General features: G+C 59.5%; 26 protein-coding genes and 11 pseudogenes. 18 read left to right on the forward strand and 19 right to left on the reverse strand.

All coding sequences use genetic code 11. From position 1 onward, the window contains the following. A partial coding sequence (locus JFT80_RS15810; RefSeq protein WP_201148507.1) for an AraC family transcriptional regulator occupies window positions 1-793 on the reverse strand: 793 nt, incomplete at its 3' end. A 100-nt stretch (window positions 794-893) separates the two neighbouring features. On the opposite strand from JFT80_RS15810, the gene JFT80_RS15815 reads away from it, so the two are divergent. Further along, window positions 894-1,967 (forward strand): fatty acid desaturase, encoded by a 1,074-nt coding sequence (locus JFT80_RS15815; protein WP_201148508.1) that lies wholly within the window; start codon window positions 894-896, stop codon window positions 1,965-1,967. Window positions 1,968-2,087: 120 nt separating this feature from the next. On the opposite strand, the pseudogene JFT80_RS15820 reads toward JFT80_RS15815, so the two are convergent. The 3 genes and pseudogenes from JFT80_RS15820 to JFT80_RS15830 all read right to left on the reverse strand — a co-directional run bounded on the left by JFT80_RS15820 (window position 2,088) and on the right by JFT80_RS15830 (window position 6,118). After that, window positions 2,088-3,697 (reverse strand): annotated as a pseudogene (locus JFT80_RS15820) (arylsulfatase). A 14-nt stretch (window positions 3,698-3,711) separates the two neighbouring features. Then, the gene (locus JFT80_RS15825) at window positions 3,712-4,527 is read right to left on the reverse strand and encodes an ABC transporter ATP-binding protein (protein ID WP_201148509.1); all 816 of its coding nucleotides are present in this window, start codon (window positions 4,525-4,527) and stop codon (window positions 3,712-3,714) included. After that, window positions 4,524-6,118 (reverse strand): annotated as a pseudogene (locus JFT80_RS15830) (ABC transporter permease). Before JFT80_RS15830 ends, JFT80_RS15825 begins: the two are co-directional and overlap by 4 nt. A 411-nt stretch (window positions 6,119-6,529) precedes the next feature. Between JFT80_RS15830 and JFT80_RS15835 the strand changes: the two are divergent. After that, on the forward strand, window positions 6,530-7,543 hold the full coding sequence (locus tag JFT80_RS15835) for an ABC transporter substrate-binding protein (protein ID WP_201148510.1): 1,014 nt from the start codon (window positions 6,530-6,532) through the stop codon (window positions 7,541-7,543). Window positions 7,544-7,658: 115 nt separating this feature from the next. On the opposite strand, the gene JFT80_RS15840 is transcribed toward JFT80_RS15835, so the two are convergent. Continuing rightward, window positions 7,659-8,579, reverse strand: a complete 921-nt coding sequence (locus JFT80_RS15840) for a LysR family transcriptional regulator (protein ID WP_201148511.1) — start codon at window positions 8,577-8,579, stop codon at window positions 7,659-7,661. 181 nt (window positions 8,580-8,760) lie between these two features. Between JFT80_RS15840 and JFT80_RS15845 the strand changes: the two genes are divergently transcribed. Continuing rightward, window positions 8,761-9,681 carry a TauD/TfdA family dioxygenase gene (locus tag JFT80_RS15845; RefSeq protein WP_201148512.1) on the forward strand — a complete coding sequence of 307 codons (921 nt, stop codon included), beginning with the start codon at window positions 8,761-8,763 and terminating at the stop codon, window positions 9,679-9,681. A gap of 112 nt (window positions 9,682-9,793) precedes the next feature. Here JFT80_RS15845 and JFT80_RS15850 read toward each other — a convergent pair whose 3' ends face one another. Further along, window positions 9,794-11,410 carry an alkaline phosphatase family protein gene (locus JFT80_RS15850; protein WP_201148513.1) on the reverse strand — a complete coding sequence of 539 codons (1,617 nt, stop codon included), beginning with the start codon at window positions 11,408-11,410 and terminating at the stop codon, window positions 9,794-9,796. Window positions 11,411-12,052: 642 nt separating this feature from the next. Here JFT80_RS15850 and JFT80_RS15855 point away from each other — a divergent pair. From JFT80_RS15855 to JFT80_RS25575, 4 genes and pseudogenes are all read left to right on the forward strand, one after another. Next, window positions 12,053-12,571 (forward strand): Hcp family type VI secretion system effector, encoded by a 519-nt coding sequence (locus JFT80_RS15855; RefSeq protein WP_201148514.1) that lies wholly within the window; start codon window positions 12,053-12,055, stop codon window positions 12,569-12,571. 162 nt (window positions 12,572-12,733) lie between these two features. After that, window positions 12,734-16,216: pseudogene (gene tssI, locus JFT80_RS25565) on the forward strand (type VI secretion system tip protein TssI/VgrG). 11 nt (window positions 16,217-16,227) lie between these two features. Next, window positions 16,228-16,877 (forward strand): annotated as a pseudogene (locus tag JFT80_RS25570) (DUF2931 family protein). A 138-nt stretch (window positions 16,878-17,015) separates the two neighbouring features. After that, window positions 17,016-17,671, forward strand: a pseudogene (locus JFT80_RS25575) (DUF2931 family protein). Window positions 17,672-18,163: 492 nt separating this feature from the next. Here the strand turns inward: JFT80_RS25575 and JFT80_RS15880 are convergent. Further along, window positions 18,164-19,108 (reverse strand): LysR family transcriptional regulator, encoded by a 945-nt coding sequence (locus JFT80_RS15880; protein ID WP_201148516.1) that lies wholly within the window; start codon window positions 19,106-19,108, stop codon window positions 18,164-18,166. Between the two features lie 165 nt (window positions 19,109-19,273). Here JFT80_RS15880 and JFT80_RS15885 point away from each other — a divergent pair. The 10 genes and pseudogenes from JFT80_RS15885 (at window position 19,274) to JFT80_RS15930 (ending at window position 32,177) form a co-directional block, all read left to right on the forward strand. Then, window positions 19,274-21,634 (forward strand): annotated as a pseudogene (locus JFT80_RS15885) (TonB-dependent receptor). Between the two features lie 304 nt (window positions 21,635-21,938). After that, a pseudogene (locus tag JFT80_RS15890) lies at window positions 21,939-22,748 on the forward strand (energy transducer TonB). A gap of 44 nt (window positions 22,749-22,792) precedes the next feature. After that, window positions 22,793-23,516 (forward strand): annotated as a pseudogene (locus tag JFT80_RS15895) (MotA/TolQ/ExbB proton channel family protein). 1 nt (window position 23,517) lies between these two features. Beyond that, entirely contained in the window at window positions 23,518-23,919 is a 402-nt protein-coding gene (locus JFT80_RS15900; RefSeq protein WP_003220570.1) for a biopolymer transporter ExbD, read from the forward strand. Window positions 23,920-24,161: 242 nt separating this feature from the next. Then, complete coding sequence (locus JFT80_RS15905) at window positions 24,162-24,743, forward strand: alpha/beta hydrolase (protein WP_201148517.1); 582 nt, start codon at window positions 24,162-24,164, stop codon at window positions 24,741-24,743. A gap of 55 nt (window positions 24,744-24,798) precedes the next feature. Continuing rightward, complete coding sequence (locus JFT80_RS15910) at window positions 24,799-25,740, forward strand: sigma 54-interacting transcriptional regulator (protein WP_201148518.1); 942 nt, start codon at window positions 24,799-24,801, stop codon at window positions 25,738-25,740. Window positions 25,741-25,900: 160 nt separating this feature from the next. Next, window positions 25,901-26,683 carry a MetQ/NlpA family ABC transporter substrate-binding protein gene (locus JFT80_RS15915; protein ID WP_201148519.1) on the forward strand — a complete coding sequence of 261 codons (783 nt, stop codon included), beginning with the start codon at window positions 25,901-25,903 and terminating at the stop codon, window positions 26,681-26,683. 279 nt (window positions 26,684-26,962) lie between these two features. Further along, the gene (locus JFT80_RS15920; RefSeq protein WP_201148520.1) at window positions 26,963-28,066 is read left to right on the forward strand and encodes an efflux RND transporter periplasmic adaptor subunit; all 1,104 of its coding nucleotides are present in this window, start codon (window positions 26,963-26,965) and stop codon (window positions 28,064-28,066) included. Further along, a complete protein-coding gene (locus JFT80_RS15925) occupies window positions 28,063-29,127 on the forward strand; it encodes an efflux RND transporter periplasmic adaptor subunit (protein ID WP_201148521.1) in 1,065 nt (354 codons plus the stop codon). Before JFT80_RS15920 ends, JFT80_RS15925 begins: the two co-directional genes overlap by 4 nt. Next, window positions 29,124-32,177 (forward strand): efflux RND transporter permease subunit, encoded by a 3,054-nt coding sequence (locus JFT80_RS15930; RefSeq protein ID WP_201148522.1) that lies wholly within the window; start codon window positions 29,124-29,126, stop codon window positions 32,175-32,177. The genes JFT80_RS15925 and JFT80_RS15930 overlap by 4 nt, the downstream gene beginning before the upstream one ends. A 212-nt stretch (window positions 32,178-32,389) precedes the next feature. On the opposite strand, the gene JFT80_RS15935 is transcribed toward JFT80_RS15930, so the two are convergent. The 12 genes and pseudogenes from JFT80_RS15935 to JFT80_RS15990 form a co-directional block, all read right to left on the reverse strand. Next, window positions 32,390-33,019, reverse strand: coding sequence for a bifunctional 2-polyprenyl-6-hydroxyphenol methylase/3-demethylubiquinol 3-O-methyltransferase UbiG (locus tag JFT80_RS15935; protein WP_201148523.1), 630 nt, complete (start codon window positions 33,017-33,019; stop codon window positions 32,390-32,392). Window positions 33,020-33,284: 265 nt separating this feature from the next. Continuing rightward, window positions 33,285-33,635, reverse strand: coding sequence for a DUF6124 family protein (locus tag JFT80_RS15940; protein WP_201148524.1), 351 nt, complete (start codon window positions 33,633-33,635; stop codon window positions 33,285-33,287). A gap of 659 nt (window positions 33,636-34,294) precedes the next feature. Continuing rightward, a complete protein-coding gene (locus tag JFT80_RS15945; RefSeq protein WP_045061295.1) occupies window positions 34,295-34,939 on the reverse strand; it encodes a methionine ABC transporter permease in 645 nt (214 codons plus the stop codon). After that, a pseudogene (locus JFT80_RS15950) lies at window positions 34,929-36,049 on the reverse strand (methionine ABC transporter ATP-binding protein). The gene JFT80_RS15945 and the pseudogene JFT80_RS15950 overlap by 11 nt, the downstream one beginning before the upstream one ends. A gap of 2 nt (window positions 36,050-36,051) precedes the next feature. Then, the gene (locus tag JFT80_RS15955) at window positions 36,052-36,861 is read right to left on the reverse strand and encodes a MetQ/NlpA family ABC transporter substrate-binding protein (RefSeq protein WP_122840767.1); all 810 of its coding nucleotides are present in this window, start codon (window positions 36,859-36,861) and stop codon (window positions 36,052-36,054) included. A 77-nt stretch (window positions 36,862-36,938) separates the two neighbouring features. Further along, window positions 36,939-38,297, reverse strand: a complete 1,359-nt coding sequence (locus JFT80_RS15960; RefSeq protein WP_201148525.1) for an LLM class flavin-dependent oxidoreductase — start codon at window positions 38,295-38,297, stop codon at window positions 36,939-36,941. Continuing rightward, entirely contained in the window at window positions 38,297-39,490 is a 1,194-nt protein-coding gene (locus JFT80_RS15965; RefSeq protein ID WP_201148526.1) for an SfnB family sulfur acquisition oxidoreductase, read from the reverse strand. The genes JFT80_RS15960 and JFT80_RS15965 overlap by 1 nt, the downstream gene beginning before the upstream one ends. 25 nt (window positions 39,491-39,515) lie before the next feature. Continuing rightward, window positions 39,516-40,757 (reverse strand): SfnB family sulfur acquisition oxidoreductase, encoded by a 1,242-nt coding sequence (locus tag JFT80_RS15970; protein WP_201148527.1) that lies wholly within the window; start codon window positions 40,755-40,757, stop codon window positions 39,516-39,518. Between the two features lie 317 nt (window positions 40,758-41,074). After that, window positions 41,075-41,830, reverse strand: coding sequence for an L-cystine ABC transporter ATP-binding protein TcyN (gene tcyN, locus JFT80_RS15975; protein WP_201148528.1), 756 nt, complete (start codon window positions 41,828-41,830; stop codon window positions 41,075-41,077). Between the two features lie 4 nt (window positions 41,831-41,834). After that, window positions 41,835-42,500 (reverse strand): cystine ABC transporter permease, encoded by a 666-nt coding sequence (tcyL, locus tag JFT80_RS15980; protein ID WP_201148529.1) that lies wholly within the window; start codon window positions 42,498-42,500, stop codon window positions 41,835-41,837. Beyond that, window positions 42,500-43,297: pseudogene (tcyJ, locus tag JFT80_RS15985) on the reverse strand (cystine ABC transporter substrate-binding protein). The gene tcyL and the pseudogene tcyJ overlap by 1 nt, the downstream one beginning before the upstream one ends. A gap of 249 nt (window positions 43,298-43,546) precedes the next feature. Continuing rightward, window positions 43,547-44,539, reverse strand: coding sequence for a D-cysteine desulfhydrase (locus JFT80_RS15990; RefSeq protein ID WP_201148530.1), 993 nt, complete (start codon window positions 44,537-44,539; stop codon window positions 43,547-43,549). Window positions 44,540-44,729: 190 nt separating this feature from the next. Between JFT80_RS15990 and JFT80_RS15995 the strand changes: the two are divergent. After that, a pseudogene (locus tag JFT80_RS15995) lies at window positions 44,730-45,104 on the forward strand (serine acetyltransferase); the annotation flags it as partial.

Here is a 45,104-nt window from a genome sequence, read left to right on the forward strand (position 1 = left end):
GGCTGCGCAAACTCAAGTGCAGGGTGTGGGCGATGTGTTCGGCGCTGGGCTCGCCTTCGGGCAGTTGTTCTTCTATGGCGTCACGGACCTTGCGTTCCCAGGTCAGCGGCTTGAGTTGCGCCAGGGTGCGCTTGAGCACGGTTTCGTTGTGCTCGGCCAGCTCCGGGTTGGCGTCGTCCAGATGGCTTTCAAAGTCCTCCAGGGAAAACTCCAGACGATCCTCGGCACAACCGAAATGCACCGGGGCGCGGAAGACCTTGTGCCATTGGTGCGCATCGGTCGGTTCCGGGCGGCGCAGGTAAACCGCCAGTGGCGCGTAATCGCGGCCGAGGCGATTACGGCAGGTGCGCACGTAGATGGCGGCGAAGGCGTCGATGGCCTCGAAGGCCGGTGCAGGATTGCCTGACGGAATTTTCAGACGGAATTGATAACGGTCGTCGCTGCGGCTCAGTTCCAGTTCCAGCGCATCGCTGACCACCGGGTGATAACGCACGATGCGTTCGAACACTTCACGCAGGCTGCCGCTGGCAACCAGTGCATAACCGAGCGCATGGAACGTGGTCGGGCTGACGAAGCGCGACACGCGCAACCCGATTGCCGGATCGCCACTGACCTGCACGGCGATCTCCCACAGACGCGTGGTTCCGGACAGTGGATAGCGCGCGTTGGGATCGTCCATCAAGTTCGGGTCGAGCCCGGCCTGCTGGCACAAAGCAATGCTGTCCAGCCCCAGCGCATCGAGTTGTTTGCGCAAGGCACGGGTCCAGCTGGCGAGGGAGGTCGGTTCCTTCATGCTGATTGGCGCTTCCGGTCAACAGGTTGGCGTTCTCGGCTACCGCGATTCGAACTCTTGCAGGGCACGATGCGAACATCATAAACCCGAGGATGGAAGCATGGACGGTACTTCTGCAAGTCCCCAGCGACACAATGCGGCCCAGCGATCAGCGCATATTCGCGAAGTGGTGCTGGCCAAAGGCGTCGAATTGCGCGAGCGCTACCCGATTCTCAAGCATCAGGATGCGTTGGGCGCGGGGATTCTGGCGGTTGCCCTGACTGGCATGATTGGCTCAGCGGCGCTGTACATCAGCGGGCACATGGCCTGGTGGGTGTGTTTGTTGCTCAACGCATTTTTCGCCTCGCTGACCCACGAGCTGGAACACGACCTGATTCACAGCATGTATTTTCGCAAGCAGCGTGTGCCGCACAACCTGATGATGGGCCTGGTGTGGCTGGCGCGGCCGAGCACGATCAACCCGTGGATTCGTCGCCATCTGCATCTCAATCACCACAAGGTCTCCGGCACGGAAACCGACATGGAAGAACGCGCGATCACCAACGGTGAACCCTGGGGTTTTGCACGTTTGCTGATGGTCGGCGACAACGTGATGTCGGCGTTCATCCGCATGCTCCGGGCCAAGACCTGGGCGCACAAGTTCAGCATCATCAAGCGCACGTTGAAGGTCTATGCACCGCTGGCGCTGGTGCATTGGGGCGCGTGGTACGTGTTTCTCGGTTTCCATGCAGCGAATGGCATTGCGCATCTGCTGGGCTCGCCGATCGAGTGGTCAGCGACCACGCTGGCGGTGATGCAAGTGATCGACATCGCTGCTGTGGTGATCATCGGCCCGAACGTGTTGCGCACCTTCTGCCTGCATTTCATCAGCTCGAACATGCATTACTACGGCGACATCGAGTCGGGCAATGTGCTGCAGCAGTGCCAGGTGCTGAATCCATGGTGGCTGTGGCCGTTGCAGGCGTTCTGCTTCAACTTTGGCAGCAGCCACGGGATCCATCATTTTGTGGTGAAGGAACCGTTTTACATTCGTCAGCTGACCGTACCGGTGGCGCATAAGGTGATGCGTGAGATGGGGGTGCGGTTTAATGATTTCGGCACGTTTGGACGGGCGAACCGGTTTGTGCGCAAGGAAGAAGTTCAGGGGCAAACCGTGGAGGGTCTACGGGTCTGAGGCCCTCATCGCTGGCAAGCCAGCTCCCACAGTGATTGAGGGTGAATTCAGGTATCTGTGAACAACCTGAATCCCTGTGGGAGCTGGCTTGCCAGCGATAGCGGTGCGTCAGGCAACAAATCACTCCGGCTGGAAAGGCGACTCACTCAATATCACCCCGGTTTCATCGACATACTTCTGCCAATGCTCGATCAGGGCGTTCAGTTTCTCTGGCTGAAGCAACGCCAAATCATGAATTTCCCCGGATCACTGCCCAAATCATACAGCTGCCAGGTCGCCGGCCCGGCCGGCCCCGGAATGTAAACCGCTTTCCACTGCCCCTGCCGAATAGCCCGGCGCCCGAACAACTCCCATCCCGTCACCGTGTGCTCGTCATGCACTTGCGCCGTCTCGCCGGACAAGAAGCCCAACCAAGATTTACCCCGCAACGGCGCCACCGGTTTGCCGTGCCACTGCTTGCCCGGATGGCGTACGCCGGCCAGGTCGAGAATGGTCGGGGTGATGTCCATCACCGTGCCGAAGCCATGGCTGATCTGCCCTTTGATCGCCAACTGCGGATAGTGCAGCAGCGCCGGCACGCGAATCCCGCCTTCGGTGGTAAACGCCTTGAACAAGCGCGATGGCGCAGTCGCCACCTGCGCCCAGTTCGGCCCGTACCAGACATAGGAATTGGCCCGGCCGATGTTGTCCAGGCTGTTGTCGTAATGCTGGCTGAGGTACGCCACCAACTCCGGGCCAAACTTGGGGAACGCTTCAAGCAGCGCTCCCTCGGCACCGTTGTCGGACATGAACAGGATGAACGTATTGTCGAGCTGCCCCTGCTGGCGCAGGTACTCGACGACCCGGCCGATGTTCCAGTCCATGCGCTCGACCATCGCCGCGTAGACCTCCATAGCCCGCGCGGAAATCTGTTTTTGTTCCTCGCTCAACGCATCCCACTGCTGGGTCAGTTGAATCAGCGGATGCGGCTCGACGTCCGGCTCGATCAGGCCCAGGGCTTTGAGTTTTTCCAGGCGTTCCAGGCGCAGCACTTCCGGGCCTGCGTCATAGCGGCCACGGTACTTCTCGACGAGGTCTGCCGGCGCCTGCAATGGCCAGTGCGGCGCGGAGAACGGCAGGTAGGCGAAGAATGGCCGGGTCTGGTCACGCTCCTTGAGGTACTGCAGCAACTTGTCGCCGAAGGCGTCGGAGGAATAGAAATCCTTGGGCAATTCGTCGATGAAAGTGTCGTCTTCGATGTACAGCGCCGGCGTGGATTTCAGCAGGCCCGGGGTCTGCTCATCGTAGGTGGGCTCAAAACCATAGTGGTTGGCTGCGCCGGGCAACAGCGAGAACGAACGCTCGAAACCCCGCGCGTGCGGCGCCAGCTCTGCAGTCAGGCCCAAGTGCCACTTGCCGCTCATCAGCGTCTGGTAACCGGCTTCACGCAGCAACTCGGGCAGCGCGACGACGCGATCGTTGAGGTAACCCTCGTAACCCGGTTTGCCGATCAGCTCCGGTGTCAGGGTTTCGGCCATGGTGCCGATGCCGGCGATGTGGTGGTCGGTGCCGGTCAGCAGCATTGAGCGCGTCGGCGAGCAGGTCGGTGCGGTGTGAAAGTCCGTCAGGCGCAAGCCGTTGTTGGCCAGCGCATCAAGGTGCGGCGTGGCGATTTCGCCGCCGAACGCACCGAGGTCGGAGAAGCCGAGATCGTCGGCCAGAATCACCAGAAAATTGGGACGTTGCGGCATCGCAAAACTCCTGTTCAGCAGGCAATGAACGTCAGCGGCAGATCGCGGATCTGTACCGGCACGCTCGGTTGGTAATGGTCGTCGCTGGTCAGTTCGTGCAATAGCTCTTCACGCAACTGATGGAAGTCGAAACTGCTGCGCTGGCGCGGATGCGGCAGGGCGATGTCGACCACTTGCTTGATTCGCCCCGGACGCGGCTCCATGACCACGACACGGTCGGCGAGAAAAATCGCTTCTTCGACGTCGTGGGTGACCAGGATGGTGGTGATTTTCGCGCGGGCGCGGATCGCCAGCAGCTCGTCCTGCATCTGCTGACGGGTAAGCGCGTCGAGCGCACCAAAGGGTTCGTCGAGCAGCAGAATTCTTGGGCTGGCAACCAGTCCGCGAGCAATCGCCACACGCTGCGCCATCCCGCCGGAGAGCTGGTGCGGATAAGCGCGAGTGAAGTCACGCAAGCCGACCAGATCGATGAAATCGTTGATCCGCTTTTGCTTCTGCGCGGCGCTCAACGGCTCATTGACCAGACCGAGGCCGATGTTGTCGGCGACGGTCAGCCACGGAAATAAACGGTGTTCCTGAAAGACGATGCCGCGCTCGCCGCCAATGCCGCTGACGGCTTTGCCGTCCACGGTAATCTGCCCGCGAAACTGCGTGTCGAGACCGACCAGCAAGCGCAGCAACGTCGATTTGCCGCAGCCGCTGGAACCGACAATGGCGACGAATTCACCTTCGGCAATGTCCAGGTTGAATTCGCGAATCGCCTCCAGTTCGAAACCGTCGACGTCGAAGGATTTGCCTACGTGGTTGAAGCTGACAATGGGTGCGTTCATGCGTGTCTCCAGCGGGTCGCGCGAATTTCCAGGCGTTGGCCAATGAGGTTGAGCAGGGCGCCGGTAAGGCCGACGAAAAGCATGCAGGCCATGATCAAATCCATGCGCAGCAGTTGTTGCGCGCCGATCATCTGGCTGCCGATACCGCCGTTGGACGGCATGAAATATTCGGCGCCAATGGTGCCGAGCCAGGCGTAGATCAGGCTCAAGCGCAGCCCGGCGAAAATCCCTGGCGCCGCGCCCGGCAGCACCAGCCGGCGCAACCGTTGGCCGAGGCTCAGGCGCAGCACTTGTGCGGCTTCGTTGAGTTGTGGCGAGAGGTTGGCGACGCTGCGTTGGGTGGCGATGAACAGCGGAAAGAACGTGGCGAGAGCAACGAATACCCACTTGGCCAGTTCACCGAGGCCGAACCAGGCGGTGAGCAACGGCACCCAGGCGAAGATTGCGATCTGGCGGATTGCCGCAAGGGTTGGGCCGAGCACGCGTTCGCTGTTGCGCGACAGGCCCAGCAGCAAACCGAGCGCAAATCCCAGCCCACCGCCCAGCACCAGGCCGCCAAGTGTTCGACCCAGGCTCAGGGCCATGCCGCTGATCAGCGTACCGTCGAGCAAACCCTTAACGGTTGTGGCCAGAACTGCCAGCGGACTGACCAGGATGTTGGCGTCGACCCACTGTTGTTCCGTGGTCAATTGCCACAAGGCCACTAGCGCAAAAGGCAGCAACCAGGGTTGTAGACGTTGCCAGCCCTGATACCTCGGACCCCTGCGGATCTCCGCCGTGGCCGGGTGCGGCCAGTGGACCAGCTTCTTGTCCAACAGACCGATCCCGCGATCCATGATCACGCCAATCAGGCCAATCACCACGATGCAGACAAACACGATGTCGAGCATGAACAACTGCCGTGCCCACACCATCAGGTAACCAATGCCTTCACTGGAGGCGAGCAATTCAACCGCCAGCAATGACGTCCACCCGGCGGCCAGTGCCAGGCGTACGCCCGCCATGAATGCCGGCAGTGCGGCAGGCAGCACCAGGCGACGGATCAGTAGCCGGGGGGTAATCGCAGTACGGCAGCGGCTTCACGTAATTTGGGTTGGGCATCACGCACACCCACCAGCGTGTGCAGCGTCACCGGCACCACGATGGCCTTGATCAGCACCACCAGTTTCAGTACCTCGCCAATCCCGAAAAACACCATGAACAGCGGGATCCACGCCAGGGTCGGGACTTGTGCCAGACCTGCGAAGGTCGGGAACACCAAGCGCTCAAGACGTTGACTGAACCCCAGCGCGGCACCCAATGCAGCGCCGGCAGTGATGCCGGCGAGCAGGCCCCAGAACAGGCGCTGCAGGCTGATCCACAAATGGCTCCACAGTTCGCCCTGTGCAAGTTCGATGGCACTGCTCCAGACCAGCGAAGGCGCCGGCAGAATCTGCTCGCTCATCCAGTGATTGCGGCTGGCGAGGCACCACAGGGCGAACAGGCTGAAGGGCACTATCCAGGGCAACACACGCTGGCCCAGTGTTGGCCAAAGACGGCCATTGAGTGGCGCAGCGGCAAGCGGCAGGCTCAGCAGGGATACACGGGCCATGGATGACCTCCGTTGTCGGTTTTATCGGGTCGCGGATCTAGATCAAAAGCTCGCAGCCTTCGGCAGCTCCTACAGGGGATCGACGTGCGTCCGTAGGGGCTCGACATGCATCCGTAGGAATCCGCCGAAGGCTGCGATCTTGGCGATGCAGCCCCAACACAAATTGTTATATAAATAATCAAATCAATACTATTAAGAGATAAGCGAGACCATTTAAGGCTTGCAGGCCCCACGCATCCAATGCATTCGAAGAATATTTTTGATGCTCTCTATGCATATCGATCCAGGGCGCCCGTAATTGCTCGCTTAGGTCTAAATGATCTAAAAATGTGAATTTATAGTATTTAAGTGCTGGTCAGGATTCAGCCTACTTTCAGCGCCTCAATGCTGTCGTCATCAGGAGCCGCACCCATGAACCTTCCCTTCAAACGCGTTTTCAGCCTGTTTGCCGCTCCTGCGCTGGCGGGCTTGCTGGCGTTCACCGCTCACGCCGACGAACTCAAGGAAATCAGGATCGCCGTGCCCGACCTGAGCGCCGGCACTCAACACAGTGGCGGCGGCGTGGTCGACGTGCTGCGCGATCAGCAGATCTTCGAAAAAGCCTTCGCTGATCAAGGCATCAAGATCCAGTGGAATTTCTTCAAAGGGGCGGGCCCGGTGATCAACGAGGCATTCGCCAATGGTCAGGTCGATCTGGCGTACCTGGGCGATCTGGCGGCAATCATCGGTAAATCCAACGGGCTCGATACGCGGCTGCTAAGCGCTTCTGCTCGCGGCGTGAAACAGTACCTGGGCGTAGTCCCCGGCTCGGGGATCAAGTCGCTGCAAGATCTCAAGGGCAAGCGCGTGGCGATCTTCCGCGGCACCGCTACCCAGTTGTCTTTCGACGCGGCGCTGGCCAGCCAGGGTTTGAGCGAGAAGGACCTGAAAGTCATCAACCTGGACTTCAACGGCGCCGTGGCAGCGTTGGCGGCCAAACAGATCGATGCCTCCTGGGGCAGTTCCGGATTGACCTCGTTGCAAGCGAAAGGCTTGGCCGAGTTGCCGCTCAATACCAAGGACCTGGGTGGCGCAGGCAGCATTCAGAGTGTCTTGGTTGGCACTGGTAAATTTGTCGACGAGAACCCCGAGGTGGTCGCCAAACTGTTGAAAGCCCAGCAGCAAGCGGTGGAGTGGCTGACTCAGGACAGCAACAAGGATGCGTACATTCAGTTGGTGTCGCGGCTGGCGAGTTACCCCTCGATTATCCTCACGAAGGATTTGCAAGATCAGAAGTTGAGCGAGGTGTTCCCCTCGACGCTGGACCCGGTGTTCCTGGGCAAACTGCAGGACTCAGTGGATCTGGCTTCGCAGCAGAGGTTGATTCGTAAGCCGTTCAAGGTGAGTGACTGGGTGGCGCCGCAAATGGCCGCTGCCCAGCTCTGAATCCACAGTGTTCTTGCTGGCCTCAACGCGGGCAAGCTCGGCTCCCACAGTTGACCGTATTCCTTCTGATGGAACTCGGACAACTGTGGGAGCCGGGCTTGCCCGCGATGAGGCCCTAAACCGCGACACTCATCTCTTGCTTATCCACCGCCACCAACGTCTCGATCATCGCCCGCGCCGCTGGCGACAACCGAAACCCGGTGCGACTGACAATCCCGCAACGCGCGTTCATGCTCTCCAGGTTCTGCGGCAGATTGCGCCAGTGCAACAACACCAGCGAACCCTTGGCGATGTCCTCGACAAACGCCTCTTCCGTACCCACGCCAATCGCATTCGATTGCAGCACCACTTTCACCAGCGCCGGAAAATGCTCGGTCTCGATGGTTGGGGAAAAATCGATGCGCCCGCTGAGGTTTGCCAGCAATTTGCGAATGCCCGGCGGGATCAGCGTGGTCGCCAACGGGTAGTCGAACATGTCGTTGGTCGACAGGCTCTCCTTGGCCAGCAACGGATGCCCCGGTCGGCAGAAAAACACCCCGCGTTTGGGCGTCAGCGCCTGAGTCTGGAAATTCGGATCGGCTTCGAAATGGCGGATGTCGGCGATGAAGAATTCGATCTCTTCACGGCTCAGTGCGCGGCTGAGTTTTTCCCAGTTATCCACCTGAAAACAGGTACGCACTTTCGGGTGAGCGTTGATGAATTGCGCCACCGCATCCGGGACCAATTTCACCGCCGGCGCCGGGCCGCAGCCGAAGTGCACTTCGCCGGCATCGAGCTTGGTCATCTGCGTCACTTCGGCACTGAGCAACGCCGCGCCCTGCACCAGGCTGAGGGCGTGTTGCAGCACCACCTGGCCCTCCGGCGTCGGGCGCAAATCCTTGTTGCCACGATCCACCAGCACGCAGCCGAACTCCTGCTCCAGCCCTTGAATGCTGCGGCTGAACGCCGGTTGAGTGATGCCCATCGCGTCCGCCGCACGGACAAAACTGCGGTGTTCGTTAAGGGCGATGAAGTAACGCAACTGGCGAAGATCCATATGCTTTTCCGGCATCCTAAAAATAGCTCGAAGGCATTTGCGACGAGGGTTGCTAGAGGTTTTAAATGCAAGCTCTTATTCCGTCAACGAAGCATGTGAATATCTATTAGATGTAAATGGAATATAGATAGAGCGTTGTTTCGCTGCCGTCCAACCGCAAGCAGTCGATGAGGGTCTACCCATGAGCAATGCCGCACTCGCTGTAAAACCCGCTGTCCACGCGCTGGATATTCATCCGGTGGCCGGTCGTATCGGCGCCGAAATTCGTGGTGTGCACCTGTCCGGTGAACTGGACGCTGCCACTGTCGAAGCCATTCAGCAGGCGCTGGTTCAGTACAAGGTCGTATTCTTCCGCGAGCAGACCCAGCTCGACGATCAGCGTCAGGAGGCTTTCGCGCATTTGCTCGGTGAGCCAGTGGCGCACCCGACCGTGCCATCGCGCGAAGGCACGCGTTATTTGCTCGAACTGGACGGCGCTGAAGGTCAGCGCGCCAATTCCTGGCACACCGACGTGACCTTCGTCGACGCTTACCCTAAAGCCTCGATCCTGCGTTCGGTGGTGGCCCCGGCGTACGGCGGCGATACCCTGTGGGCCAATACCGCGACGGCTTACAACGGCTTGCCGGCCGAGCTGCGTGAGCTGGCTGACAAACTGGTCGCCGTGCACAGCAACGAATATGACTACGCCAGCGCCAAGCCGGACGTCTCCGCAGAGAAGCTTGAGCGCTATCGCAAGGTCTTCACTTCGACCGTTTACGAAACCGAGCACCCGGTAGTGCGCGTGCACCCGATCAGCGGCGAGAAGAGCTTGCTGCTCGGGCATTTCGTCAAACGCATCAAGGGTTATTCGCAGGCGGATTCGGCGCATCTGTTCGGGCTGTTGCAGAGCCATGTGATCCGCCAGGAAAACACCGTGCGCTGGCGCTGGCAGGCAGGTGATGTGGCGATCTGGGATAACCGTTCGACGCAGCATTACGCGATTGATGATTACGGTACGCAGGATCGCGTGGTGCGTCGGGTGACGTTGAAAGGTGAAGTGCCGGTCGGGGTTTCGGGGCAGCGTAGCCAGACCATTAAAGGCCCTGATATCGGCGGCGTCTGATCTGACCCCATCGCGAGCAGGCTCACGCCCACAGGATCTCGTGAACACTGGAGATTCCTTGTAGAAGTGAGCCTGCTCGCGATAGCGGCTTAACATTCAACGTGGATGCTTTTTACCAAACCCCGATCTGCACCATTTTCTCGGTCTCCGGCTCGCCATAACGAAACCTCTGCCCGCGCAGATCAATCTCCTGGTGACTGATGGTTGTCCTGCGTTTCAACCCTCGCACCCATTCGAACAAATACCCCGCATGCTCCTCGCGAACCGAGGCAAGGGCCGGGTCATCACCCAGATCACGCAGCTCCTGCGGATCATTCAGCAGATCAAACAACTGCGGCCGAAAGCCGTCGTACGCCAAATATTTCCAGCGTTCGCTGCGCACCATGGTCATTCGGCAACGGTCGATCGGCTGACCCAGACGCTCACGTGCCGGCGCCTGGAAGGCGTAGTCGTATTCGCTGATCGCAAAGCGGCGCCATTCAATCTCAATGCCCTGCAACAAGGGAATCAAAGAGCGGCCTTCAAGCCGATGCTCTGCGCTCGGCAAGCCCAGTGCATCGAGAAACGTCGGCAACGCATCAATGGTTTCCACCAGGCGATCATCGACCGAGCCTCGCGTCACATCGGCCGTGGCTCGCGGGTCGCGAACGATCAGTGGGATGCCCACGGCAGGCTCCAGTAAAAACTCTTTTTCGCCCAGGTAATGGTCCCCGAGAAAATCGCCATGGTCACTGGTGAACACAATCAACGTGTCATCCCAGCGCCCGTTGCTTTGTAGAAAATCGAACAATCGGCCGAGCTGGTCATCGACCTGCCTGATCAGCCCCATGTACGTCGGAATGACATTCAGGCGCACCTCGTCACGAGAGAAATTCAGGCTCTCTTCATGCTGGCGAAACGCGTTGTACACCGGATGATCGCTCGCCTCCCCAGTGGCTGCGCGTACGGGCGCGATCACCTCGTCAGCGCCATACAAGGCGTGGTATGGCGCCGGTACGATGTAGGGCCAGTGCGGTTTGATATAGGAAAGGTGTAAACACCAGGATTTCTCGCCTTGCTCGGTGATGAAGTCGATGGCTCGATTTGTAGTGTAGACAGTCTCTGAGTGTTGCTCGGGAATTCGTGCTGGCAAATTCGCATGACGCATTTGCCAGCCGCTGAGGATTTCTCCGTTCTCGCCTTCGGCGGCGTTGGCCCAGTCGTGCCAGGGGTTTTTGCCGTCGAAACCGTGCTCGCGCAGGTAATGGGTGTAAGGCGCGGATTCGCGTTTTTCGTCGAATAACGGGTCATCGGGAAAGATGCCGTCATGACGAAAGTACGGTTCGAAACCGACTTCGTTGAGGATTTCGGCTTGTTCGCTATCGGGGTTGATCGCCAGCCGCTGCAAGGCATCGATATTCGCTGTCGCGTGGGTCTTGCCGACCAGCGCGGTACGAATACCGTGAGGGCGCAGGTAATCGCCAATGGTCAGCTCTTCCAGTGGCAACGGCACGGCGTTCCACGCCACCTGATGGCTGCTGACATAGCGCCCGGTGTAGGCCGACATCCGCGACGGGCCGCAGATCGTGCCTTGGGTATAGGCGCGGCTGAAACGCACGCCGGCGGCGGCCAGACGATCGATATTCGGCGTGTGCAGATGCGGGTGGCCGTAGCAGGACAGGTAATCGCGGCGCAGTTGATCGCACATGATGTACAGCACGTTGCGCACGGGTTTTTCAGGATGGGACATGGGGTTCACCGGTCAGAGAGACAGGTGGGGTTTTTCGCTGCTCGGACGGGGTCGAGGCAAGTGCATTTGGGGAATGGAGTTTATGCAGTGGCTGCAACGATAGAACGCGCAGCCATCCTCGGCATGAGCGTTAACCACATTCTGTAGATAACCTGCGGCTTCATTTCCCCAATGTTCCTTCGCTTTAACTTCAATGTTTGGTGATGCTTGAATCATTTCGTAAATATACATCCTTGATCACCTGCAAATGCTTCTATTCCTTTGAACACAACTCGCAACTGCTTTATCGCCAGGCTGGTGCTGGATGAACAGCCTAGGGGCCAAACTATGCCCCGTGATAGAGAGCGCAATGGGGACCTTTTTACGTAATTCAATTGACGCGGTAGTAGCGAAAATACTTTGTAGTGGGGATGAGGCGTGGTGCGCAACTTCTTGCGCACTACTGCGCAAGAAGTTGCGCACTTTTCCGAAAAAGTTGCGCAAGAAGTTGCGCACTAAAAAATGAGCCTTATAGCAAAAATAAATCTATCTCATTGTAATTTAACGATATTTTAAACTTGGCATAAACCTTGATCTGTTAAGTCAGGCCTTGGCAGGCAATTCGGCCTCTGAGGTCCCCTTTATCCGCAAGGAGAGCACCCCATGGCAACACCAGCGTACATGTCCGTTACCGGCGAAAAACAAGGCCTGATCACTGCAGGCGCATTCACCGCCGACTCCGTTGGCAACACCTACCAAGAAGGCCACGAAGACCAGGTCATGGTTCAGGCTTTCAGCCACGACGTGATCATCCCGCGTGACCCGCAATCCGGTCAGCCAACCGGTCAGCGCGTTCACAAGCCAGTTGTGATCACCAAGGTCTACGACAAGGCTTCGCCTCTGCTGCAAGCCGCTCTGACTTCCGGCGAGCGCATGAGCGAAATCGTTATCCAGTGGTACCGCACTTCGGCTCAAGGCACCCAAGAGCACTACTACACCACCAAACTGGAAGACGCGATCATCGTCGCCATCAACAACAAAATGCACAACTGCCAGGATCCAGCGAACTCGCACTTCACCCACCTGGAAGAAGTGCAGTTCACCTACCGCAAAATCACCTGGACCCACGAAGTATCCGGTACTTCGGGTTCCGATGACTGGCGCACCCCTGTCGCCGGCTAAACCTGAGCGACCCGCCTCGGCCCGGCCTGTTGCGACAGCGTCGGGCGCTGCGCGTGGCTGAGACGTTCAGCCGCGTGTGGTCATGCTCTGTACCTGCGGTCAGCGGGTGCAGGACTTGGCGTTCATTTCAACGGACTCTAACTTTCGACCAAGGACACGCTTATGTTCGCTTCGGCCAATACCGCGCAGTTCGACCTGCTGATCCTCGCGGTGCGCCATGACTTTAAAGTGCTGGCGTTTCACGGCAGTGAGACTCTCAGCAGCTTGTATGCGCTGCAGTTGGAGCTGGTCAGCCAGCGCCCCGATATCGATCTGGAAGGCTTGCTCAGACAACCGGCGTTTCTTCAATTTGGCCTCAATGGCGAAGGTCTGCATGGCTGCATCGAAGATGTGTGGGTGGGCGACGCCGGTCCACGCTTGACTCGTTATCACCTGACACTGGTCCCGGCCCTGCACTACTTGCAGTTCTGCCACCAGCAACGGATTTTTCAGCAACTGACGGTCGCGCAAATCATTGCCCAGGTCCTCAAGGGCCACGGCATTTTGGCCGATGCCTATACCTTTCATGTCAGCAGCAGCCCAGCACGCGAATACTGCACCCAGTACGGAGAAAGTGATTTCCAGTTTGTCCAGCGCCTGTGTAGTGAAGAGGGCATGGCCTGGCACCATCAGCACAGTCCACAGGGGCATCATCTGGTCTTCACTGACGATCAGACTTTCTTTCCTACCCTCGGGACCACGCCGTACCAGCAAGGTAGTGGCCAAGTGGCCGATCATCCGGTGGTGCGGCATTTCAGCCAACGTTTCAGCACCCGGACCAGCAAGGTCACCCGCCACCATTACGACTTCACCCGCCCCAGCCTGTTGCTGGAAGGCCAGTGCAGCGCGCAATTCAACCCGGCGCTGGAGGACTACCGTTCGCCACTGTTGATCGACAGTAAGCGGCGCGGCCGCCAGCTGGCCCGTCAGGCTCTGGAGCGGCACCGCGCTGACTACCAGTTGACCGAAGGTAAAAGTGATCAGCCGAACCTGCGCAGCGGGCATTTTTTCACGCTGAGCGAGCATCCGCGTTCGTCCTGTAACGCCTTGTGGTTACTGCTCGGTGTGCAGCACGAAGGCAAGCAGCCGCAGGTGCTGGAAGAGTCCATCAGCAGCGATGTCAAGCCAGAGGATGGCTTCACCCAAGGCTACCGCAACAGCTTTAGCGCCATTCCCTGGGACGTGTTCTATCGTCCACCGCTGGTCACGCGCCCGTCGGTACTGGTCAGCCAGACGGCGCGGGTCACTGGTCCAGCCGGGGAAGAGATTTATTGTGATGAATACGGTCGGGTGAAAGTCGAGTTCCATTGGGACCGGAGCGAGCGTGGCAGTGAAAAGAGCAGTTGTTGGCTGCGGGTCTCATCGAGCTGGGCTGGAGAAAGCTTTGGCGCGGTAACGATCCCGCGCATCGGTATGGAAGTGGTGGTCACCTACCTGGAGGGTAACCCCGATGATCCGTTGATCACCGGTTGCGTGTCCAATAAGGTCATGCCTGTGCCGTATCCCTTGCCGGCGAATAAGACCCGAACCGTGCTGCGCAGTGACAGCTCGCCGCGCAATGGCGGCTACAACGAACTGTCAATTGAAGACCGCGCCGGACAGGAGCAGATCTACCTGCGTGCCCAGCGCGACCTGAAACAGTTGATCCTCAACGACAGTGAGACCCAGATCGGCCAGGACCGCCGTGAGCAGATCACTCAGGACAGTCGTAGCCTGATTGGGCGTGACCGCTTTGAACAGGTCGATAACCACAGCACCAGCCTTGTCCAGGGCAACGAGCAGCACACCACCCACGGCGAGCGCAACACGCTGATCGGTGGCAATGACCTGATTTCCATCACTGGCAACAGCAGTACCACCGCGAGCGGCACGTTGGTCATTCAGGCTGGATCCCAAGCCCATGTCACCGCGACCAATGTGGTGATCGATGCCGGCATGAGCCTGACGCTTGCGGCGGGTGGTCAACATATCGTGATCAACTCAGGGGCATTTTTAGCAGCGTGGACATTGTTGAGGGTGGGGCACCTGTAGCAGGTGTTCCTTCGCTTCAGGCCGCACAGGTGCCGGTTGGCGCAACCCAGGCGACTATCGCCAATCCGCCGTCCACGCCCGCATCAACCGTTGTTGCGGGCAGCTCCGATCCAGAGGAGGAGGAAGAAGAGGAGGAACTGGAAGCGTCGGAGGAAGCACCACCCGCTGGCATCACCCTGCGTATTGGCGTGTTTTTCGATGGCACGCTCAACAATGCGAACAACGGTGCGCTCGGTCTGCTGTGTGGTGCAAGCCACCCCATCAAACCCGCAGACCTGGATGCGACTTGTAAACCGTACATGAGTGATCGGGACAGCAGCTATGCGAACGACGAGTCAAACATCAAAAAGCTCAGTGATTTGTATTTTGCTCCTGAATGAGATTCAGGACACTGGTGAGCAGCATCAGCTGTTTCGAATGCTCTACATAGAGGGCATCGGTACGTCATCGGGCCAAGCGGATAGTTTGATGGGCGCCGGTATGGGCCGTGGTGCAACAGGCGTGAGCGGCAAGGTAGAGCAGGCTTTTAGTGAAATAGAAAGAATCATCTTCAGTTTCATTCAAGTCAAGCCGGACTCTAAAATCCTCAACCTGACGTTCGACACCTTTGGTTTCAGCCGTGGCGCAGCGGCAGCACGGCACTTTGCCAACGAAGTAGCGCTGGGTCAGCACGGTCCCTTGGGGCAAACCATCAAAACAAATCGCCGAGCGTTTCACGAGACCTTCAGCGGTGACTACCAGCGTGATATTGAGATGGGCTTTATCGGACTGTTCGATACTGTGGCTGCTGTGGGTGGGCTGGATAACCTGGGTTATATCCGTAGCCAAAAGGCGCCGGGGATCAAACTCCACCTGCCCCGAAGCTTGTTCCCCAACGTCGTCCAATTGGCCGCGCGCGATGAAGTTCGTGCCAACTTCCCTTTGACCCGTGTTAAAGCAGATCATCCTGAATACACGCTGCCCGGGGTCCATTCTGACATCGGTGGTGGTTACTTCCCTGAGTCCGATGAACTCTTGCTGGTCAGCCCGATGCAGGCGCTGGATGTTCCCGTCACCACGGACGTTAAATACACCTCGATCTATCGTGACGCGCAACAGGCAAAAGCCCAGTGGGAAGCCAAGGGCTGGCCGGCCGAAATGCTGGAGGTCGTGACGCCGTATGTTCGGGGGTTACGACCTTCTGAGCAGGACCGTATGAACCCTTACAAGCGCGTTTATGCAGCATTGCAACTCAAGCGATCCGTGCGAGGCGAGTTGTCGCGGGTGTATCTGCGGGTGATGTACGAGTTTGCTAAGCGACAGGGAGTGCGTTTCATACCGTTCAGGGAGCATCTTTCGAGCCATGCAATTCCAGCGGAACTTCAAGCACTGTGTGACCGCTTTATCGCGGGGGACTACAGCACCACAGCCGAGGAAGAGCACCTGCTCAAACTAAGGTATATCCATACCTCTGCCAACTGGAATCCTCCCACCATTCTGCGTGGCTCCGTGCCAAGGACCAGTGCCGGACTACTGTATTTCAATGCCCCCACGACGGACGGAATCCGCGTGCAGCATCCCCATATCCCCGACTAGGAGTCACGATTATGCGAACACCATGGATCTTGTTAGGAGCTTTGTTTCTCAGCGGTTGTCAGGCTTCGGGTCTCTCTTGGGGGCGCTTGGACCCGGATGCCGGGCCGTGGGCGCTGGGTTTTGTCACGCCGTACTTGATGGATGGTTGGGTTGAGGACAGCGCCACCGTCGATGTCGATGGGAATCTGTTTCGTAGAATTGGCAGTGGAGGCGCTGCCGGTGGAGGAAAAAACGGCAGTAAAGGAGCTCGTGGCTGGGCAGTAAAGGGGGAGGTACCGAGAGGAATGTCAGAGATGCAAAGCTGCCGGTGCGGATTTACGTGCGCTGGCAATCGGTGGTCGAACCGCAAACCTATCAAGGCTGGATTGAGATACCGGAAAGTGCGCGGCAGGTCATGCGCGCGGCGTTGCGCAAGGATTGCCAACAATTCCCCGAGACGGCCTCGATATTAAAGATTGCTTCTGTAATGCTCGGCCTAGCACCTGGCGGCGTTGTGCAAATCTGGGTACTTGATGAGTGTATGCATCCGGTCAAAGTCGCACGCGGTCAGGCTGAGATCGAGCCCAAGGGTCCTGATCTTGGACGATCTGGATATCCCCCCATGCAGGAAGCCTCCAAACGTTACATCGAACAATATGGCATTCCCTACGGCAGCTGGTAAATCGTCGTAGGTTTAGCTCGCCACTCGGCGGGCTTTCGCTATCCGATGATGGGTTCCATCCCCACAGCTCATTAATGCACCCACCACGGACGGGATCCGCGTGCAGCATCCTCATGTCCCCGACTAGGAGTCACGACTATGCGAACACCATGGATCTTGTTAGGCGCTTTGTTTCTCAGCGGTTGTCAGGCTTCGGGTCTCTCTTGGGGGCGCTCGGACCCGGATGCCGGGCCGTGGGCGCTGGGTTTTGTCACGCCGTACTTGATGGGGGGCTGGGTTGAGGAGAGTGCCACCGTAGATGTCGATGGGAACTTTTACCGTCGAATTGGCAGTGGGTGGGCCGCCGGCGGAGGGAAAAATGGCACTGAGCTGGCCCGTGGCTGGGCAGTAAAGGGGGAGGCACCGAGAGGAATGTCAGAGATGCAAAGCTGCCGGTGCGGATTTACGTGCGCTGGCAGTCGGTGGTCGAACCGCAAACCTATCAAGGCTGGATTGAGATACCGGAAAGTGCGCGGCAGGTCATGCGCGCGGCGTTGCGCAAGGATTGCCAACAATTCCCCGAGACGGCCTCGATATTAAAGATTGCTTCTGTAAGGCTCGGCCTAGCACCTGGCGGCGTTGTGCAAATCTGGGTACTTGATGAGTGTATGCATCCAGTCAAAGTCGCACGCGGTCAGGCTGAGATAGAACCCAAGGGGCCTGCTCTCGGGCTCTCCGGCGGAAGTTACTTCCCGCAATCTGAAGCCTCCAAACGCTATGTCGAACAATACGGAATCCCCTATGGGAGCTGGTAAATCGTCGTAGTTTTAGCTCGCCACTCGGCGGGCTTTCGCTATCCGGTGATGGGTTTCATCCTCGTAGCTCATTAATGCACCCACCACGAGCGGGGTCCGCGTGCAGCATCCCCATGTGCCCGACTAGGAGCCACGATTATGCGAACACCATGGATCTTGTTAGGAGCTTTGTTTCTCAGCGGTTGTCAGGCTTCGGGTCTCTCTTGGGGGCGCTTGGACCCGGATGCCGGGCCGTGGGCGCTGGGTTTTGTCACGCCGTACTTGATGGATGGTTGGGTTGAGGACAGCGCCACCGTCGATGTCGATGGGAATCTGTTTCGTAGAATTGGCAGTGGAGGCGCTGCCGGTGGAGGAAAAACGGCAGTAAAGGAGCTCGTGGCTGGGCAGTGAAAGGGGACGGCACCAAAAGGGATGTCAGAGATGCAAAGCTGCCGGTGCGGATCTACGTGCGCTGGTAATCGCCGGACCGGCCGGACCGCCCTTGTTGGTGTTTCAAACGGCAAGATTTTCCAGCGAATAGACGTCTTCATCCTGCTCATCAACCTCTTTGATCTGCGCGATCATCGCCTCTGCCAGCGGCGATAACCGATACCCCGCGCGGCTGACAATCCCATAGCGCGTGTACATCTCCTCCAGGTCATCAGCCAGCCCCTCGACCTTCAAACACACCAGCTCACCCTTGGCGTGATGCAGCGCATCAGCGTAGGCGCCGACAATACCGATGGCGTCTGAACGCATCACCACACTCAGGAGGCTGTAGCTGTTTTCGCACTCCACATTCGGCGTGAAATCCGGGCGGCCGCTGAGGTCGACGATCACCTTGCGCAGGTTCGGCGGGCGGATAGTCACTGCCATCGGATAACTCATCAACTCGGTTGCACTGACGCTGTCGCGGCCCGCCAGTGGATGTCCGACGCGGCAGCAGAAATGCCATTTACGCGGGCGCAGGCGATGGGTCAGGTAAACCGGGTCGGCCTCGAATTGCCGGGTGTCAGCCACAAAAAATTCGAATTCCTCGCTCAACAGACGCTTGCTCAGGCTTTGCCAGTCATCCACCTGAAACTGCACCCGCGCTTTCGGATAGCGGCCAATGAAGCTGCCGATCGCCCTCGGTATCAGCCCCGCCGCCGGCGCCGGGCCGCAACCGAAACGTAGCTCGCCCGCTTCCAGCCCATTGAACTGGTTGATCTCGTTAGCCATCTGCTGCGCCCCGCTGACCAGGCGTCGTGCGTGCTCAAGCAGCACCTGCCCCTGCTTGGTCGGCGCCAGGTCCTTACGTCCGCGATCTACCAGCTGACACCCGACGCTGTGTTCCAGGGCCTGGATGCTGCGGCTGAACGCCGATTGCGAGAGGTTCACGGCCAGCGCGCCGGCGACAAAGCTGCGCTGATCCGCCAGAGCGATGAAGTGACGTAGTTGACGCAAATCGATATGCATTTTTCACATAAAAAATATCGGGTAAATGCATTGGATATGCATTAGGCCGACTCCTTATAAAGGCTATCTCTTATGCAGTAAAAGTTTGTAAAAACATAAATAAATAACTTTAAAGAATATGCGTCGTTGAAATGTCATTGCGCATTTTTGACCAGGAGCCGCTTCATGAGTCCGTTGAACCTCGCTTCACCCCTTGCCCCCCGACGGCTCAAACGCCTGCCCCTGGCCTTGTTGCTGGCCGGGAGCGCCAGTTGGACCCAGGGTTATGCCGCCGCAACAGCGGACCCTGCACCGGCGCCTGCCAGTAAAGTCACGGCTGACGGTTCACAGCTGGAAACCGTGACCGTCACCACTCGACGCCGCGAAGAGAGTTCGCAGGACGTGCCGACGCCAATGAGTGTGGTCAGCGGCCAGGCGCTGGAGACGCAAAGGGTTTACCGGATCCAGGATTTGCAGCAACTGGTACCCAGCGTCAACGTCGCCTACATGCATGCGCGCCAGTCCAGCGTGTCGATTCGCGGGCTGGGCAACAACCCGGCCAGCGATGGCCTGGAAGGCAGCGTCGGCCTGTACATCGACAACGTTTACCTGGGACGGCCGGGCATGGCGGTCTTCGACCTGATGGACATCGAGCAGCTCGAAGTATTGCGCGGTCCCCAGGGCACGCTGTTCGGCAAGAACACCACGGCCGGCGTCATCAACATCAGCACCCGCGCACCGACGTTCACGCCGGAGCGCAGCATCGAGACGTCGGTGGGCGAGGACGGATACTTCCAGACCAAAGGCACGGTTTCCGGCCCCCTGAATGACCAGCTCGCCGGGCGGTTTTCCGCCTATCGCACCCGCAGCGATGGCGACATCAAAAACGAATTCGATGGACACGACTTGAACGGCGGGTCGCGCGAAGGCTTGCGTGGCCAGCTGCTGTTCAAACCCAATGAATCGTTCAACCTGCGCTGGATCGGTGACTACAACGAAGAAGATTCAAGCGCCGGCACGCGCGTGCTCTACAACACCGGCGCGACCATCAACGGCGTCAACGTCTATCAGGCGCGGGCCAACGCGGCCGGTGCCACACTGGTCAACGGCTCCCACCGCAAGGTCAACCTCGACAACGATCAGCGCGTCACAGTGCATCAGGGCGGCACGTCAGTGGAGGCCAACTGGACCTTGCCGAGTGACTTCACGTTAACGTCCATCAGCTCCTATCGCTGGTGGAATTTCACCCCGCGTAACGACGACGGCCTGAACGTCGCGGCGACTTACAACGCCGGGGTTTCCGTGGAAGACAAACAGTACTCCCAGGAATTTCGCCTGGCCTCGCCCAAAGGCGAATTCTTCGATTACGTGCTCGGTGCGTATTACTTCGGCAACGACCTGGACAACAAAACCTTCGCCAATTACGGCCCCCAGGCCGACATCTGGAACGGCACGCCGCGCGGTGCGCTGGCCAATGTCGACAGCGTCGGTAACGGCCACATCAAGACCGACAGTTTTGCGTTGTTCGCCCAAGGCACCTGGCACCTGACTGAGCGCCTGGATTTCACCGCCGGCGTGCGTGGCACCTATGAAGAGAAAAGCGCCTGGGTGACGCGGAATGCGCCGGTCGGTGGCGCGGCTGTCACCGGCGCAGCGGCGACCGCACGACGCGGCCGCGCCGGGGCCTATGACTCGGGCGACTTGAATCAGTACAGCTCCAGCCCCTCGGGATTGCTGAACCTCAGCTATCGCTTCAACGACGACCTGCTAGGATACGCCACGTTGTCCCACGGCGAGAAATCGGGGGGTGTGAACCTGGCAGTGGGCTCCGCTCCAACGGCGGGTGCCGACTCGTTGCTGATCGGTACCGAGCGCGCCAACAACGCCGAACTCGGTTTCAAAAAGCACGCTGTGGGACCGACGCCTGCAACTCAATGCCAACGTGTTCTGGACCCAGGTCAATGCCTATCAGACCAACGCCTACGACGCCGATAACCGCGTTCAGTACCTGACCAACGCCGGTTCCGTGCGCTCGCGCGGCGTTGAAGTCGAAAGCACGCTGATCCCCTTGCGCGGCCTGACCCTGAACATCAACGGATCGTACAACGATGTCAGTTACCTCTCCTACAAAGATGCGCCGTGCCCGCCTGAAGTCAGCCTGGCACCCGGCGCCCCTGCGTCTTGCGACCTCAGTGGTCATCAAGTGGTCGGTGCCTCGAAATGGATCGGCAACGCCAACGGCGAATACAAATGGAATCTGGATAACGGCTTCGAACCGTACGTTACCGCCAGCTACGCGTTCCGCTCAAAAGCCGTGGGCACGGTCGAGGATTCGGATTACGGCCAGATCCCGAGCTACGCGGTGGTCAACCTCTCTACCGGCCTGCGCGGCGACTTCAACCAGGGCCAGTGGGACATCTCGCTGTGGCTGAAAAACGCCTTCGACAAAACCTACTACACCACCCTGTGGACCGGCGGCAACGGCGGTTATGAAGCCTGCTCGGCACGCCTCGGACTTTGGGTGTGACCGGCCGTTATGACTTCTGATAACCCGGCAGACCAGCGCCAGTCGCTGATCAATGCTGGAAAAAGGCGCCAAAAACCATGCTTGCAGGGAATGTTTTTAATGCCTGAAAAGCATGGCGAGCCTGCCCGTCGACGGGAGTCCTTGCAGAACAAGGCCTACAGGCCATCGAAGATTTCGCATATTCGTTTTCGGTCTATTCCTAACTTTAAAGATTACTTTAAGAGATAAGCGTCTAGCCCAATGATTCACCCATCGATACGTCGTACGGGGGATGTCGGGTCCGGCCTATCGGGTTATTCGCAAAGAGACCGCAGGAGTAAAGCAATGGGTAATGTCCAGACCGCCGCCAGTGCACAAGAGGTGCTGTGGCGCCAGGGTCCAGGTGGCGAGTTGGTCGACCTCGGCCGGGTACATCGCGTGCCTTTGGGGCAGCAGCGTTTGCAGCGCGCCCCAAGGGGCATCCTCAGCCGCCGGGAAACAATTTTGCTGGGGGTGCTGGCACTGCTCGTGCACGGTGCGGTGATCTATTGGGTCAACCAGCAGCCGACCGCCGTGTTGCCGGTGGTGCCGCCGGAGATTCCGCCGATGACCATCGAGTTTTCGCAACCGGCACCGCCCGTGGTCGAGCCGCCACCACCACCGCCACCTGTTCAAGAGGTGGTCGAGCCACCCCGCCGGTTGAAGACGAACTGGCAGTGAAACCGCCACCACCGAAACCGATTCCCAAGCCGAAACCGGTCGCCAAACCGATTCCGAAGCCGGTGCCCAAAGCGGTTCAACAACCACCAGCGCCGCCACAGCCGGCCGCGCCTGTTGCGGCCCCGGCGCCCCCGCTCCCCTGCGCCAGCACCCGTGACGCCGGCATCGGCCAACGCCGGGTACCTGAAAACCCGGCGCCGGAATACCCCTCGCTGGCTCAAGCGGCGCGGTTGGGAAGGCACGGTGTTGTTACGGGTCCATGTGCTCGCCAGCGGCAAGCCGGGTGAGATCCAGATCCAGAAAAGCAGCGGTCGCGAGGCCCTCGATGAGGCGGCCCTGAGCGCCGTGAAACGCTGGAGCTTCGTGCCCGCCAAGCAGGGTGATGTCGCCCAGGATGGCTGGGTCAGCGTGCCCATCGATTTCAAGATTCATTAAACAGAAACCTATTTCACGCGAAACGTTTACACGAGGAATTCATCATGACGTTATTGGCATCTCCACTTGAGTCCATCGAAAGCGCGGTGATCTGGCTGCTGGTGGTTTTTCCGTGGCCACCTGGGGCCTGGCCTTGCTCAAGGGCGTGCAGTTTGGCCGCCTGAAAGCGCAGGATCGCAAGTTCCACAAGCAGTTCTGGGCGGCGTCGAGCCTTGATTCAGCGGCGGAGTTGGCCGAGACCCAGCCAGGCGCTGCGGCGCGGGTGGCTCAGGCCGGCTACGCGGCGATCCAGGTCGGTGAAGCGCCACACGCGGCGGATCTGAGCCAGGCGATCAACCATCAGGATCGCCTCGAGCGGGCCCTGCGTCAGCAGATCGTGCGAGAGCGCCGCTCGCTGGAAACCGGGCTGGCAGTGGTGGCAAGTATTGGCAGCACGTCGCCGTTCATTGGTTTGTTCGGCACGGTGTGGGGGATCATGGAAGCGTTGAAAGGCATCAGCGCGGCAGGCTCGGCCAGCCTCGAAACCGTGGCAGGGCCGATTGGCGCGGCACTGGTTGCGACCGGTGTGGGGATCGCCGTCGCGGTGCCGGCAGTACTGGTTTACAACTACTTTTGCGGCGCCTGAAACTGACGGCGGCGGACCTGGACGACTTCGCCCATGACTTCTACAGCCTGGCGCAAAAGAGTTCGTTCCGTGTGCTGGTCCACCCGACGGCGCACAAGGCTGCTGCGCCGGGCAACGCGCAAAAAGTGAAGGAGGCGTCCTGATATGGCCTTCTCCACGCAAGACAGTGATGAGGTGCTGAGCGAGATCAACGTCACACCGCTGGTAGACGTCATGCTGGTGTTGCTGGTGGTGTTTATCGTCACCGCGCCGCTGCTGACTAACGCCATTCCGATCAACCTGCCCAAGACCGAAGCCGTGGCGCCGGTAGAGCAGAAAGATCCACTGGTGGTGAGCATCGATGGCGCCGGCAAGCTGTTTATCAATAAGGATGAAATCCAGCCTGATTTGCTGGAGTTCAACCTAAAGTCGGCCAAGGCCAAGGACCCCGAGGTGCGCGTGCAATTGCAGGCGGATGACGGGGTGAATTACGGCGAAGTGGCGCGCGCCATGGCTTCGATTGAGCGGGCGGGGATTACCAAGTTGTCGGTGATCACCGCGCGTTAACAGAATTTACGTTTTTCCGGGGCCGTCTCCTTGGCAGGGTGCGGCCCTTTTTTTTGCCTGAAAAAACACCTCGCAGGCTGCGATTTTTTTGTCTTTTACAAACAAGATCAAAAGAGCGCAGCCTGCGGCAGCTCCTACGGTGTTATTCGATAGTGATCTTAATAAATAGCTTCTTATTCCTTAACGAATATAAATCCTCTCCCTATACTTGTTCAGGAACAGACACGCAGGAGAGCTCCCCCATGCGCAACGAATCAATTCGCTACCTGATTGTGCCGGGCTGGCAAGGATCGCTAGAAGATCATTGGCAAAGCCACTGGCAGAACAGCCTGCCGAACAGCGCGCGGGTCGAGCAGGCCGATTGGCTGACGCCGCGCCGTGAGGATTGGGTCGCCGCGCTGGCCGAGGCAATTGCCGCCGACAGCACGCCGGTCATCCTCATCGCGCACAGCTTGGGCTGCATTACCGTTGCCCACTGGGCGGCCACTGCGCCCTTGCAGTACCTGCGTCAGGTACGCGGCGCCTTGCTGGTCGCACCCGCAGATGTCGAGCGTCCGGCGTGCGTGCCCGCCTTGCGCAACTTCGCACCGATTCCGACCGACCTGCTGCCGTTTCCGAGTCAGGTGGTCAGCTCCGACAACGACGCCGCCGTCAGTGCGCCGCGAGCCTTGGAGCTGGCGCGTAACTGGGGCGCCGAGGCGGGGATCCTCGCCGGTGCCGGACACATCAACGTGAAGTCCGGGCATCAGCGTTGGGAGCAGGGTTTTGCCTATCTCTATCGCCTGCAAAACCGTATGGAACACCACGCCCGCCGCCGCGCCTGATTTGTTTTTTCTTTGATCGCCCCCGTCTCCCGGCGGTTTTGGGCGGGAGTCTGCCATGAGTTTTGAAACTTTCGGTCAGCCGTTGCTGACCTTCCCCGATGCGGAAAAAAGCCCTCTGAGCATTCGCGCCAAGGCGCTGGTGTTTGTCGACCCGCGTTCACGGCAGTTGCGCCAAGAGCTCGAGCAATTGGCGCCGCGTGCGATTTGCGTGCTGATTCGTGGCGAGACCGGTAGCGGCAAGGAGCTGCTGGCGCGGCACATCCATCGCGCCAGCGATCGCAGCGGGCTTTTCGTGTCGGTCAATTGCGGTGCAATCAGCCCGACCTATGCGGATGCCGAATTGTTCGGTTACGCCGCCGGCAGCTACACCGGGGCAGCGAGCAGCCGCGCGGGCTGGTTTGGGTCGGCGAACGGCGGCACCTTGTACCTGGATGAGATCGGCGACCTGCCGCTGCCTATTCAGATCAAATTGCTGGCGGCCCTGGAAAATCATGAGGTCACCCGCGTGGGCGCTCATCAGCCAAGCCCGGTGGACGTGCGATTGGTGGCCGCCACCAGCATTGACCTGGCGCAAGCCGTAGCTGCCGGGAAATTCCACGAACGTTTGTATCACTACCTCAGCGAAGGCCAGCTGGAGCTACCGGCGTTACGTGATCGAGTGGGCGATATTCTGTCATTGTCCGAATACTTCCTCGGCATCTATAGCCAGCGCCTGGACTTGCCGGTGCCGTTGATCAGCGAGGCGGCGCAGCAAGTGCTGGAGCAGCACAGTTGGCCGGGCAATACCCGGGAGCTGGAGAACGTTATTCATTTTGCGTTGCTGGTCAGTACGGGCGACGAGATTCTGCCGGAGCATTTGAATTTGCCGACGGTGCCGAGTGCGCTTGAGCAAATTGAACGGCAGCTCAGGCATGTTCTCGCAAAGGGTTCCGATAACGAGAAGGCTGCCTTGAAGCTATTGCTCCAGCAAAGCGGGCTCCTACAGAAAAGTGCGTGATTTCCTGTATGAACAAAATGGAATATCAACGTGAATAAACGTTATTGTCCTGGAATAAAAAATCCCGGTATTGTCCGACCCACGCCAGCGATATCACTTCACTGGCACACGTATTAATGCCGTCGTCGATGACGACCGTGATTTTCGATAAGGACACTGCATGAAAAAGGTTCTGTTGTTTACCGCATTGGCGGCTGCTCTGACTGCTTCCCTGGCCAACGCTGGCGAGAAACTGGTGGTTGCCGCGACCCCGGTTCCGCACGCTGAAATCCTTGAGCTGATCAAACCGACCCTCGCCAAAGAAGGCGTGGATCTGGAAATCAAAGTCTTCACCGACTACGTTCAGCCGAACGTACAAGTCGATCAGAAGCGTCTGGACGCCAACTACTTCCAGACCCTGCCGTACCTGAACAGCTTCAACGAAGGCAAAGGCACTAACCTGGTGACCGTGATCGGCGTGCACGTCGAACCGTTCGGTGGCTACTCCAAGAAGGTCAAAAGCCTGGCTGAACTGAAAGACGGCGCGACCATCGCTATCCCGAACGAAGGCAGCAACAGCGGCCGTGCCCTGATCCTGCTGCAGAAGGCTGGCCTGATCGAGTTGAAAGACCCGAAAAACGCTCTGGCCACCCCGAAGGACATTGCCAAGAACCCGCATAACTTCAAGTTCAAGGAACTCGAATCGGCCATGCTGCCGCGGGTTCTGGATCAGGTCGATCTGGACATGATCAACACCAACTACGCGCTGGAAGCCGGCCTGAACCCGGCTAAAGACGCCCTGGTCATCGAAGGTGCCGACTCGCCTTACGTGAACTTCCTGGTGGCCCGTCCGGACAATAAGGACAGCGTTGCCATTCAGAAGCTGGCCAAGGCGTTGACCAGTCCTGAAGTGAAAGCGTTCATTGCGAAGAAATACAGCGGCGCGGTACTGCCTGCGTTCTGATTTGTCCGCTAACCGCATTACGGTTGCAAACGCCGACGGCTGATAGAGCGTCGGCGTTTTTTTATGCCCCCGAAAAGCATCTCTGACAGGTGTCAGCCATTGGATTTGAGTGCGGGAATGGACATCGGGCCTTCAACCCGGTGCTGATGCGGTTCAACAGCCCGGCGCGGCAGTAGCATAATCGGTTTATTTGACGCCCATCAGAGGCACCCTTGGAACCCTGTTCTAAGCTCACAGTCGTATCGTCACTTGCACGTTCGTACACAGGAAGGAGTCTGCATGGCGAGTCCCGGATTGAAAACAGCGGTCATGCTGAGCCTGTTCACTTTGCTCGCCGCGTGTGGGGAGAAAAAAGCCCCGCAGGAATACCTGCCGCGCGTCTTCGTGCAAGAGGTCAAGCCCGCGGAATACGCGGCTGCCGTGACCCTCACCGGCGATGTGCAGGCGCGCGTGGAGACTGAATTGTCGTTCCGCGTCGGCGGCAAGATCATCCAGCGCATGGTCGATGTCGGTGACCGCGTGACCGCCAAACAAGTGCTGGCCAAACTCGATCCCAAGGATTTGCAGACAAACGTCGACTCGGCTCAGGCCCAAGTGGTCGCTGAACAGGCGCGGGTCAAGCAGACTGCTGCGGCGTTCGTGCGCCAGCAAAAACTGTTGCCCAAGGGGTATACCAGCCAGAGCGAATACGATTCCGCACAAGCGGCGTTGCGCAGTAGCCAAAGCGCATTGACGGCCGCCCAGGCTCAGTTGGCCAATGCGCGTGAACAACTGAGCTACACCTCGTTGATCGCTGACGCACCCGGCGTGATTACTGCGCGCCAGGCTGAAGTCGGCCAGGTGGTGCAGGCCACGGTGCCGATTTTCAGCCTGGCCCGGGATGGCGAGCGCGATGCGGTGTTCAACGTCTATGAATCGCTGCTGACCGAAGCCCCGGAAGACAAGACGGTGGTCGTCAGCCTGCTGGACAACCCGGCAATCAAGACCACCGGCACCGTTCGCGAAGTCACGCCTGCGGTCTCTGCACAAACCGGCACCGTACAGGTCAAGGTCACGCTTCATGATTTGCCTGATGGCATGCAATTGGGTTCTGTGGTGAGTGCCACGGCCAAGACCCCGGGCAAGTCTGCCGTGGTGCTGCCGTGGTCGGCGCTGACCAAAAACATCAGCGAGCCTGCAGTGTGGCGAGTGGACGGGGAGGGCAAGGCGCAACTGCACACGGTCACTGTCGGCCGATACCTGACCGGTAAAGTCATCATCAGCGACGGCTTGAATGCGGGCGACAAAGTCATCATCGCCGGCGGGCAATTGTTGCACCCTGGGGTAAAAGTGGAAATCGCCGAGAACACCTACAAGGATCTGGAAGTGGGGAACCAGCCATGAAGCGCCTGTTGCTGGTAATGGCCGGGGTCATGTTGGCAGCCTGCTCGAAGAAAGAGCCACCGCCGGAGCCGGTGCGCCCGGTGCTGTCGATCAAGGTCCAGGCGCTCAACGAGGAAACCCTCGGTCGCTTCGCCGGCAGTATCCAGGCGCGCTACGAGAGTAACGTCGGGTTTCGTGTGCCCGGGCGCATCGCCAGCCGTAATGTGGATGTCGGCGCCGAAGTCGAGAAAGGCGCTTTGCTCGCCACGCTCGACCCCACGGATCAGCAGAACCAGTTGCGCGCTGCCCAGGGTGATCTGGCGAAGATCCAGGCCCAGCTCATCAACGCCCAGGCCAATGCCCGGCGCCAGCAGGAGCTGTTCAATCGCGGCGTCGGCGCGCAGGCTCAGCTGGACATTGCCCAGACCGACCTGAAAACCACCCAGGCGTCCCTTGATCAAGCCAAGGCCGCCGTCAATCAGGCCAAGGACCAGCTCGGCTACGTCGAGCTGCGGACCGATCACAGGGCCATCGTCACCGCGTGGAATGCCGAAGCAGGCCAGGTCGTCACCGCAGGTCAGCAAGTCGTCACACTGGCCCAACCGGATATCAAGGAGGCAGTGATTGACCTGCCGGACACCCTGGTCGACCAGTTGCCACCGGACGTGGTGTTCCAGGTGGCCTCGCAGCTGGACCCGAGTATCACCAGCACGGCCATCGTTCGCGAAATCGAACCTCAGGCGCAGAGCGCAACCCGCACCCGGCGCGCGCGCCTGACCCTGGCCGATTCACCCCCTGGCTTTCGCCTGGGCACGGCCATCAGCGTGACGCTCAGCTCGGCGATCAAACCGCGTATCGAATTGCCCGCAACGGCGCTGCAAGAGGTCGACGGCAAATCGCGTATCTGGGTGATCGACACGCAAAACAAGACCGTCAGCCCTCGCGACGTCACGGTCATCAGCCGTACCAACAGCAGCGTGGTGCTTGCCGGCGGCGTGAAGAACGGCGAGCGAGTGGTCAGCGCCGGCGTCAACAGTCTAAAACCCGGACAATCCGTGAAACTTGACGAGGACAGTCAATGAAAGGCTCTTTCAACCTCTCCGAATGGGCCCTCAAGCATCAGTCTTTCGTCTGGTATCTGATGTTCGTCGGATTGCTCATGGGGGTGTTCTCATACTTCAATCTGGGGCGTGAAGAAGACCCTTCGTTCACCATCAAGACCATGGTTATCCAGACCAAATGGCCGGGCGCGACGCAAGAAGAAACCCTCAAGCAAGTCACCGACCGCATCGAGAAAAAACTCGAAGAGCTCGACTCCCTCGACTACGTGAAAAGCTATACGCGCCCCGGCGAATCGACGGTGTACGTGTACCTGCGCGACACCACCAGTGCCAAGGACATTCCGGAAATCTGGTACCAGGTGCGCAAGAAGATCGACGACATTCGCGGTGATTTTCCGCAGGGTATTCAAGGGCCGGGATTCAACGACGAGTTCGGTGATGTGTTCGGCTCGGTGTACGCCTTCACCTCTGATGGTTTGTCGCTGCGCCAGCTGCGCGATTACGTCGAGCAGGTCCGCGCGCAGATCCGCGACGTGCCGGGGTTGGGCAAGGTCGAAATGGTGGGCGAGCAGGACGAAGTGATTTACCTGAACTTCTCCACGCGCAAACTCGCGGCCCTGGGCATCGATCAGCGCCAGGTGGTGCAGAGCCTGCAATCACAGAACGCGGTGACGCCTGCCGGTGTGATCGAGGCAGGCCCTGAGCGGATTTCGGTGCGCACGTCCGGCCAGTTCGCTTCGGAAAAAGACCTGGCGGACGTCAATCTCAAGCTCAATGATCGTTTCTATCGCCTGGCTGACATCGCGGACATAAGCCGCGGCTACGTCGACCCGGCGACGCCCGAATTCCGTTTTAATGGCCAGACCGCCATCGGCCTGGCCATCGCCATGAAGAAGGGTGGCAACATCCAGGAGTTTGGCAAGGCCCTGCATCAACGCATGGAAGAACTGACCGCTGACCTGCCGGTCGGCGTGGGCGTTCACAGCGTCTCCGACCAGGCCGAAGTGGTGGAAAAAGCCGTCGGCGGCTTCACCAGCGCATTGTTCGAGGCGGTGGTCATCGTGCTGATCGTCAGCTTCATCAGCCTCGGCGTGCGTGCCGGGCTGGTGGTGGCGTGTTCGATTCCGCTGGTGCTGGCGATGGTCTTCGTCTTCATGGAGTACAGCGGTATCACCATGCAGCGGATCTCCCTGGGCGCCTTGATCATCGCCCTTGGCCTGCTGGTGGACGACGCCATGATCACGGTGGAGATGATGGTCACGCGCCTGGAGATGGGCGAAACCAAGGAGCAGGCGGCGACCTTCGCCTATACCTCCACGGCCTTCCTGATGCTCACCGGTACGCTGGTAACCGTAGCCGGCTTCGTCCCGATCGGCCTCAACGCCAGCTCGGCGGGTGAGTACACCTTCACGCTGTTCGCGGTGATCGCGGTGGCGATGCTGGTGTCATGGGTGGTGGCTGTGCTGTTCGCGCCGGTGATCGGCGTGCACATCCTCAGCACCAATGTGAAACCGCACAAAGCCGAGCCTGGGCGCATTGGGCGGGCCTTCAACCATGGTTTGTTGTGGTCGATGCGCAACCGTTGGTGGGCGATCGGCATCACGATTCTGTGCTTCGTGCTGGCGGTGTTCTGCATGCGCTTTGTGCAGAACCAGTTCTTTCCGTCATCCGATCGGCCGGAAATTCTGGTCGACCTGAATCTGCCGCAAAACGCCTCGATCAACGAAACCCGTAAAGCCGTGGATAAGCTGGAAGAAACCCTCAAAGGCGATCCGGACATCGTGCGCTGGAGCACCTATATCGGCGAAGGTGCGATCCGTTTCTACCTGCCCCTCGACCAGCAATTGCAGAACCCGTACTACGCGCAACTGGTCATCGTCAGCAAGGGCCTGGAGTCGCGCGAGGCCCTGAGCCAGCGCTTGCGTGAACGCCTGCGCAAGGATTTCGTCGGCATTGGCAGCTACGTCCAGGCCCTGGAAATGGGCCCGCCGGTCGGGCGACCGATCCAGTACCGGGTCAGCGGCAAGGACATCGATCAAGTGCGCAAGCATGCGATCGCGCTGGCCACCGAGCTGGACAAGAATTCGCACATTGGCGAGATCATTTACGACTGGAACGAGCCGGGTAAAGTCCTGCGCATCGACATCGCCCAGGACAAGGCACGGCAGCTGGGGCTGTCCTCGGAAGACGTGGCCAACCTGATGAACAGCATCGTAGTGGGCGCCCCCGTGACCCAGGTAGATGACGATATCTATCTGATCAACGTGGTGGGACGCGCAGTGGACGCCGAACGCGGCACGCCGGAGACCCTGCAGAACCTGCAGATCGTGACGTCCAGTGGTACGTCGATTCCGCTGCTGTCGTTCGCCACCGTGCGCTATGAACTTGAGCAGCCGCTGGTGTGGCGTCGCGATCGCAAGCCGACCATCACCATCAAGGCGGCGGTGCGGGACGAGATTCAGCCCACCGACCTGGTCAAGCAACTCAAGCCGGCCATCGAGCAGTTCGCCTCGACATTGCCGGTCGGCTACAAGGTCGCCACCGGTGGTACGGTCGAGGAAAGCGGCAAGGCCCAGGGCCCGATCGCCAAGGTCGTGCCGCTGATGCTGTTCCTGATGGCGACGTTCCTGATGATCCAGTTGCACAGCGTGCAGAAGCTGTTCCTGGTGGCCAGCGTCGCGCCGCTCGGATTGATCGGCGTGGTACTGGCGCTGATCCCCACCGGCACGCCCATGGGTTTCGTGGCGATCCTGGGGATTCTTGCGCTGATCGGTATCATCATCCGTAACTCGGTGATCCTGGTGACGCAGATCGAGGCTTTTGAGAAAGACGGCTACTCGCCGTGGGACTCGGTAGTGCAAGCCACGGAGCATCGGCGCCGGCCGATTCTGCTCACGGCAGCGGCAGCGAGCCTGGGGATGATCCCGATTGCCCGGGAAGTATTCTGGGGGCCCATGGCCTACGCGATGATTGGCGGGATCATCATTGCGACCTTGCTGACGCTGCTGTTTTTGCCGGCACTGTATGTGGCCTGGTACAAGATTCGCGAGCCGAAACCGGAAGCGCAGTAAAGCGAGCGCTCTGCGCTCATCGCGGGCAAGCCCGCTCCCACAGGTATCAGGGAGGATCACACAATTTGTGGTCCTGCCTTAATGCACAGGTACCAGGGAGGATCACAATTTGTGGTCCTGCCTTAATGCACAGGTATCAGGGAGGATCACAATTTGTGGTCCGACCTGAATCACTGTGGGAGCGGGCTTGCCCGCGATGGCGTCCTGCCAGATTACCCGGGCTTACGCCACACACTCGCCAACCACGGCTGCTGCTCCTGCGGCAGCCCTGCCGGGCGATAGTAATGCTCCAACTCCACAAACCCCGCCTCGGCCAGCAATTGCTGCCACGCCTGCCAGTCGTGATAGGCCCCATACCGCGGCCCGTTCCAACCTTCCTCGTTCTGCCCGCGAGGATTTGAGCTGAACAACACACCACCTGGCTTCAACGCCCCGCGCAACTCCTTCAGCACCCTCGGCAGCTCCTGGCGCGGGATGTGAAACAGCACGGCATTGGCAAAAATCCCGTCAAAGCGTTCATCGGGCAAATCCAGCTTCAGAAAGTCCTGCTGCCAGACCTCACAGCCACTGTCTGCACGGGCCATCTGCGCGAACTGCTCCGAGCCGTCCAGGCCCACAGCCGTGTGGCCCATGCGGGAAAACGTCTGCAGATCGCGCCCCGGGCCACAGCCGAAATCGAGAATGTCGAAAGGCGCGCTACCCTGGATATGCCGCAGCAGAGCGTCGATGTTCTGGCTGACATCATGATCGCGAGTGCCTTCGCGAAACCCCTCGGCCACCGAGTTGTAATGGCCCAGGGTGGTGGCGGTGATTTTTTCCAGGTCGTCGGGGGTCTGCTTCATGGTGGGCTGCGCGGCAATGGGGATGCGCCAAATATACGCCATCAGGCTGGTGGCTGCCGCGCAGCCATTCGCGAGCAAGCCGCATTCCCTGTAGGAGCGAGCGTGCTCGCGAAAAATTCAAGAACGACGCGTGCATTCTGTAAGCCCGCGTAATCGTTGACGTCCATCGCGAGCAAGCTCGCTCCTACAGTGATTCTGTGTGCGCCGCACAACCTTGTGGGAGCGAGCTTGCTCGCGAAGGCGGCCTCCAGCAAAACCCGTCAAGTCAGTCCTTCACCTGATTCATCCCCAGACAATCAATCGACCGGTCAACCATCGCCTTGGCGATCTCCAGCAAATGCCAAATCGAATACACCATGGCTCGGTCGGCACCCTTGAGGTGGTCGCCACACTGATAGGCCGTGACCGATGCGCACCGTAACAAATCGGCGATGTAGAGCTGGGTGTCTTCAAAGCTTACATCGTTGCTGACGTTGTAGAACCTGAGCTCATCGGGAGCCGACGGTTGTTCGCCGGCCAGGTAGAAATCGATGGCACGGTAGAGTGCGGAGCGGTCTCTTTGGAGGTCATCGTTCCTGGTTGCATTGGAGGGTGGATCGGGGACAGGCTTTTTCATCCGTGTTGCTCCTATTGACACGTGGGAGCCGACACTTCTCGCCTACTAAAACGAGGGTGGCAGCTGTGCGCAGGTTAGTAGACCGGTCAATAGGAAACCCGGCGCACCCGGAGGTGCCCCACGCACAGCCGCCATATTCAATACCCGGCAAAAAATGCCGGCATGAGCATGGGACGCTATGCACCTATTGTTCGGGCTACTAAACCCGGTCACTGATGAGCAGTGACGGGCCGAGATTAGACACGGAAATCAGTAGGCGCAAGCGGGCGAAATAATCTAGGAAATTTCCTGCAAAGGGAAGGGAACATGCGTGTAGGAACGCTGATTTTTCTGTCAGAAAACTTCCCGGTTTGTAGCGTTTTTCCGATCGCCAAGATCGCAGCCTTCGGCAGCTCCTACCGGGGACGTGGTCATCCACAACATCCTAGGTGAACATCTATCCCTGTAGGAGCTGCCGCAGGCTGCGATCTTTTGATCTTGATTCAGCACTTGTTCAAGCCCCGCGAATTCCCGGTTTGCAGCGTTTTTCCGATCTCCAGGATCGCAGCCTTCGGCAGCTCCTACAGGAGCGTGGTGATCCGCACATCCTCGGTGAACATCTATCCCTGTAGGAGCTGCCGCAGGCTCGGGCCGCGTTCGGACGATCTTTTGATTTTGATTCAGCGCTTGTTCAACCCCCGCGCCAGGCGATCCCCGCCCAGCTGGATAATCGCCACCAAGACCACCAGCAGCACGATCACCGTCAACATGATCTGGCTGTCAAACCGCTGATAGCCGTACCGATACGCGATGTCACCCAGCCCACCGGCACCAATCGCGCCGGCCATCGCCGATGAGTTGATCATGGTGACCAGGGTGATGGTGAACCCGCCGACAATCCCCGGCAGCGCTTCAGGCAACAGCACGTGCCAGACAATGTGCCAGCGCCGGCAGCCCATCGCTTGCGCCGCTTCGATCAGCCCATGATCCACCTCGCGCAGGCTGACCTCGGCAATGCGCGCAAAGAATGGCGTGGCGGCAATCGTCAGGGGCACTACGGCCGCCCAGACACCGTAGGTGGTGCCGACGATCAGCCGGGTGAATGGAATCAGGGCCACCATCAGAATCAGGAACGGGATCGAGCGAAACAGGTTCACGAACGCGCCCAATGCACGGTTGAGCGCCGGCGCTTCGTAGATGCCGCCCTTGGCGCTGGTGACCAGAATGACCGCCAGCGGAATGCCCGCCAGCAGCGCGATCAATGACGAGACACCCACCATCAGGAAGGTGTCGATAAAGCCTTGCAGCAAGCGATCAAACCACATAGCCAAGCACCTCTACCTGTTGCGCCCATTGCCCGGCGCGTTGGCGCAGTTGCTGAGCGCCCAGAGACGAGCCTGACACCGCCAGCAGCAGTTGCCCCAGGGCATGTCCCTGAATCCGTTCCACACCACCTTGCAGCAGGCGCACGCGACCGCCGAGTGCGCTGAACAGCGCAGCCAGGTCGGGCTCGTCGGTGGCGCTGCCGGTGAACTGCAGACGCAGCACCACCGCTGCATCCGGCGATGGTGGTTGCGGCTGCAAACGGCTTTGCAGTTCCTGCGGCAAGGTGTGTTGCAGCGGCGCAAGCAGGGTCTTGCTGACTTCGTGCTGCGGGTTGCCAAACACTTCCCAGACCGGGCCCTGCTCGACGATGTGTCCATGCTCCAACACCACGACGCGGTCGCAGATGTCGCGGATCACCGCCATCTCGTGGGTGATCAGCACGATGGTCAGGCCCAGGCGCTGATTGATCTCGCGCAGCAGGCCGAGGATCGATTGGGTGGTCTCCGGGTCCAGTGCCGAGGTGGCTTCGTCGCACAGCAGAATCTGCGGGTCGTGCACCAGTGCCCGGGCGATGCCGACTCGCTGTTTCTGCCCCCGGACAACTGTGCCGGGTAGGCCTTGTGCTTGCCTTCCAGGCCGACCAGCTCCAGCAGTTCGCGCACTTTGCGCTCGCGTTTTTCCTTCGGTACACCCGCCACTTTCAGCGGCAACTCGACGTTCTGCCACACCGTCTTGGCGGACATCAGGTTGAAATGCTGGAAGATCATGCCGATGCGTCGCCGCAGCGCCACCAGGCGGTCTTCATCGAACTCGCCGATGTCGACCTGATCAATCAGCACCCGCCCGCTACTCGGTTGTTCGAGGCGGTTGATGGTGCGGATCAGCGACGATTTGCCGGCGCCGCTGCGGCCGATGATGCCGAATACTTCGCCGCGCTGGATCGCCAGGTCGATGCCGTGCAGGGCCGCCACCGGACCCTGCTGGCCATTGTAGGTTTTGCCCAGGCCAACGAAGCGCACGTGGGCGCGGTTCAGTTCCGGGTGCAGTTGGGTTTGTTGCGCATTACGTTGCTCTGGAATATCCAGTCGCAGCTGGGTGGCAGCGCTCATTCTCAGCTTTCCCAGCCAGCTTGATAGAGCTTGCCGTGGGCCTGGTCCAGGGCGGCGCGAACGGCTGGCGAATGCTGGTAGATGTCGACGAACTTGATCAGGCGCGGGTCGGTTTTGCTCTTGGGCTGGATCACGAACTGGATCACGTATTCCTTGTGATCAAGGCCGTCGAACAGCAGGGCAGAGCCAGCATCAAAAGTCTTGGACAGGCGGATGTAGGCCGGGTAGCCCTGTACCAGGTCGGCGTCATCGTATGCGCGTACCAGTTGCACCGCTTCGACCTGGAGAATCTTGATCTTCTTCGGGTTGGCGACGATGTCTTCTTCGGTGGCCTTGTAGCCGACACCCTGCTTGAGGGTGATCAGGCCGGCCTTGGCCAACAGCTGCAGGCCGCGGCCGCTGTTGATCGGGTCGTTGGCGATCGCGACGGTGGCGCCTTCTGGCAGCTCATCGAAGCTTTTGTATTTTTTCGAGTAGAGACCGACGTTATTGATGATTCCTGGCGCGAACGGCACCAGGTCAAACCCTGCGGCGGCCTTGGCGTTTTCCAGGAAAGGGATGTGCTGGAAGTAGTTCACGTCGATGTCGCCGGCGGCGAGGCTGACGTTGGGGGCGATCCAGTCGCTGAATTCGACGAGTTCGACTTTCAGGCCCTGCTTGTTGGCCTCTTCGACAGCGGCTTCCAGGGGAATGGCAAAGGCGGCGGTGGTACCGATCTTCAGTGGGGCGTCAGCGGCGAAGGTCACCGAGCTGAAGAGGCCGAGGGCCAGGGCCAGTACTTTGACTGGGTGAGAGATGAGCTTTTTGGTCATGATGGTTTTTCCAGTCAGGGCATGAATTTGGGCGTTTGTGCGAATGTCATCGCGAGCAAGGCTTGCCCGCGATGCTCTTAGCGGCGGAACTCGGCGCCGATGTGTTGCGCTGGCAAATGCGCCGCGCCGTGAAACAACTTCTCGCGCAGGCTGCCGTTGTCGTAAGCAGTCTTGTACGACCCACGCCGCTGCAACTCCGGGATCACCAGTTCAATGAAATCCACATAGCTTTCCGGGGTGACGATGCGGGTCAGGTTGAAACCGTCCAGACCGGTTTCAGCGATCCACGATTCCAGCTCATCCGCCACTTGTTCTGGCGAACCGACCACGGTGATGTAGCGGCCACCGAGGGCGTGCTGGTCGAGCAACTTGCGCCAGGTCCAGTCATTGTTTTGCAGGTTCCTGGTGGCGGACTGGATGGCGTTGCTCTTCACGTACTGGATCGGTTCGTCGATCTCGTACTGGGAAAAGTCGATGCCGGTGGACGCCGAGAAATGCGCCACGCCGGCCTCGGCACTGGCGTAGCTCAGGTACTCGGCGTGTTTGGCCCACGCCGCTTCTTCAGTGGCGCCGACGATGACGTTCCACCCCATGAACACCTTGATGTCCTCGGGCTTGCGCCCGGCCTCGACGGCACTGGCGCGCACCTTGTCCACCTGGGCCCTGGTCGATGGTTTGTTGTGGCCGCTGATGAACACGCACTCGGCGTGACGCCCGGCAAACAGCAGCCCGCGATCCGAGCTGCCAGCCTGGAACAGCACCGGCGTGCGCTGCGGTGACGGCTCGCAAAGGTGATAACCCTCGACCTGATAGAACTCGCCCTTGTGCTCGACCTTGTGCACTTTTTCCGGTTGGGCATAGAGGCGCTGTTCACGGTCATTGAGCACCGCGCCGTTTTCCCAACTGCCTTCCCAGAGTTTGTAGAGCACCTCCAGGTACTCATCGGCCTGGTCATAGCGGCGGTCATGCTCGACCTGTTCGCTGAGGCCCATGGCTTTGGCGGCGCTGTCGAGGTAGCCGGTGACAATGTTCCAGCCCACGCGACCACGGCTCAGATGATCGAGCGTCGACATGCGCCGGGCGAACAGATACGGCGGCTCATAAGTCAGGTTGGCGGTGAGGCCGAAACCGAGGTTTTTGGTGACGGCGGCCATGGCTGAAACCAGCAACAGCGGATCGTTGACCGGCAACTGAATCGACTCTTTCAGCGTGACGTCGACCGAGTTCTGATAGACGTCATACACCCCGACGATGTCGGCAATGAACAAGCCGTCGAACAGTCCGCGTTCCAGCAACTGCGCCAGTTCGGTCCAGTATTCAATGGTTTTATATTCGGTTGAGTTGTCCCGTGGATGGGTCCACAGGCCGTGATTGATGTGCCCGATGCAGTTCATGTTGAATGCATTGAGCAGGATCTTCTTCTTGGCAACGGTCATCAGATGGTCCCCCGTAGTGGCGGGTTTTCATCGTTGAGGTAGTAGTTGCCCACGGCGTGGTATTTCCAGCGGACCGGGTCGTGCAGGGTATGTACCCGGGCGTTGCGCCAGTGGCGATCCAGGCCATGTTCGATCAGGGTCGCCTGGCTGCCTGCCAATTCGAACAGTGTGCTGCCCGCCGCGAGAGAGATTTCGGTGCTGATGGCGCGGGCTTCGGCGACGGCAATCGAGGCTGCCGCGACGGTTGCGGCCTGGGTGTCGGCCTGGGCCTTGTCGAGGTATTCGCCAGCGCGTTCCAGCAGCGCTTCGGCTGCGTGCAGGCGAATGCTCAAGTGGCCGAAGCTTTTGATGGTCAGCGGGTCTTCAGTGGCCTTTTCGTGGGTGGCGTCAATCCATGGCCGGGTCTTGGTGCGCACGAAGTGCAGCGCATCTTCGTAGGCGGCGCGGGCGATACCGGTGTCGATGGCCGCGTGGAGAATCTGCGCCAGGGGGCCGACTGGCGTTGGCCGCTCGAAAGCGCTTTGAAACGGGATCACGTCCTCGGCCGCGACGAACACATCTTCGAATACTACTGAGCCGCTGCCGGTGGTGCGCTGGCCGAACCCGCTCCAGTCGTCGATCACCGTCAGGCCTTTGCTGTTGCGCGGCACGAACGCCAGTTGCTGCACCCCATGCTCATCCACCACCGAGGTGGGGATGCGCTGGGCATAGATTGCGCCGGTGGCGTAGAACTTGCGACCGTTGATGCGATAGCCGTCGCCCTCTCTGGTGAGGCGAGTGACGCGGTCGTGGGCGGTTTTGGTGCCCAGTTCGGCGAGCGCATTGCCGAAGCGCTGGCCGGCCAATACTTCTGCGTACAGGCGTTTTTTCTGCTCTTCACTGCCGTTTACACGCAGCACTTCGAGGGCGTAGAAATGGTTTTGCGGAATTTGCCCCAGGGAGCCATCTGCCTGGGCGATCAGAGCGATGACCTTGGCCAATGTGACGTTGGACACGCCGGCGCCGCCATATTCTTTCGGCACGCTGATGCCCCACAGGCCCGAGCGGGAAAACACGTCGAGTTCCGGCAGTGGCAGGCGGCGTTCACGGTCGCGCAGGGCGCTGTCGCGTTTGAAATCTTCGGCCAGGTCGCTGGCGACAATCAGGGCTTGCTCATCGCTGGTGATGACCGCGACGTGATGGGAAAAAGTCATAGGTTTCTCCAGATGTCTGGTCGTCTCAGATCCAGGAATGGCGCGCAGGCAAAGTGCCGTTAAGGCGATAGGCGCCGACCGCGTGATATTTCCAGCGCACCGGATCGTGCAGCGTGTGCACGCGGGCGTTGCGCCAGTGGCGGTCGAGATTGAATTCGGCGAGGGTCGCGCGGCTGCCGGCCAGTTCGAAAAGCTTTTCGCTGGCCAGCAGCGAGATTTCGGTGGTCAGCACTTTGGCTTCGGCCACGGCAATCGAGGCGCGGGCGGCAGACTCGGCGGTGAGCGGCGTGGCGCTGACCTGATCAAGGACCTTGCCGGCTTTGCGCAACAGCGCTTCGGCTGCGTGCAGTTCGATTTTCAGCTTGCCGATGTCGGCGATCACATAGAGGTCGTCGCTGGCTCGTTCGACCTGGGCATCGATCCATGGCCGGGCACGGGTTTTCACGAACTCGATGGCGTCGTCGATGGCGCCCCGGGCGATACCGGCGTCAATCGCTGCCTGAATCAACTGCGAGACGGCGCCCTGGATATTGGGCGTGTCATTGATCTTCCAGTTATCCACGACCAGTTCAGGTTCAACCTGCACGTTGTTCAGCAGGATGGTGCCGCTGGCGGTAGTGCGCTGGCCAAAACCCGACCAGTCATCAACGATGCGCAAACCCGGCGTGCCGCGACGAACGAAGGCCAGGACTTGCTTGCCGTCGTCGTTGAGCGCCTTGACCGCTACCCAATGGGCGAACAGCGCGCCGGTTGAGTAGAATTTCTGCCCGTTGATCACGAAATCGTCGCCGCTCGGGGTGATTCGCGCCTTGAGTTCCAGAGTGTTTTTGGTGCCGCGCTCGGGACCGGCATTACCGATCCGCCAGCCTTGAAGCACGCTGGTGAACAGCTGCTTTTTTTGCGCATCGGTAGCGCTGCCGAGCAGTAGATGAAGGATGCCGAACTGGTTCTGCGGGATTTGACCCAATGCCGGGTCGGCCGCGGAAATAATCGCGAACACCTCGGCCAGGGTCACGAAGGAAACCTGCGGGCCGCCGTATTCGCGGGGAATGGAAATACTGCCCAGGCCGCTACGGGTGAACTGTTCGATTTCCGACCAGGGCAGCTTGCGCTGCTGGTCGCGCCTGGCTGCTTGCAGGCGCGCGACTTGCGCCAGCTCATGGGCGGCCTTGATGGCTTGTGCGTCGTTGCGCAAAACCTGCGCGGGCAACAACAACGGGGCGATGTCCAGATCAGACTGGACGTTTGCATCTGCCAGACTGGACATCAGTGCCGCTCCTTGGCTGCACGCAATGCCCTGGCGATCTGCACTGGGGTGATTGTGTTCCGGACCATACCTACCTCACATCTTCATGGAAACGCCGCGCGAAATGGCGGCGAACGAAATCAAGAATGTCCGGTGGTCCGGTGCATATACCGTAAGCGTGTATAAATAATAAATAAACTAACTTTTAGGAATATGCATAGAAGGTATGGCTGACTCTCACTCCCACGCAGACGTCCCGGTTTGAGCCGCACACAGGTTTTGAGTTTGTAACGCAAGGGAGACTTCCATCCTTGGAAGTTAAAAGTATTGCGGGGAGGTTATGCGTGGGTGTTGTTCAGAAACTTGCTAAGGAATTGTTTAGTCCGTTCTTCTTGAGGATTGGCAAACAATGCTTTCGCCTCACCTTGTTCCACGATCACGCCCTTGTCGAAAAACACCACACGGTTGGCGACATCCCGGGCGAAACCCATTTCATGAGTCACGATAACCATGGTGCGCTTCTCCTCGGCCAGACCGCGGATGGTCGCCAGCACTTCACCCACCAGCTCCGGGTCCAGCGCTGAAGTCGGTTCATCGAACAAAATCACTTCCGGCTCCATCGCCAGCGCCCGGGCAATCGCCACGCGCTGTTGCTGGCCACCGGAGAGGCGCCTTGGATAGGCGTCTTCCTTGCCGGCCAGGCCGACCTTGGCCAAGAGCTTCTTACCCAAGGCGACAGCCTCGGCCTGGGGCATCTTTTTCACCACGATCGGCCCTTCGATGACATTTTCCAGGGCGGTGCGATGGGGGAACAGGTTGAAGTTCTGGAACACAAAGCCCACATGCTGGCGCAAATTGCGCACCAGACTCTGCTGCTGGTTCAGCGGGCGGCTGGTATCAATTTCGATATCGCCGACCTTGATCCGGCCGCTGGTGGGTTGCTCAAGGAAATTCAGGCAACGCAGGAACGTCGTTTTCCCCGAACCGCTGGGGCCGATGATCGCGACCACTTCGCCTTCCTTGACCTCAAGATCGATGCCGTTGAGCACGACTTGATTCTTGAATTGCTTGGTCAGTTTTTCCACGACAATCATTGCGTCAGGACTCCTGGTCGTGCCGATTGACCCGCTCTTCCAACTTGTTCTGGAAGTGCGAAAGCACCGTGGCCAGAATCCAGTAGATCAGCGCGGCGGCAAGATACATGGTGAAGACTTCGAAAGTCCGGGCGGTAATCAGCTGTGCCTGGCGGAACAGTTCCGGCACCTGAATGGTGGCGGCCAGTGCCGTGTCCTTGACCAGTGAAATGAAGCTGTTGCCCAGCGGCGGCAAGGCCGTGCGCATCGCCTGCGGCAGGATGGCCCGGCGCAGGGTTTGCGCGCGGGTCATGCCGATGCTCGCAGCGGCTTCCCACTGACCACGTTCGATCGAACCGATCGCGGCGCGGAGGATTTCACAGTCGTAAGCGGCCATGTTCAGCGAGAAGCCGATCAGCGCAGCTGGCAGCGGATCAAGCTCGATTCCCAGTTGCGGGAAGCCGTAATAGATCACGAACAACTGCACCAGTAACGGTGTCCCGCGAAAGAACGACACGTAGACACGCGCCAGCCAGCTCACTGATTTGAAGCGCGACAGGCGCATCAACGCCAGGCCGAAGCCCAGCAGCAAGCCGAAAAACATGCCGCCCAGGCTCAAGATCACCGTGTAGTACGCGCCCTTCAGCAGGAAAGGCGCGGAATCCAGCGCGAGTTGGAAAGCCTCTTCCATTATTTAGTGACGTCAGCGTTGAAGTACTTCTTCCGAAAGCTTGGTCAGTGTGCCGTCGGCACGCAGCTTGTCGATCGCCTTGTTCACGGCCGCCAGCAGTTCAGGTTCGCCTTTACGCAGGGCAATACCGGCTTCCTGACGGGAGAACGGTTCACCGGCGGCGGTGGTGTCCTTGGCCTTTTTGGCGTATTCCAGCGCTGCAAGGCGGTCGATCAGGATGGCGTCGATACGACCCACTGCGCAGGTCCTGGAACTTGGTCGGATCATCTTCGTAAGTGCGCACGTCGGCGCCCGGTACGTTGGCTTTTACCCACTGTTCGTAGTTGGTGCCCAGGCCCACGCCGACTTTCTTGCCAGCGAGGTCATTGGCGGTTTTGATGGTGTCCTTGTTCTTGCGTCAGAACCAGCGCCTGAATCCCGGAAACCGTGTACGGTTCGGAGAAGTCGTACTTCTTCTTGCGCTCTTCGGAAATGGTTACCTGGTTGACCACGGCGTCCAGGCGCTTGGATTCCAGGGCCGCGAGGATGCCGTCCCACTTGGTCGGCTGAATCTTGGCTTTGACACCGAGTTTTTGCGCCAGCGCTTCGGAGAGCTCGACTTCGAAGCCGGACAGTTTGCCGTCGGCATCGACGAAGCTGAACGGTGGGTAGGTGCCTTCCAGGCCGACGTTGATCACGCCTGCGTCCTTGATCTTTTGCAGTTGCTCACCGGCAACGGCCTGGCCGATCAGGCCGGCGCTCAGCGCCAGGCCCAGCGAACCTACCAGCAGATTTCGACGTAGTACGGAAAAATTCATGACAAGCCCCTGTGGTTTCTTATGGGAAGACGCTTTAGGAAAGTTGGCAAATTCGGGATTGAAGCGACTGCATGATGCTGCCCTGAAGCAGCATATGTGTTTTGCCACAAATTCCGCCTGCGGCGCGACTATATGATGACGGCGATAGATAATAAAATAATAAATATAGCTTCTTTTATTCGTTAAAAGAATAAGCGGCACACCATTGCAGGAGCTGCCGAAGGCTGCGATCTTTGATCTTGCAACCCGTCAAAGGAAATCCTTGTAAGCAAACAACGCCGGCGCCCCACCCGTGTGCAGGAAAATGATCGGTCCCTCATCAAAACGCTGCCGTCCAATCCCATCGAGCATGCCAGCCATGGCCTTGCCGGTGTACACCGGGTCCAGCAACAAGCCTTCCTGACTCGCCAGCAGTTTCACGGCCGACAAGGTCCCGGCGTTGGGCTCGCCATAACGCGGGCCGAAATACTCGTCCCACAGTTGCACTTTGAAGGCTGGTGGCAGGCTCATACCCAACAGCTCTACCGTGCGCTCGGCCAGCCCCTGCACCTTGGGGCGCTGCTCTTCATCGCTGCGCGATACGGTCACCCCGATCACTGGCAAATCCGGCAGTACTTCGCTCAAAGCCAAGGCCAGACCGCTGTGGGTCCCGGCGCTCCCGGAGGCAAGGACCACGGCGGCAAAGGTCAGGCCGGTATCCTTGATCTGCTCGGCCAACTCAAGGCCGGCGCGCACGTAGCCCAGTGCACCCAAGGCATTCGAACCGCCAATCGGCACTACATATGGGTTCTTGCCATTGTTACGCAGGCGATCTGCCAGGGCCTGCAGTTGGCCGTCGGCATTGTCGAGGTTTTCCACCCGTTCAACCTTGGCGTCGAACAGGTCCAGTAGCAGGCGATTGCCATTGCCCAGGTAATTTTGGTCATCCGTGCCCAGGGGATCTTCCAACAGGGCGACGCAGCCCAGTCCCAGCTTGGCGGCCAGGGCTGCCGTTTGCCGCACGTGATTGGATTGCAGCGCCCCGGCGGTGATCAAGGTATCGGCACCCTGGGACAATGCGTCGGCTGCCAGGTACTCGAGCTTGCGCAGCTTATTGCCGCCCATCGCCAGTGGCGTCAGGTCGTCGCGCTTGACGTAGACATCACGGCCCAGCCAGGTCGAGAGGCGTTCGAGTTTTTCCAGGGGCGTGGGATGGCCGAGCAGGTCGAGGCGGTCAAAACGGGCGAGCTGTTGTTTGATCATGGTTCCGTACTGGCGGAGGAAGGTGTCAGGACTATAGGCAGCCCCAAATCCGTGGGCAACCGTGAATCGCTTATAGCTGAAAGTACTGAGTACAGCACTATTGGTTCTTAATTCGATTTTGAGACCTTGCCGTAAAGTAATTGCCGTCAAGGCGGCCAGACAGTCCGGCCGCCCGAGAGGAGTTTTTACCGTGAGCGAGCGTTCCAGCCATTGGCAGTTGCAGACCATCGTCAGCCAACTGCGTACAGCGCGTGATCAGTGGCGCACCCAGAATGGCCGTGTCAGCGGAGAGCAGGGCGGTCGGGAATTACCTTCCCGGGCGGCCATGGCGGAAATTCTTGAAGCGCTGTGTGGAGCATTGTTCCCGATGCGCCTGGGCCCTGTGGACCTGCGCGAGGAGAGCGAAGACTTCTACGTCGGCCACACCCTGGATGTCGCCCTCAACGCGTTGCTTGCCCAGGCACGCCTCGAACTGCGTTACGCCGCGCGCCACAGTGCGCAGGCCGATACCGAGGTCGAGGCGCGGACGATTCAGATCATCCAGGATTTCGCACTCGCCTTGCCG

Origin of the sequence: Pseudomonas sp. TH10 (genome assembly GCF_016651255.1) — a bacterium.
Lineage (GTDB): Bacteria > Pseudomonadota > Gammaproteobacteria > Pseudomonadales > Pseudomonadaceae > Aquipseudomonas.

Bases quoted from the DNA above. Each gene is read 5' to 3' on its own strand.
- JFT80_RS15815 (WP_201148508.1), top strand. From the start codon at position 894: ATGGACGGTACTTCTGCAAGTCCCCAGCGACACAATGCGGCCCAGCGA.
- JFT80_RS15825 (WP_201148509.1), bottom strand. From the start codon at position 4,527: ATGAACGCACCCATTGTCAGCTTCAACCACGTAGGCAAATCCTTCGAC.
- JFT80_RS15835 (WP_201148510.1), top strand. From the start codon at position 6,530: ATGAACCTTCCCTTCAAACGCGTTTTCAGCCTGTTTGCCGCTCCTGCG.
- JFT80_RS15840 (WP_201148511.1), bottom strand. From the start codon at position 8,579: ATGGATCTTCGCCAGTTGCGTTACTTCATCGCCCTTAACGAACACCGC.
- JFT80_RS15845 (WP_201148512.1), top strand. From the start codon at position 8,761: ATGAGCAATGCCGCACTCGCTGTAAAACCCGCTGTCCACGCGCTGGAT.
- JFT80_RS15850 (WP_201148513.1), bottom strand. From the start codon at position 11,410: ATGTCCCATCCTGAAAAACCCGTGCGCAACGTGCTGTACATCATGTGC.
- JFT80_RS15855 (WP_201148514.1), top strand. From the start codon at position 12,053: ATGGCAACACCAGCGTACATGTCCGTTACCGGCGAAAAACAAGGCCTG.
- JFT80_RS15880 (WP_201148516.1), bottom strand. From the start codon at position 19,108: ATGCATATCGATTTGCGTCAACTACGTCACTTCATCGCTCTGGCGGAT.
- JFT80_RS15900 (WP_003220570.1), top strand. From the start codon at position 23,518: ATGGCCTTCTCCACGCAAGACAGTGATGAGGTGCTGAGCGAGATCAAC.
- JFT80_RS15905 (WP_201148517.1), top strand. From the start codon at position 24,162: ATGCGCAACGAATCAATTCGCTACCTGATTGTGCCGGGCTGGCAAGGA.
- JFT80_RS15910 (WP_201148518.1), top strand. From the start codon at position 24,799: ATGAGTTTTGAAACTTTCGGTCAGCCGTTGCTGACCTTCCCCGATGCG.
- JFT80_RS15915 (WP_201148519.1), top strand. From the start codon at position 25,901: ATGAAAAAGGTTCTGTTGTTTACCGCATTGGCGGCTGCTCTGACTGCT.
- JFT80_RS15920 (WP_201148520.1), top strand. From the start codon at position 26,963: ATGGCGAGTCCCGGATTGAAAACAGCGGTCATGCTGAGCCTGTTCACT.
- JFT80_RS15925 (WP_201148521.1), top strand. From the start codon at position 28,063: ATGAAGCGCCTGTTGCTGGTAATGGCCGGGGTCATGTTGGCAGCCTGC.
- JFT80_RS15930 (WP_201148522.1), top strand. From the start codon at position 29,124: ATGAAAGGCTCTTTCAACCTCTCCGAATGGGCCCTCAAGCATCAGTCT.
- JFT80_RS15935 (WP_201148523.1), bottom strand. From the start codon at position 33,019: ATGAAGCAGACCCCCGACGACCTGGAAAAAATCACCGCCACCACCCTG.
- JFT80_RS15940 (WP_201148524.1), bottom strand. From the start codon at position 33,635: ATGAAAAAGCCTGTCCCCGATCCACCCTCCAATGCAACCAGGAACGAT.
- JFT80_RS15945 (WP_045061295.1), bottom strand. From the start codon at position 34,939: ATGTGGTTTGATCGCTTGCTGCAAGGCTTTATCGACACCTTCCTGATG.
- JFT80_RS15955 (WP_122840767.1), bottom strand. From the start codon at position 36,861: ATGACCAAAAAGCTCATCTCTCACCCAGTCAAAGTACTGGCCCTGGCC.
- JFT80_RS15960 (WP_201148525.1), bottom strand. From the start codon at position 38,297: ATGACCGTTGCCAAGAAGAAGATCCTGCTCAATGCATTCAACATGAAC.
- JFT80_RS15965 (WP_201148526.1), bottom strand. From the start codon at position 39,490: ATGACTTTTTCCCATCACGTCGCGGTCATCACCAGCGATGAGCAAGCC.
- JFT80_RS15970 (WP_201148527.1), bottom strand. From the start codon at position 40,757: ATGTCCAGTCTGGCAGATGCAAACGTCCAGTCTGATCTGGACATCGCC.
- tcyN (WP_201148528.1), bottom strand. From the start codon at position 41,830: ATGATTGTCGTGGAAAAACTGACCAAGCAATTCAAGAATCAAGTCGTG.
- tcyL (WP_201148529.1), bottom strand. From the start codon at position 42,500: ATGGAAGAGGCTTTCCAACTCGCGCTGGATTCCGCGCCTTTCCTGCTG.
- JFT80_RS15990 (WP_201148530.1), bottom strand. From the start codon at position 44,539: ATGATCAAACAACAGCTCGCCCGTTTTGACCGCCTCGACCTGCTCGGC.